Source organism: Leptospira abararensis (genome assembly GCF_016918735.1).
Lineage (GTDB): Bacteria > Spirochaetota > Leptospiria > Leptospirales > Leptospiraceae > Leptospira_A > Leptospira_A abararensis.
The window spans coordinates 1-57,671 of the sequence record NZ_JAFFPR010000047.1 but is presented as its reverse complement, the minus strand read 5'-3'; the positions used below and the strand labels follow the sequence as shown (position 1 = coordinate 57,671).

Below are 57,671 nucleotides of genomic sequence, written 5' to 3'. Positions count from 1 at the left end.
TTGGTTGGTCTCCGATCGATGCCTTATTTTCATCTCATGGACATGCGGTTGATTTACCCTACCTCACTCTCAAAGTATGGAAGGGAGGATTTGTTCCTACAAAAACCGTTACCGTCAACAAAAACAAAGTATCCATTTGGTTAGCTGAATCTCCAGGTGATCCGTTTCAACTAGAAGGAGCTTATACCATCACAAAAGACGGAACCCCCTTTATAGAGCGAAATGATTTTTTTCAAAACGTAAAAGGAAAAACCATAGACTTTGATGCGGATTACCTGATCCCTTTTATGCGAACCGTAGGCGAAACCATCCAAAACATTCGAAAGGATTGGATGGTTTTTATTGAAAGGGAAGCCTCTGATGCATTCACCCACCCTCACTTAAATGGAGAGGCGCCAAAGCTGGCAGTGAATGCTGCCCATTGGTATGATATCCTAACCCTCCTATTCAAAACCTTTCTCTATCCAATTGCTATAGACACTCTCACCAAACGGCCCGTATTTGGTAAGTCTGGAATCGAAGCCATGTATGTGCGTCAACTCACACGTATTAAAAACACTGCCGACTCCGTTCCAGGAAAAATTCCAAGCCTTATCGGTGAGTTTGGAATTCCCTTTGACCTACAAGGGGGAAAAGCATACAAAGAATGGAAAAAAGGAAACCGCTCTCCAAAAATTTGGAAACGGCATGTGATGGCCCTCGATGCGATGTACAATGCGATGGACCACTTATTCCTTTCCAACACTCTCTGGAACTACACTGCTTCGAACGAAAATGATTTAATGGTGGGAGATGGTTGGAACCAAGAAGACCTCAGCATTTTTTCCAAAGACCAAATCATTCCAGGTTCCGATCCCGATGTGTATGGAGGGGGGGGGCGTGCCATCGAAGGGTTTTGCCGGCCTTATGCTGCTTTTACCCAAGGAACTCCTATCAAAATGAAATACAACCTGGATAGCCGTGAATTCCATTTTGAATGGTTGTCCGATCTTGCCATTACAGAGCCTTGCATCATCAAAGTCCCGCGGTTTGTATATCCGAATGGCGTACAAATTGTACTCTCCAATGCAGAAAAAATTTCGGAAAAGGAAGGGGAACTTGCAGTCAAAGGGAATGGGGGGAAAGCGAGCCTCATCCTAAAACCATTATGATTGATTTAGAATCCTTACTGCAGAAATACCCCTGGGAAGATCGCTGGAAAACACTCGCAACTCCCATGGATTCTTTATGGGAGTTTGACTTACCTGTGACTCGGGAAGAAATTTGGCCCCACTTGATCGATACCTCCGCCCTCAACCATAGGATTGGTATGCCCAGATTCGACTATCAGGAACAAAACGGAAAACTGATAGGAAAAACCAGACAAGCTGGTTTTCAATTAGAATGGGAAGAAGTTCCTTGGGAGTGGGAATATCTCAAAGAAATTGGGAACGCACGCATTTACAAAAAAGGATTTGGTCACTACGTCCGCAGCAGGATCATCTTAGAAACATTAGGTGAATCAAGAAGCAAAGTATACATATATTTTGGATGGATTCCTAGAAATTTTTTTATGCGTAAACTTTTGCAGTATGCAATGCCCAAATTAGAGATTTCCTTTCGCAAAGCCCTAAATGATATAGCTGAAGAAATCAAACACAAAAAACCAAAACCAACCTTGGTTCCTGGAAAAGAATTTTCTTTTGTACCAGAAGCCCAATGGATCCATCCAGAAAAGTTAGATAAAGAAACCCAAAACTTAATAAACAAAGGTATTTCTAAAGATGCGGTTGATTCGGTTTTCCAATGGATCAAAACTGCATCCGATAATGAACTCGACAGAATCCGCATAAAAGAAGTTAGCCGAAAATTAAACCTAGATCCCGATGAAGTTTTATTTTTATTTTTGCAAGGTTGTCGTTTGGGGATCTTTACACTCAGCTGGGACATTGTTTGCCCCCATTGCCGTGGCGTTCGAACAAGTCTCACCCGCCTAAGTGATTTACCATCCAAAGACGAATGTGAGGTTTGCGAAATTGATTTTGATACCACCGGTGTGAACTCCATCGAAGTTACCTTTCACCTCCACCCAAGTATCCGAATCATAGAAAAACAATTTTATTGTGCAGCAGAACCTGCCACCAAACAGCACATCCTACTTACAAAAACCATCCCCGCTAGAAAATCCTTTTCTGCCAGCTTACTGGTTGGATCTGGAGTTTTCCGCCTACGAAAAAAAGGTGATAAAAAATACCGTCTAGTAGATATTAAACCAATTTACCCACAAACAGATATTTTGTGGCTTCCAGAAACCAAAGAAGAAGAAATCAAGGTATCCCCAAAACCAAACTTAGTTTTTGAAAACGAATCCGATACCGATGTTACCATCATCCTAGAAGAAAGAAGCGAAGACCAAACAAGCCTTAGGCCCTCTGAGATTTTTAACTACCAAGAATTTCGGGATCTTTTTTCCGAAGAAGCCATTGCCACCAATTTACAACTAGACATCGGGATCAAAACCATCCTATTCACGGACATAGTTGGTTCCACAAAATTCTATGAAACCGAAGGAGATCACGGTGCCTTTTTGCAAGTGCGAGAACACTTTATCAAAACCAACCAAATCATCCAAAACTTTCGAGGTGTCGTGGTGAAAACCATAGGTGATGCGGTGATGGCTAGTTTTTCAAGTCCCTTGCACGCATTAAAAGCTGCTAAGGAAATGCAGGAATGGTTTCACCCCGAAAACCAACATACACCTGTTAGAATTAGAATCTCCATCCATACAGGCAACTGCCTTGCCGTAAACCTGAACAGTAACATTGATTACTTTGGAAACACAGTCAACTATACCGCAAAAATTCAATCTGTAACCAACTCCGGAGAAGTTTCCTTTAGCGAAACTATCTTCCGTGACCGCGACGTCCGCGAATACCTACGCTCCGAATCCATCAAACTCCACAAAACCGAATTTCCCCTCCCTTGGGCCGACCGAACCGATTTTGTTTATGTTTGGAAGGTATGAAGTTCTCTATTTCCCACTCCTGCCAGCGGAACATCCTGTCCCGACTGGCGAGCTACGGCCATCCCTGACTTCGCAATCGAGGGAAACAGGATAAGATGTGACAAGGTTAGGGATCATTTGGTATAGCGACTTGGGCGCCTCGCAAAGGTTTGGTGGAGGGAAATCCAAAGAGGAAGCGACCGCGCTTTACGCTTCAATCTTTCCCTACGGGAAAGGATTTCCGCTCCAATCCTATATGTGAGAAGATTCTACAAAAATAAACCTGTTAAAAAACAGAACGTAGGATAGAACAATGATGGCCAGGACTCCAGGAAGAATTCTGCAGATCTGTCCCGACGAGGACTTGCTAGGGCTTTGATTCTCCTGGAGTTCTTGACCCTGCCATCACCATTCATAGTAAGTTAGTCTTATGACGAAGACTACATAATAGGGTTCATGGGATGACAGGGTTTGGCAACTTTTTTTCAGGAGAAAATTGTATGGAAACCATATACATCGGAATCGACTGGAGTAGAGATTTTGTAGATCTAGTCATCATCAACGGAGATGGAAATCTGTTACTTGGAGATAAAATTTTAATCACCAAAGATGGATTCAAAAAGTTAGATTCAATTATAGATCGGTTTCAGAATCAGTTTCGAATCGTTGCAGGTATAGAAAGCTGTGAGCATATTCTTGCTGGATATCTACGTAAAAAACAAATTCCTCTTCACGAAGTGAATCCTCGTAAGTTACATAGATTCAAAGAAATCTATTCGTTAACGGGACAAAAGGATGATCGTTATGATGCCAAAATGATTGCACTCTATGTTCTAAAAAACATCAACACCTGTCAGAATAAAAAAATTAGAAATGAAGAATCTTCCAGGTTGATGAAGCTAAACAGCAACCTAGATATTCTAAAGAAAGATCGTGCACGGTTAGTGAATCGTTTAAAAAACAATCTACAATCATATTTCCCTTATTTTTCAAGGTGTTTTAGAGATATTACAAAACCAGTATTAAGTGCACTCAAGATCATCCAATCACCTGAGAAATTAGAGACTTTAACCCTGGAGGATTTTTTAAAGGAAACTAATGACATCCAATGGAGCGATAAAAGAAAAACTTCTCTGTTTGAAAAACTATGTAAAGAATCTCCGGATTATATTTCTCCCATACAAAATGAATGCATTCAATACACTGAATCGTTGATTAACCAAATCAATTTACTCGATACCCAAATAAAAAAAACAAAAAGTACGATCGATAAAAATTTTAAGAACTATGAAGGAAGCGATATCCTGAGTTCCATTCCAGCTGTTGGGACTACAATTGGAGGGGTCTTATTATCCGAGTTATCGAATGATACATTGGAATTTACTGACTATCGGGCATTTCAATCGTATGCAGGAACATCACCTGTCACAAAACAAAGCGGAAAAACTATGAGGAAAGTCACCATGCGGTATGCATGTAATAAAAATTTACGCCATGCTTTGTATTGGTTGGCATTCAATTCAATTACCAGAGTCGATTGGGCCCGTCAATTTTATGACAAGCAGAGATCAAAAGGCAAAAAGAATTCCATAGCACTTCGCTCTCTATCTAACAAGTGGGCAAAAATAATCTATTCTATGTGGAAACACCAAACCCCTTATTCACCAGATTTTTTTGAGACCACCCAAAAGAAGAAAAATCTCTTGACTGGTTTTGCATAGTAAGCCCTGGCGCGGGGTTTATTTAGGAGGCGGAGGAACGAGATATAACTCAAATCCGTTTCGAATTTGAGGTTTTACAGTTCCATCGTATGCCAACGAGAGATGCTTTTCATTTTTATTAGTATCTAGGAAATCATAATATCTATTGCCAATCGTAAAAGTCATATGGTATTCGCTATCGCTTGGATGAAAACTTGCATCACAACTTAAATATTCGATAGGAAATGAAATATCATCACATTTACCAGGCTGACAGGATTGTTTGTAAACCCAACCACCATTCTCTTTATAGAATCTGCCGTGACCTATGATTTCAAATTGATCTTCAGTCCTAGATGGACCTCCTTCTAGGACGGTCACTATTCCTAGTTTATCGATATTATAATGGATGGATTCTTCGTGATCAGGACTCGACCATTTTGTATTTTTAAAAATTTTGTCAACATCAGAGGATTTCGCTTTTTGCATTATCTTAGAACATAGAAGATCCTCTTTTTTAGTAATACAGTTCAGATTTTCTGGTTGTATAGGTTGACAACCTTCGTCTAAATCAAAATAGAAAGGATCTTCGTTGTTTAAAATCACTTCCTGCTTTTTACATGCAGCTAAATTAAATGCAACTAGTGCTATCAGCAAATATATTTTATACTTCATTTTTTACCTCGATCCTTATCTGCGGCTTCAATTCATAAAATTCAGACCGATTCAAATAAGTCGATTCTTCTGAAGTGTTCAACATTTTCATTATCTTTTCATCTATCGCTTTCTTTGACATTGTTTTCTTTTCAAAACCCTTTTTGATCTTTTCAATCAGATCTTTATTCGTTTCGGATCTAATCCAAGGATTTGTTATCCCCTTCCCACCTCTCGATTCCGCAATCTGATACTCAAAAATCCCGAGTTCCTTATTGAACCTTTTATCAGTGATCATATATACATGATCTGATTTTACAGCAGATACGGTGCTATTCGGCAAATTTTGATCTGCCCTTGTGATTCCAATAAGCCCTACACTCAACTCTTTAGGTTTGAAATTAGCTTTGTGTTTTACTAAATCTTCACTTGTTGTGATCCGATCCGAAACTAAATTCATAAAACTTGACGATTGGCGGAAAAATTCCACCCCATTTTTATGAGCATTTCTATTGGTATATTCTAAATTCATATTTTTCATTTCTTCAGGCGACTGGAATACATCTGTGTTTAAATTTGCAAAACTTCCTGAAGTTGTGATCCCAGAAGCATTCAAAATGGCACCAAGAAACCGAATGCAGTCCAGTCCATCCACAGCTCGAAATCCATCCGCATCTACCGGATTTACTGCAGATACCACTTCTTTGCCATCGATTATTTTATTTTGCTTGTAAGAAATTTTCCCTTTCAGAGATTCCCCTAAAAGTTTGGCTACGTTTACGGCATGTTTGGTGACTAATTCCTTGGTTGAAAGGTCTACATTTTTTGAAGCTTCGCAGATTTCGTCCCCCAATCGTTTCAAATAGGCGGCATTTGATTCTTTCTTAGGGTCATGTTTTAGGTTAATACCCGCCAAAGCATTTGCGGAAGTGATGTAAACCGTTTTTTCTGGAATGAATGGATACTGCGAATTTGCTTCTCGCATACGGATGTATTCTTTTAGTTCTTTTTCGACAGCCTTGGTGATTGGAATATCTTTCCCACCATTGAGTTTTTTAATTTTTGCTTCAATATCTGTGGTATCCACACCTGCCTTTCTTAGTTCATAAAGCTTCTTTTCTGTATCAAGACGAGAATCTTTTGTAAAATCATCAATTACACTGGATTCAATTTTTTTGATCTCCTCGCTAGTCGTTTGCGGTTTGGAATCCGCTTTTGATTTTTGGTTGTGATCCGAATTTTTATCTATGGTGAATCCATCGGCAAAACTCGAAACAGATTCTCCCATACGAAATAACCCAGCTTTTAATGGATTGGTGATTGCTCCCAAGATAGTTTTCTCAGAGGACGATTGAATATCAATTTGTCCATCAGAGCCAATGGGAGGAATTCCAGTGAATCCTTCTCTCAATCGATTTCGTAGGCCAAATCCCAAACCAGCTCCGCCTAATAACAATGCTCCCATGGCTCCGGCCGCATTGGCAAAATCAGAAAAACTATCGGAATCATTTCCCGTCGCAGCTAATGATCCCCCTTCACCCACTTCACTTCCGTCCTGAGCGGCATTAATGTTTTGTTCGGCAAAATTCATTTCTTGCATTTCAAAGCCATTTTTTGAATTTGTTCCTAAAGTTATACCTTGTAACTCCGATGAGGTGGATACTCCACTTCGATCAATAGAAGTTGTTAAACCAAGCTTCGAATTTGGATCTGTATATCCAATACTTCCACTAAATCCCCCGCCGTTCAGATCATACATCATCGAATAATTCCAATCCTTTCTCGGGCCTTCTCCTGTAGGATTGTAATTGAGACCTACATTAAAAGCACCATTGGTTGTCAAATCTGTAGCTAACTGAACACCGCCACCGAGAGATTTCGAAGCTTGTATAGAGGTGTTACCTTTCTCAGAAAAACTAATACTCATATTGCTAATGGTGTTTCCAATACCAATAGAACCTCCCCAACCATTTCCATTGGAATAAGAAACACCAATGCCTGGTATCATACCCTTTAAATATCCTGATTGGATTTTTCCCATACCTTGGGTAAGTCCACCTAATACACCATTGGCGAATCCTGCCATAGCTCCATTAGGTCCTTCATGACTCCCTGCGATGGTTTGAACAAACGTGGAAGCAACAACTTGTCCTACTTGCGTTGTCGCCGGCAGTAACCCGCTAGTGAAGCTACTAACGGCTTTTCCTATTGCGGACAAAGCGGAATTCGCTCCTGTCAATAATCCACTAGCTCCCATAGTGATTGCAATGGAAACGGCATTTACAACGGTTTGTCTCACTGCATTCGACCTAGCCTTTTTATCGCTTTTTTGTTTTTTGTAAGAAGAATAAGTGGAATCTATGATTTGAGAGATTGCATTTTCATCCATTCCCATGGACTTTGCTAGCTCTTTTGCAAGTGCTTTTTTCCCAAGTTCCTCCACAACTGCTTTTGAATCCCGAAGATTGAGATAAGCACTTTGGTGTTTTGTCCAACCAGCTTGCATACCCATGGCTTGTAATGCATAGCCATAACTAGAATTAGTTGATGAGTTCTGATTTATATTTCCTGCATTAATGAGCCTATTCGTATCTTGCATGATGGATTGTATTTCGTCCTCTGGAATTCCCAAAGCAACTACAGCTGTTTTTACCATCCCGCCAAATGCACCCATAACCTGAGATCCCATATCATAAATGGGATTTTTCGCCATAGTTTTGTTTGCTTTTTTAGCCTTCAGTTGGCCATATTTGTCACCTAACATTTTAGAAATTGCATCAGCGGGTAAACCTGTACTCTGGGAAAGCGCCATAGAAATTCCATTTTGGACTAATGATTGTTCATTAGCTTGAATTTCTTCCAATCGTTTACCTGGACCAGAAATTTGATCATTCAATTGGTTATATTGCCTTTCACCCACTGCGAACTTTGTAATTGCCATAACGGGTGCTTGTATTAAATTTACAGTTACCGTTGAATTGCCCAATGTCAATACTTCAGCAACCTTCAAAGTAGCTGAAGCTGTTTTAGCTAATATTTTTTCAATAGCTTGCAAAGGGTTTTCTATAGAAATATATTGCTCACGCGATTTTATTTTCTTTGCGCTCCTCCTGCCGCGCATAAAGTCAATCATCATCGAAGCTGTTTGAATGTCTGACTCACTGCCGCCAGTCGCAGTGATCCAAGCTCTCGCTAACTCATTGTTAATAGCTGAATCAAGTTTTCCTTGCAAGGACGCTCTCATACCGGCAGCACCGCCAGTGAAATATGCGACTGCCAATTCCTGAACCAGAGAATCTGCATTCTCCTGAGATTCCTTTCTTGCAAGAAACAATTCACGATTTCGGTGATTCGCCTCTTGGATAGAATTAATATTTGAAGAGATAAATTGTTTATCCCTTTGGAGAGAATGATTAAAAAAGGTTTGTGTAACATCCGTTTTCTCTTGATGAAGAAGACCCCAATCCTCATCACTCCATTCTGTGAAAAAACTTTTCCCAATAGGACTCTGCACTTTTCCGATAGAACTTAATTGCACGTGCCGAACTTCTATACTTTTCCCGGCGTTATACTCTCCCTCTGGATTTTTTCCAGAAATTAATCCATTATGAATTTCTTTTTTTAAAGTGAGCACACCGTTTTTAGAATCAATAGTCGTTTCATATTCTTTTTTTAGTAATGATTTACAAATTTCTGCATTCGGGTCTTCATAACATGAACCGAATCGACCTCTTTCTTCTTGTGAGAGCGCGGAAGTATCATAACTTCCAAGCAATATCAATTCCTCTTTTGTTAACTCCCTTTCGCCTAACAATTCGGTATTAATCCCGTATGCCATTTGATTAATCACTTTTTTTTGTTCTAATTGTTTCAGTCCTTCTAAATCAGAATTTACTTGGATTAGAGCAGCATATTGGCCAACGCCAGTGATCGTTCTTTGGAATTCCTGAAAAAGAGTGTTCCCACCAATTTGAATACCGTCCGTTGATTCATGAAAAATTGCTTTAGATTGCAATTCCATGATTTCTGATTTTCCAAAAAAATCGGACTCTTTGTTCGGTGTCCATGCAGAAATTGAAGGTGTATTCTTATGGTTTATTTCACCTGCTTCATACAAATCCTTCCAAGATTTCCATCCATTTTGTTTTTCCTCTTCGATGCGCTGCAACCATTGTTCTTTCGAACGCTCTAATTCCTGCCGACTCGATTCTAATTTAGAAGTTGCTTTTGCCACAAGCTCCTCTCTATTCTCCTTCCAATGTTCATAGGTATCCGAATAATCTTTTACCTTAGATTCCCAATGAGAAACTGCTGGCAATAAAGTGTTTTGGAAGTGAGTATATTGGCCACTTAATTGAGAGGAATTTTCTTTCCAATACAAGGCTGTTTGAGAAGAATTTTCATCATACATTTCGTATAGGATAGAATAACCTATGGCCCCCATCTGAAAATTAACTCTGCCAGAAGAAAAAATTGAAGCATACCGATCTGCCGTCCAATAACCATATTTCGAATGACCGTCTAACAGTAAATTTCCGTTTGTATGAAATGCCTGATCAAAGGGGACATATAGATCTCCAATTTTCAAATTATTTATGAAATGGAAAGCGTCCGTATATAAATTTGCAGATACTAAAGAATGAACATGCCTACCATCACCTAACCGATTATTAATGATAGAAACTAGTCTTCCGTAATCCCCATGATGAATTGATTGGAAAATTCCTTTCATCTCCGGATCATAAATATTTGAAAAAACTCCGATTTCTCCAAAGCCACCAGCCAACCAATTTTCATATTTAAGATCTGCTGATAACTCATGGTAGGTTTGATTTCTTAGTTTCCATTCTGCATTTGACAAATCAAATGTTGCCTTCGACTGATCCAAATTGATTTGAAAACCCGTTTGGTAAGTATAAACCTGATTATTATATACTGTGTATTCCGAAAAAGCTTTGTTAGATTCATCTGACAAAAAATCTTTCATTTTAGTTGATATCATAGTCAGAATAGAATCTGGATCAATGTTTGAGTGATTTAACTGGTCGGACAGGTCAGCGATGAATTTCGAAAATAATTTACCGGCCTCATTATATGTTCCGTCAAAATTCTTATAGTGGCATCCAGAAGAAAGCGAACAGGAAGAGTCCAAACCAAATTTCAACTGTGATACAATTTCAGACAAAGCTACTTTGATGGTATCTTTATAGGAATTAATCGCATGTAAATTTCTCGAAAATTGATCCTCTGTTTCTTGCAGAGAATGAATATAAGCTTCGTAATCAGCTTGGAGTTTCGAGAAAGAATTGGCAAAGGAATCTAGCCCATCTTGTCTTGTCTGTTCCCATTGAAACTCCCATTCTCTTGCTGATTCTAAAATTTGATTTCGATTCTCTGCGAGGCTTAATTCTTCTGCCGTATACTCTTCGTATAAAGATTCCTGGCCAATCCTATGGAAATATAAGGCGTCAACTTTGCCAGTTTCTAATTTTGTTAGAAATGCACTGCGATTCTCAAAATAATCTTCTATTAAATCTCTCTCCCAAGCGGAATACAAAACAGAGACTTCAGATAAAAGTGAGCGCCTCCTTTCATCCAGATAACCTTCGTTCGAAACAAAAGCATCTTGCCCAGTTTCTTCCGATAACATTTGTTCTACTAAACGATCGGCATTTTCTATCCAATGATCGATAGAATGATACAAAACTTGTTCTACGCGCGAATCCCATTCTTCCATCGAATTTGAAAAATAAACATTCCCGTAAAACTCAGAATAGTTGGAAGATTGATAAGAAGGGACATCCCAAGTTTCAGAAAAAGACTGCCCATAAATAGCATAAGCAAACAACAGAGCAACCAAAGAAATAATGGCAAGAGGACGAACCGATGGTTTTAGAAACATAGAGAACCTCAGTTCTCTTAGGTATCAAAACCTATATTTGGTTTTAATTTTTTTCCATTGTTGAAACATTTTAGAATATATAAAAAGAAAACCAAAAATCAATAAAAATCCTGCCGTAAAAAATCGTCCCCCTTCTCCAGGAAGAAGATAAGATAGAAATAGTAGAATCATCAGTGGAATTTGGGATTTCCAATCCAAAAATTCACGAGGAATACAAAGGATTAAAAACAGCAAAAATATTGCCAAAGAGCCAAAAAGAAAAAAGTCGTTATCAAAAAAAGAAAGATGCAACTTCCAAAGAAAGAGAAAACAAACCCACTTGAGAAACCAATTCAACTTTTCTTTTTTTCTATATAAAAATAAACCAACCAATACAAACAAAGAGAAAGGCCTATACTTATTGTAAAAATCTTTGGGTGGCGAAATCTCAGAAAGTTTGACAACATCCTGATTTAAAAATTCTTGAATCTTTAATTTTAGATCATTCCATTGAATTTCCTTTCCTTTTACTAAAATTTCCAAACTTGTTTCTCCATTTTTATGAAAAATTCTGCCTGGAGTTTTGACCTGTCTATAATCCATAAAACCGTTGCTAAATATGGCGGTTCCGGAAGGCATTTTTGTTGGTTTCATTGGATACCGATCCAACTTTTTGTCTTGTTCTAATAATAATCGAACATCCGTAAGTTTATTATTTAAAAGCATTTTCCCAACGATTGCAGATTGTAATTCCAACGACCTTTCGCGAAGAGAATTCTCCCAATGGTAGCCAGCCAAGTTTCGAAATACTGTTGATGAATGGATTTCCAAGCCTTCCGTCGATGGCTGAAAACATAATACAACTTCTTCTACCCCCGCTTTCGTTCGTAACCATGGGATTAAGTTTAATATAGTTTTTTCCAAAATTTCTGGATTCGCATTAGAAAAACGAAGAATTCGATTCGAATTTATTTCCGATTCTCCCAAAATATGAAAGTATCCAGATTCTGTGGGTAGATTTTTTAATCCTGACTTTATTCCCAATTCACTCAAACGATAGTAAAAGGAAGCACTCGAAGGATTTTGTTTCACCACCAACAAATCGGTCAATTTTCGTTGTAATATTGCATCTTCCACTTGTTTAGTGATTCGAATGGATTCTTGCTCCGGAATGGATGTTGGAAATTCTAATCTTCCCATCTGGATCGTTCCGTAAGAAGGTTGCAATGAATACAATTTAAAACTAGAAACCAGAGACGAAAGAATTCCCACTATCAATAAAAGTGGAAACAAAAATCGAAGTATCGATTTTCCTGAATCTTTTTTTTCCTCTAGTGAATTTTTCAGTTTTAAGGAAAATGTTTTAAAAAATGGAAGCCGGAGATCAGGCATCAATTGAGGGAGGAAGGTTTGGAAAAGTTTTTTTAAGAAAGGAACAGAAAGTAAAAAATAGATCTGTGTTAGAAAAATGGTCCCGAAAGACCGGGGAAGCCAATTCAAAAATACAAACAACCATAGAAAGCAGAAGGAAAAGAAAATATAAACTAACCACTTCCCAAATCTTTTTGTAGGAAAAAATACCAAAAAGTATTTCCAGAGGATAAAGGAAAACAAAATTGGCCTTCCGATAGGATAGCTTAAGTTACAGCACAGACCCAAAAAAACCAAAAGAGCTGAATAAAAAGAAATAAAACCATTGAAGATATCTTTACTCTTTTTTCCAAAGAAAGTCGGAGATAAAAATAAAATTACATCTAATAAAAAGAAAAGAATTAAAAACCTAAATAAATCATCAAAAAAATCTTGGTGGCTAGCATACACTAGAATCCAATCAGTATATTCTGATAAAACTAAACTCAATTCGTTTGTTATATGATACAAAGAAGCAGCATTTTCTGCCTTGATCATCATAGTTTCGGAACTCAATCCATTAATTCTTGTACCTTGACGAAGATTTCTTTTGTTCAAAGAAACAGAACCAACGGAAGAAACCTGCAGGCTTTCACCAAACAGAGAGGGAATTCCTAGTTTTGCCCATCCACTCGGATCCATGGGAAAATCTTTCAGAAACCATATACCATTCAACCTTTCGAACCGAAATCCGAAGGTATGACTACGGATTGCCGAAAAAATTGTTGCCACCGAAGGAAACTGGTTATGCAAAATTCCCTCTGGGCGAATTTTCAGCAAAACTTCTTCTTCAGTTTGGGAATGATGTACAAAATTCGAAACTCCTGCAATGTTTCGAATTTTCTGCTCTAATGATTTCCTATTTTTCTCTGGGCCTCGTTTTATTTTTTGTAAAATGAAAATATACTGATTTTCTCCTTCGTTTGATCGGATCTGAGGGGAAAACGAATCAGAGGGAAACCTGTGCCTTTGCAGGAGATACTCATTACGAATGGATTGGATCAGTTCTCGGCTATTGATTCCTTTTTCCAATTCTAAATAGATTTGAGAACTTCCCTGTTCCGAAATAGATTCTATTTGTTTATAACCTGCGATTAGTTTTAAAATTTTTTCCCAAGGTTTTGTTATTACGTCCTCAACTTGTAAGGCTGTTTTATTTGGCCACTGGTTTGTAATTTGTACCGATTCATTTTTTTCTGATTCCAAATCTTCACCTAACAAAATATTAGTCAAAGAAAAGAGGGAAAGTAAGGCTAAGAACAATACTAAAGCTAAAATACGATAACGGAATCGCCGAACCCAACCTTGATTCATTACATTCTTTTCCAGAATCGGGAAAATAAAGTTGGATAAATATAAAATACAAAGAAAATAGAAATAAAAATTCCAACAAACATAGTCAAGGCGATTGCTTTAGGAAATTCTGAACCTAGGTTTCCCAAAACAATTACAGGAAACAGTCCCATCATTGTAGTGCCAGAATTTAATAGAATAGGCCAAACTAACCAGTGAAACACCAATTCTCTCCTTTTGGACCCAATGATTTCCTCGGGAATCTCTTTCCATCTCTCACCAAACAAAGATATACTATCGATAGATAATCCGAGTAAAACAATAAGTCCTATATAATGACCAAGATGGAATTTCTGAAACAGAACCAAAACAACGGAAGTTGTGAAAGTTAAGTACAACAAAGAAATCCCGAGATAAAGGAGTGGAATTCCAAATGACTCATAAATTCCCACAAGGGCCAAGTAGATAAAAACAAAAGCAATAAATAACAAAACAACTAGTATCAAATAGAATTTTTTAATCTGATTTTGGGCCGATACTCTGAGAATAGACAAATTACCATTCAGTTCCATCAATCGAGGATCTGACTCCGTAAACTCCCCAATCCATTCCGTATAAAAGAGTCCAGAATCTCTACGATACTGATGATAACTTTCTCTTTTTCTGGATGTGAAAAGTGAACCTATGTATGTGGATTCATTTGTTTTTGTTTTAAAAGTTAACATAGGAAGATCTTTCCAACTCCAAAAATTGGAACTAAATGAATCCAACCCTAGATACAAATTATGTTTGGTGGTTTCTCCAACTGAACCTAGGTATTTCGGAATTTGGTGATATAAAAACTTAAGTTTTAAATCTTCTTCATCAGGCATGAGTTCAGGAACGGGGATTTGGTTTCGATCCCACTCTTCCAAGACGATCTGTTTTGGCAAAAAATCAAACTTACCAACGAACCCAAATCTCTTAGATTTGTTTTCAAATTCATAAGAAATACTCTTTAATTCTTCCCAATTATCGTGAAAAAAGAGAAGGGAATCCGCTGGAATCAGAGGTAGAGTTGTAGAAACTTGAGATTCTATCACCTCTATTTTCCATTCCCAATTTGTTTTGGAAAGGATCGCGGAAAGAAAAGTTTCTAATTTTATTTGATCTCTTACTCCTAACAGTTTACATTGAATGGGTATCGCTTTTTGGGGATGTTGGCCTAGTGTATTTTTCACATCTATAGGGACTATTAAAGTAGAGAGTTTAGAATCAAATGTTTTGATCTGCTTTTCCATTTCCATAACAAATATTAGTTCGTCTTCTAAACTCATGTGATACAAAGGAATCATTTCTAAACGAAACCCAATTGGCTCTTGTTTGGGGAAAATCTCAAATTTTGGTCCAAAATGAATGATAGAAAAACTCAAAACAAAAATCACAAAAATCGCTACTGCTTTATAGTTCCAAATTTTATAGAATCCGTAAGTTCTTTCGTAAAATCGTGTCAGAGTATTTTCTACTTCTGCATTTTGATTTTTTGGTTTTAAGAAATCAGCGAAAGAAATAGAAACTAAAGGGACAATAAAAATAGAAGAAACCAAAGAACAGAAAACTAAAAGAGCGATACAGACTCCTGAATCAAAAAAGAAATCTTTCCATTCCATCGGGAACATCAATAAAGGAACAAAAACAACAATCGTAGTTAAGGAAGAGGAAAAAAGTGACACAAGAATTGAACGTATCCCTTCTGTAACAGCCCCGACAACTGAACTATCATTAGCCAGCTGTTTTCGAATGGAAAAAACGGTGAGGTTACTTGCATCAAATAACATACCAATTCCAACAGAAATTCCACCTAAACTAAGTAAGTTGACAGAAATAGAAAAAAATAAAAGAAGATGAAAAAAAAGGACAAGAGAAAATAAAACAGATAGAAGTAAGATAAGGGCCGGTGTCCAATTCCTATAGAGAAGATAAGAAAACAAAAAGGCAAATACCAAACCCCATATACCATTGATTCCAAATTGACCTAATTGTTTCTCTAATTCATCGGATCCATCATAAAAGATAACGGAAGATAAATCTGGCTCTAATTGTTTTAGTTTTGATTTGATTTCGGATGATAATTTCAACGGGTTTGAGGAAGGATCAGAAAAGACTGCAATATAGATTTTGGCCTTTCCGTTGTTACGCGTTAATTTTTCACTTGGTAATTGGTCCTCGTAGATTTTTGCCAATCTTCCAAGTCCAACAGAGTTTCCATTTCCTAAATGGACGGGAAATAGTGAAAGGTCTTCTTGGGAATGGATTTCTGGTGCAAACTTTAATTCCGTATCTTTTGTGTAACCTTCAACGGATCCAAGGGAACCTCCCCGCATGCCTGATTGAAGTTGCTGTTCTACCTCTCGAATGTCGATGGGAAACAAATCCAAAACTTTTGAGTCGAGAGAAATAAAAGATGATTTTTTTGATTCCCCCACTGTCCGAACTTCTGAAACTCCAGAAATACGTTCCAACTGGAACACCAATTGTTGTAGATGAAAATCAAAACTTACAATTTCCTTCTTATTCTTTTTCCGAATGAGGATCTCCATAAAAGGTCTTTCACTGATCTCTCCCTGCAACAACCGAGAGTTACCGGCGCCTAACGGTAGTTTATCTTTCATTTCCAAAATGGTTTGATACAATTGATCTTTAAATTCGGAAAGAGATGCACCAAATTGCAAATTGATCTGCACAATCGACTTCCCATGTTCCGAAATTGTGCGAATACGTTCTACGGATTTTACCGACGACACCATTTCTGAAATCGGTAAACTCACGAGTAAATCTGTATCCTCCGCAGAATGATTGGGAAATTCAGTGAGAATAAAATATCGCGAGGGAGCTAATTTAGGTAATAACCAAATCTCTAACTCTGGAATTCGAAAGAGTAATGCGATAAAAAACAAAATACAGATCACCCAATACAATCGTTTGTGTTGGAATAACGAGAGAATATAACGATCAATACTCATAAAGACAAACTAGATTCTACTTCGTCTTGCGCTGATAGCCCGGACAATATTTCTAATTCATTTAACAAATAAGGTTTGAATTGAATGAATCTTTTTTCAATACCACCACCACCTTTCACATTTACAAAAAAACCATTAGTCTCATCTCCATGAAGAGAAGAAGATGAAATAAGTATCTTCTCTGTTTTCTCAGGAAGTTTCACTTGGACAAGCCCAAACATACCTGGCAAAACTGTAATTTGGTTCGATTCTAATCGGACTTTTATTCCAATACTATGAGACCTTGGGTCTAAAAATCCACTGACACGATCCACCTTACCTTTGATAGCTGGTACATTTCCTTGGGAGGGGATAAAAAATACGGATTTACCTTGTGAAAAATGAATAAGATCAGATTCAGAAATTTGAAATCCGGCAGAAAGTTCACCCTTTTCCATCAAAACCATCACCGGCGTTTGGTTCGTTAGTTCCCCTTCCTTGGTATGGATTTTTAATATTTTCCCTGATTTTGGAGCACGCAGACGAGTATCAGTTAACAACTGCTCATTTGATCTCATTTGACTTTTTATAATTTTGAGATGGGACTGGCTTAATTCATATTCAGATCTCTCCAAAGATGTATTTTTTTTTCTCCAAACTTTTAGCTTTTCTTCGAAATTAATATTCTCTGAACCTAATTCCAAATTGATTCCCGATAATAGGTTTTCTCTGTCTCGGATTAAATTCTTAAATTGAGTTTGTTTGGATTCCTCATCTTGTTTTAATTTTTCTATTTCGGATAAAGAAACAAAACCTTGTTTCCAAAGCAGAATCTTCTTCTCCTTCAAGTCCTGACTTAGATGCCAATCTTTTTCAGCTAATTCAATCCATTCCGTTTTTTTATCAATTTCTCTCAGTTTGACATCGAATTGTTTCTCAGCAGCTTTCCATTTTTCAGAAGCAATCGATACTTGGGATTCGGCTATTTCGGCTGATAGACGTAATCTTTCTCCTTCTAATCGGATCAGCTCATCCTCAATTTCCAAAAGAATTTGCCCTTCCTTTACAAAACTGCCCTCTTCTACATAAATCTTTCTGATTCTTCCATTTTGTTTGCTATGCAGTTGAATTTCTTTTGTTGGTTCTACAACGGATGGAAATTCTAAAATCTTATTTTCCTCCAATACTCGAGGTCTCTTATATACTAAATTTTGTTTTGGTGCCGCCATTGCAGAAACTTCATTCATATTTCCCCATGGTTCAGGGAAATAAAGAACTGTAGCTAATAGAGGAAATCTGTTTCGTATCCCTACCGTTGAAAAGTAAGTATAAAGTATCGAGGAAGTTATGTATAAAATTACTGTAAGTAAAATCTTACGAATCCAAATTTTCAGAATAGGAAAAGCATTAGAACTCATACATTTGCCAATGCTAATACAAAAAAGACAAATAAAATTGGATTCACATAACCTAAACTATGTGAAATAAACAAAACATAGCGATCATTTGAAACAAAGAACCTTTTGTAGAACTCTCCATTTTTTAAAATAAAAAATAAAAACAAACCGGCCCAAAAAATTACAACTAAAGTAGAATATAATTTTGAATCCAAAAAAAGTCCCAAAAACTGGTTCCCTAAAAACAAAACACAAATAAAGAAAAAGAATTGTTGAGTGAGACTTTTCAGAAAACTTCCGAGATTCGTACGGAATGTAACCTTGGTTCTTTTGCCCAAGGAAAATAATAAATTGATACTCAAGGAAACGCTAAAATACAAAACTGCAACCAAAAAAACACTTACGATCTGAAACGGATACAGGCTCCAAATAGAAACCTCTTGCCCTGCATTCATTGCGTTCATCTTCAAATTTTGATTGAACCTCATAAATTCTTCCCAATTCCAAAAACAGTGAAAGCCATAGAGCAAAAGATAGAGTAATAGAAAGAAAAACGAAGAGTGATAAAGATTTAAAAACTTACCGCTCACTATTTGTATTAAATTTTTAATCATTTCTTGGATTATACTTGGACAGATGAAACATTTCATTTGATTCCTCCCAATTCTTTTTGAAGTCTATCCACTTGGGTTTGGAATTGTTTCCATTGGGCCAAAAAAAGTTTTCTTTGTTTTTCTTTAGTTTTAATCTTATTAAATTTTAAATATAACAAACAAGCTTCTGGTGAAACTGCCAAAAGTTCGATTAGTTTTGATTCATCTTCAGGTGATACAGTAACAGGCAATTGTGATACCAACACAGCCTTAAAATACAGTAAAATCAATTCTGGCGTTTTATCGGGAACTCCAGTCCAATGAAAAAAGAACTCCTTCCATTCTCCTAAATAAAACAAGGATTTTGAATAGAGAATCTCTTCTTCCTTACTTAATTCTCTTTCTTTTTTGATATCTTCCAAACTAGACCTAACTACCGTCAAATGGCCTGCAAAAAAAGCCTCTGACAGAATTTTTAAATCATTTTTTTCGGGACTGGAAGATGGAGAACATTGCAAAAGTAATAAAAATAACAAATAAAAAATGAGAATTCTTTGATTCAAAATTTCTCTCCACTTGTTTGTTGAAAAAAATCACGAAACGGAAATGGTGTCTTTGCATTCCAAATCCAATCAAAACGTTTTATAGTATTGTTTGATAAATTAATCCATAACATTCGAATGGGAATAGTATTTGGTTCGGAAGAAAAACAATAGCGCAAAAGGAATACTTGAGTGGCTCCAATAGCTTCTGCGCGTTCTTTCCAAATTTGAATCCTGGGTCGGTTTTCAATGGATTTTCCTTTCAGGGTATTTTGAAAACTTTCTAGATGATCATTGAAAATACGAGAGTTACTTTCTTCCCAAATTCCTTCACTCCAAACAACAGAATAACCAACCTCTTCTAATTCTTCTAGTATACTTAAACTAATCTCCTTCTCTTGCGAATAACTTTCGGTAAACAAACGTGAGGTTGTATTCACGAAAATTATCTTAGTTCCTTTCTGAGTGGAATAGGTTGTGGTTTTCAAACTTCTAGAATTACCAATACAAGATAGAAAAAAGACTGAGACTAAGACAAAACTAGACTTCATTTTGCTTCTACCTGAATGACAAAAGCTGATTTCATTCTTTTCCCTAAAATGGATTTGGCTTCGGATTCCAATCGAAATTCATAATATGGATAGAAATTAGGAGCTAAGGCGGATGCAGAAAGATTAAAGTCGCCTCCCGTAGTTATATTCCCAAACAAACTGCCGTTACAGCTCGCCTCACTCTCCGCATAAGAATAAGTGAGTTCCCTACATCCAAAAGGTGAGTCCGTTTGGCAATGGGACCAAACCCATGTTGATAAACGAATGTTTGTTGATGGAGGGGAAATTTTCGAAAACCTTGTAGCCCCAATGACAGAGGTTGTATCCATGTATTGGTTAAACAGAATCCGGAAATTATCTGTATTCACATCGGCACAACCTTGTGGACTTCCCGGCAAACCAGTTTCATCATCTCCACCACGAAATTGATATAAATGCGGACTTAAAATAGGCAAACCCCGACTCCAAAAACAAGTAAGAGAATCCCACCGAGCACCCGTAATAGATCCTAGTTCTTGAATTCCTAATTCGCAATTTTGCGATTCTAAACCAAATCCAATGACCTCAGGATCATTTCCGTCCGACCCCACAAAAAAATCAAAACTTACGGCCTCGGATAATTCCCCGCCATCTAAAGCATTGATTCCAGATGGGAAGAGAATATGGTAACGAGTCTCCGGCAAAAAAACAGAATCAGGTAAAATTCTGAATTGAGTTGGGTCATCCCATTCTAAGCGGTAAGAAATATTGGGTTCGATTCGTAATCCAAGTCCAACTTCTCTTTGGTTCATTGGTTTTGTAAATCGGACTTGGATAGGAGGGGGACCTGGGATACCAGAACAAACAGAAGAAACAGATCCCAAGTGAATGTTGGTAGGAATTCCGCCGACTAAACATTCTTCTTCTGTGCCAGCCAAAACAAAAATGGAGGCAACCTCTGGAGGATATGGATTTTCCTTATCCCCTACACGAAAGGAAATGGTATAAACTCGATCTAAATCCTTTCCATTTTTATCTTCGCATTGTTTTGTTAGTCGCACGATATAACCACCTGATGGTAGTTCATCCTTTGGCGAAAATTTTAAAGTCATCTCCGAAGTTTCAAAACTTCCTCTGGCTGGTGGATCCAAAGAAAAGGCGGAAACACAAGACTGAATGGACATAGGATGGCTAAATGCAAAAGAAATATCCGTTTTTGAATCTACATTAGTAGCATCCGAAGTGGGACTATACACAAGGACCCTGGGCGAATCTTCTACGCCCAAAACCCCCATCCAATCTTCCAAGGATCCTAGTTTTGAATTACATTGAAAAAATAGAAACATAAGAGAATATAAACAAATCCACCTAACGAACTTCATATGAATCCTCCATAAAGAATGGGTATTGTTTTCTTTGTTTTGGTTCGTTTATTTTCTTAATTTCAAAGGAACTGTCCTTTTTCCAATCTTCCAAAATATTGGTTAACTCGTTCAGACTACTTTTGGATTCCAACCGGTAATAACGGTTATCGAATGGATTTTCACCGAGTAACAAAACAAGTTCCAAGGCGGTTGAGATATACTGGAAATAATGGTCTAATAGAATTTCTAAACCAAGAAACACTTCTTCTTCGGACTTTAAATAATCAATTTCGGAGATCAGCTCTTGTTTTTTTTCTTCTCTTTTGAATCTATGTTGGTAAAAGTTAGACTTTGTATTCTCAATGTACAAATTGTATTTACTATACAATTCAACTAACTTAATTTCTAATGATTGGACTTGGTTTGAGAGGGTAATCTCGGTTTGTTTCCATTCCGTTTTGGCTTGCAACAAACTCATTTGCGAATCGAATATTTTTTTGTTTCGTCCAATATCATCGAAAAGTCCAATAGATCCACTTTGAAAAGAATTTTCTCCGGGTCCTACAGGCTGCGGGCCATAACCAGGGATTCTTTGGATTCCATTCCCCTCAGATTGAATTCCATTTTGTGTGTTCGATTGAAAACTGGTTCCACCCAAATTCGCTTGAACCCCAAAACTTAGTCCGTAAATTTCATTCTGTAAAGGGAATCCAGCATTCCCATTTTTACCGACATAACCACCTAACACTAACTTTGGTTTCCAATCATTATCCAAACTCTCTTCGTCAAGTTCAGCCAATTCTATCTGCAACCTTGATTTTTTCCGTAAAGGATGATTCGCATCGGGAGTGGATGAAAGTTTTTTGGGATCAAATAAACGGATACGTCCAGTAAGGCCGCCTTCCACCGAAAGCTTCATATCAGGATCCAAAGACATTGATTGTTGTAATTCTAATAGAGCGATTTTTTTTGCTGAATCAGAATGGATCGATTTGGATTGGAATTCCACCTCCCATACCTTTCGTTTATCCCAATCTCCCTTGGGATAAAGTCCAAGGTCTGACTCTTTTTCGCGTTTCCTTTGCTCTAATGTATAACGCTCCGATCGTAATTGATAAATAGAATCAACTAATATGCGTTTATGGAAAATAAGATATGCTAAAGAAATGGATTTGAATACTTTCTCCCTAAGAAGTTTTTTCTCTTCTGAATGAATAAGACGCCTCACTTCTAGTTTCTGTTTTTCCCTCTCTGTTTCACCTCCGTCATAAAGGAGTTGTTGGATTTGCAACCGAACATCGCGATATTCCTGATCAATCTGTTCTTGATTTTTCGAAAAAATCCCGAAGTAATGGACTCCTAATTTCGGAAGGTATTGTTTCCATTTGTCCCTAGTGAGGATAGGATAGATCTCAGAACGAGCCTGTTCCAAACCCAAACTTCCATTCCGTTCCATTCCAATCCAAACGCAATCTTCCCATAATAATTTCCCCTCTGCTTGTAATGGAAGAGAAAGATAGTTCATACAAAAACAGATAATCCCAATCCGATACCACATATCAGTAGATAGGTGGTAAACCTTCAAACTGGTTCTCGATTCCCCTATTTGTAGGGGTTTTTTTGATTTTTTTTTTAGTTTTTTTTACTTGTAAGAGGAGAAAGTTCCAATATAAAAGTGGCATGATTCGATCCCTCGTCCCCATATTACTTCTTCTTGTAACCACTGCCCTAGCTGCTGATGAAGTTGGGATTGTTAGTTTCGTCCAGGGAACAAACTACCTATCGGGCCCACGTTTTAAAAAGGCGAAGGAACCTATAAAGTTAGGAAGTATCCTAAAAAAGGGAGATACCATCACTACAGAAGATGGAACTTGCGAAATCCAATTAGCCACCCAAGCAACAGTTCGTTTAGCAAAGTATTCCTCGATTCAAATCGAGGACCTTCTCAACCCAAAATCAAAATCCACCACTTTGAAACTGGTGGGTGGAAAGTTATTTGTAAAAGCACATAAGCCAGGGCCAGGAATTCCTAGCCAAACCCAACTCAGTGTAGTCAATCCTAGTTTTGTTGCCGGTGTTCGAGGCACTGAATTTTTAGCGGCCACACCTGATCAAGGTGGGGTTGATGAAGAACTAAGCGAAGTAGAAACTGGTGTTTATGTAAACGAAGGAACCGTTGCCGTTAGTCCAAATAAAAAAGGAAAACAAACCCTTGTCGCAGAAAACGAAGAAGTGGTTCTTTCGGGAAAAGAACTAAAGAAACAAATTTTAGATGAGTTCGTAAAAGAGAAAATGCGCATTTTCGAAGAGTTCAAAGCCATCAAGGAAGAAAACTACCAACGAATCAAAGAACAATATGAAAAGAACGACCAACTTATGAATGAATACAAAGGCCAAGGAAGGGTAGACGAATGATGAAACATTTTCTAATTCTATCAGCGGTCATATCCCTTTCGATTTTTTCTTCGGACAAACTCACTAGACTTCCCGTATATAAAATTGCCGTAGAAGCAGCTTCCGCTACTGAAGAAGGGATTGCTCTAAGAGATTTCATCAAGGAACAAATCCAATCCACCTCAAGGGGAATGATCACTCTTCCTTTGAAGGAATCAGATTCCGGAACTTGGGAATTTGACAAAGAAGGAAATGCAACACAAGAAACTCTCGCAAAATTGCAAAAACTTTCGAACACCGATAAACTTGTACTTGTATCTACGGAAGATGGACAAGTTGTCATTTCTTTTGTAGATGTCTTACACCAAAAATTAGAATACCGAAACTCTTTACCCGACAGCCTTTCCAAAACATTGGTTTCGGATTTCCTCGGATTTTTGGATAAAAAGAATATCTACCTAGCACTTTCGGAAACTGGATCTGGATCGAATGCCCAACTCAAAATCAATTCCTTAAAACCAACGTATGTGGCAGGGGAATCCATTCGGTTCGAAATTGAATCAGCAGAAGACAATTATGTTTATGTAGTACTTGTACCAGAAAATCAAAAAGGGGAACCAGTCCTTCTTTTCCCAAACCAAATACAAAATGACAACTTTGTACGCAAAGGGGACCGAGTGACCATTCCTGATAAACGAATTTCTTTCAAGGCCTCCCTGACTTCTTCAAAAGACCGGATTCGTGCCTTTGTTTCCAGGGAGGAATGGAAAGAATTCCAACTCCGAGGTAAGAAGGAGGATTCTTTTTATAGACTTCTTCCTCCTGCTGTCACGGGAACCAAAACAGCCGCTAGACTTAAGTACCCAACTACCCTCACGGCATCCATCGAACAAAGTCCAGTCATGGAGTGGGAATACCAAATCCTTTCTCGATAAATTCTTGCAAAATCATCTCATATCTTTTGTTATAAAAGGTATGAGAACTTTTATTCTTAAATCCATCGCAGTCCTAGGAATCGGTCTCCTCACCGCTTGTTCGATGTTTCAAAAAGAAGACAAAAAAGATGAGGATATACTAGGTCTTTTGCTTCTTTCCGCTTGGTCTTACAATCAAGCCGCTGGTTGCTCTGGTCCAAAGTCCGGTTTCACCATTTGTATTCCCAAAGGAATTGCGGAGTAGGCCATGAAAAAGATTCTCTATACATTCATTTTTTTGGGAATGAGCTTTCACATTTCAGATTTTAACCAACAAAAAGGTTTGGCTCAAGAGATCCAACTATCCAAACTCTTTAGTAATGCCTTGCAGCTAGGGATCGGTTCGGAAAAACTCTGGTCTGCCACGAGTGCGGACAACTGGGGATTTGTACGCCAGTCTGCCACTTGGGCGAGGGGAAATTCAGGGATTATCGATTCTCTTATCCTTGCTTTAAAGAACGCGGGATACTTCAATAACTCTGCACCGAGAAATGATGTACTAAACAACATCAATTTGAGTGGATTTGGGTCCGCTACTCTTACCATCAAAATTAGCCAAACCATTTCAGGGATTGCATCCACCGCGTATGCAGGAACCAAAACATTTAACCATTTTTTTGAAATCAAAAAAACAGGAGCGTCTGCCCCCTCCTTACAGTTGTTCTTCGATGATCCGGACACTACCCTAGGAAATGATGGAGCTTTAATTTATTATCGTTTGGTCGATTTTGGAAACCCTCAATTTGCTACGGTTGGTGATGTCATTACAGAAAGTTATACGGGGAATGAATCTATCTACGGGACCAAACTACAAACTTATACTTGGAGAAACGGTCCAGAAAATGCAGCTTGGATCAGTAAAGTGGGAAGAGTCATTCTAACAGAAGTCGATTCGGGAAGGCAACTTTGTTTCCGCTCTACGGTGAAATTAAACTTTTCCAAATTAGAAGCACTTAACCCTTCAGTGGTGACTTTAAAAAATGCATGTACGACAACCCAAGGTGCGGGAGATAGCGTTTATTATGTGCTCGCTTATATGCAAAAGTTCGATTCTCCTTTTTTGACTACCGCCAAAGCGACTATCACGAAAACTGCAGCAAAACCAGAAACTATTTGTGCCATTCCAGAAACACCGTCGACACCGGGAGTTCGATTGTCTTATGGAATTTTCGATATTAACGGTTACGTGACAGACCAACTATTAGCGGCTCAAGTTCCCATAGGATACCCAAGCCCAACTCAAGGTGGTGCTGATTTTATGTCTGTGGATGATGCCTTTGCGAGAACTTACGTTCCCGCGGGAGCTTTGAGTGGCCAAGTCAATGTGCAAACCTATGAAGCTTCTGATAAAACCTTTTTAGATTCTATCGATTCTGCTGCTGGTAACTTAGTATTTAAAACTGTTCCTTAGACGGCTGTCTATAAATTGCGTTGGAGAGAATGGAACCCGTAAGGGCAATCATCTCCAACCGCACATAGGAATCTTTTTCCTTAAAAACATACTCTGCGTGGTTTGTATCTGGACTTACTTGTAAGACTTCACCAGTTTGCCCGATAAAACGAATCTCTAAGTACCTTTCTTTCGAATTCAACTGGATGGTACCCTTGTTTGTGATTTGAATCAGTGGAACCTTAGGATCCTCTGCCCCAGAAAAGAATTTTTTCACACAATAAAACGATCCTGATGTAAGTGAAGATAAAACAGAATTCTGATCCTTTACACCTTCGGCAGTCACAATGTAACGAAGAAAACTTTCCCCCTTGCGCCCTCTTTGGTTTCCTAAAGTTTGAACGAGATCTTTCCATAAAGGTTGGTCAAAAGTTTTGATCGAACTTTCCGGAAAATAATGTAGGTCATCACTTGCCATACAATGGACATTCCGTCCTTGGCTAAGTAAGATATCTAAAATTTTTGGATCATCACCAAATGGAGAATAAACTTCTACTGCTTGAAACCCACCTAAAGAAGACATCTCTTCTCTAGAAAATGAATCAAAGAGTTTTGGATGGGGAACGATTACATACCCACCTAACTTCTTCATACGATCGATCACCCAGTTTAAGTTTTCTCGGGTAGCATAAACAGGGAAATAATCATAAAAAGACTTTTTAATTCCGATCGCAAGTAGGTGACGTTTTTTTAAATTTTGTCCCCATTCCGAACCACGAATGTAATTTGGATCTTCTGTTTCTGAAATTTGTCCATAATCGGTAATGGCTACATTAGAAAAACCTTCTCGTTTGTATTCCGATTGGATTTCAGCTACTGTATGTCGTTCTGGTGTAAACCAAACTTCATTGGAATGGGCATGTAAGGATATCTTCTCCCCACCATCGCCATTCCAACTTTGGTATGGATTCACAAGTGTTGGCCCTTGGAAAGGAGATGTTGGTAAATCGATAGACTTCCGCAATAAGACAACAACTGCTAGTTGGTAAAAAGCCAAAATTCCGAGTAAAGAGAGGAGAACGAGCACATACCTATACCTCCATAAGGAGGGGCGCAAAGTAGTTTGTCTATCTGTGTCGACAATGGGCCCGGAAACATTGAAAAGCATAAGAAGACTCTATAGATCTTTCTTTCCAATTTGATTCCAGTTTTGTTACAAAACGGATACAAAACCTAGAATTCATTTCTGCTTTGACAAAGTAGCCAGGGTTTTCCTTCGTTGAGACTGTGAAATTCTTATCTGTCCACCGCACCTTCCTCATCCTACTTTGTATCCTAGTCCTATTTTTATTCTATGGAAATTCTTCACCCCTTGTGGATCAAGACGAGGCCGCCTATGCCGGATTTTCCCGGTCCATGGCGGAAACAAAGGACTTTCTCAGTTTGGACTTTTCCTACTCCACTCCCCACAGAAAACCTCCCCTCCATTTTTGGATTACCTCTTCTTTTTTCCAAATCTTTGGACCTTCCGAATGGGTATTACGTCTTTTCCCTGCCCTTTGTATCCTAGGAACTAGTTTGTTAACATACCATCTGACGAACGTTATGTTTGGATCAAGGACCGCACTCTATGCCTTTAGCATTCTTAGTTTTTCTTTGTATTTCCCACTCAATGGAAAGATTGCTTTAGTGGATTCTCTTTTAGTTTTTTTTGGAATGTGTGGGTTTGTTTCTCTCTATCACTGGATCCAATCTAAGAAAAAGAGATTTGTTTTTTTCTTTTGGCTATCTGTGAGCCTCGGGCTTCTCGTAAAAGGGCCACCAATTCTAATTTTTCTTGGAGGGACTTGTGTTTTACTTTTAAGTATCAATCAAATTCGTTCGCAAGTGTGGAAATTAAATCCCTTTTTATGGCTCCCGATAGCACTCCTCCCAATTCTCGTTTGGGGTTATCTATCTTGGCAAAAAGATGACGGAAAACTAATTCGATGGATGTTGGATTGGTATATTCTCCGCAGAGCAACTGATCCAGTATTTGGCCAATCAGGACCACCTGGCACCTATCTTATGTTATTTGTAGTGACTCTTTTTCCCTGGAGTCGACTGTATCTTTCTTTCTTAAATGAAAACGGATGGAAACTCATTGCCTATTTAAAAACAGAAGGTTTTGGAGTGATCAGAAATCTTCTTCCTTGGCATTGGGAAAAAAGTAATTTTATTTTTACATCCAAACGATTTCTTCTTTTAGGGCTTAGTTTTTCTTGGCTCTTTTATGAATTTTTGGCAAGCAAACTTCCTTCCTATCCTTTATCTGCTTATCCTATTCTTTCCATTCTTTTGGCAGACCAACTCGCAAGAAAACACAATCAAATTTATATGTATCGACTTTATCTCACAGTTTCACTTGTGATGATGGTTACCATTTCTTTGATTGTACTTCCTCAGTTTTCTGAAATGAGAACTGACACCCAAAAAGCAGCAACTATCGTACAAAGTTTGGTTCCCGAAAATGAAACCTTATACTCCTTTGGTGCTCATGGAATTCCAAGTTTCGCTTATTATTACCACAGACCCATCCATGAAATTACTTGGGAAGATCTCAAAACAACGAAAGGATATTTTCTTGTCGCTGAATCCGATTACCAAATTTGGAAAGGACTTGGACTCAATTGGGAGGGAATAGGGAAACCACTATTCATTTATGCTTATGACAGAAACAAAAAGTTAAGTTTAAGACTCGTAAAAACAAGAGATCTTTAGTTTAAAAATCGTTTTTTAATATCTGCTGAAGGAACCATACAGGACTCTGCTTTGCCAAACCACTGGTAACGGTGTTTGGCGATGAATCTGTAAATGGGATTACGAAGGAAACGAGGCAAAATCCAAAATCCATAAAACCATGGCCAAGGGAATTTGAGTTCTCTTGTAAGCTGCAAAATGGCGTCGGATTCTAAATACAATTTCCCTTCCTTCCAATACAGAATGCTGTCGGGAAGGTTAGGATAGGAATCTTTAGGTAGAAGTAAAAAAAAAGTCTCAGATCCAATTGTGGAAAAGTATAAATTTCCTTTTTGATTCTGTTTCAAAAGAAACTGAACCGAACCCATACACAAATGACAAACCCCATCAAAGAAAACAATTTTACTTTTTTCCGGTGGCATCCTTTCCCTCTACTCCCAAACTGGCGGAGAACCATTTGAAATCGAGTCTAAATCTATAGAGGCCTTTATGTTTCCTGAATTTCATTCTGATAATCTTCCTAAAAAAGAATCTGCCATTTTAGAAAAAATGGAGTCCAACAAAAGTTTCATTCAAACCCTATTAAAAATTGACAAACCCACATTTCAAAATTTTGCAAAACCCTACCAACGAATCCAAACAGAACTCGGTGATCTTGTTACTGAAATTTCGCATCTCAATTCTGTAAAAAATAATGAAGAGAGCCAAACTATCTATAGTCGGCTTTTACCAAAACTTAGCGAATACTATACAGATCTGGGCCAAAACGAAGAAATCTTTTCCACTCTATTAAAAATCCAATCTTCAGAAACAAATCTAAACCATGAGGCAACCAAGGTTTTAGAAAATGAAATCAGAGACTTTCGTTTGTCCGGAGTGGGCCTAAGTCCGGAAACAAAAAATGCACTAAAAGAAATTCGGATTCGCCAATCGGATCTTTCTAATCAATTTTCCCAGAATGTCTTAGATGCAACCAATGCTTTCGCGCTTTACCTTTCGGAAGCCGATGTTGTTGGCCTTCCCGAAAGCGAAAAAATCACAGCCAAACAAGAAGATGGAACTTATAAATTCACACTCCACTTCCCCTCTTACATTGCTTATATGACTTATGGTGAAAACAGAGAAATCCGAAAAAAACTCTATGATGGTTACTGCACAAGAGCTCCAGAGAATGGAAAACTAATGGAAGAAATTTTGGAACTTCGCGAAAAGGAGGCAAAACTTCTGGGATTTTCGACCTTCTCTCATTTAAGTTTGGCCACTAAGGTTGCGGACACTCCAGAACAAGTCATCGAATTTTTAGACCATTTAGCACAAAAAGCCAAACCGATCGCCTTACGAGAGCTAAACGAGATAAAAATTTTTGCGAAAACATTAGGACATGAAAATCTCGAACCATGGGACCTTACTTACTATTCTGAGAAACTAAAAAAGGAATCTTTTTCCTATGATGAGGAAATCTACCGCCCATATTTAGAAAAAGAAACCGTCATTTCTGGAACCTTTCAATTCTTAGAAAAACTTTTAGGAATCAAGTTCCAACAAGTGGATACTCCCGTTTGGGAACCGTCTGTTCTTTGTTATAATCTCGTCGTGGATGGAGAAATCAGATCTCGATTGTATTTAGATTTAGAAGTCCGTGCGGAAAAAAAAGGGGGGGCTTGGATGCATAATTGGAAACCCCACTTCCAAGACGAAACAGGAAAAACAGAACTTCCAGTGGCCTTTGTGGTTGCTAGTTTTCCCAAGGCCACAAGTTCACAACCTTCACTACTTCGACCAAGTGATGTTGTAACTCTTTTCCATGAATTGGGACACGCTCTCCACCACTTGCTCTCGCGTGTTAAGGAGGCCTTTGTGAGTGGTGTCAATGGTGTGGAATGGGACGCAGTCGAGTTTCCATCACAATTTTTAGAAAACTTTGCCTACGAACCCAAAGTCTTAGAACTTTTTGCGAAACACTACCAAACAAAAGAACCAATTCCAAATTCCTATATAGAAACAATGGTAAAAGCAAAAAACTTTATGTCAGCGATGGGTGTGGTAAGACAGTTAGAATTTGCAAAGTTCGATATGTTAATCCATATGGAAAAACCAAGTGAATCTAGAGTTCAGGAAATTTTGGATCAAGTGAGAAAAGAGGTCTGTGTTGTATTTCCACCTGCATACAATAAATTCCAAAACTCATTCACTCATATCTTTGCTGGTGGGTATGCAGCCGGATACTATTCTTACAAATGGGCCGAGTTACTTTCAGCTAACGCCTACTATTCGTTTGTCGATCGGGGTGTTTTTGACTTAGAACATGCTGCTCATTTTAGAAAAACAGTTCTAGAAAAAGGTGGGTCGGCAAGTGCCATGGACCTATTCCGCGATTTTTACGGAAAAGATCCTGAGATCGATGCATTACTTCGACTCAACGGAATTGCCGCTTAGAGCCTGTATAGATTTGGTAATCACTTCTTTGGAATCGGTGGACTTGATAAGCTTTCGGGTCTTCCGATTTTTATCTAAAACATAAATGTAGGTTGAGTGGTCAAAACTTAGGCCATCTTCTGTTTTTTCCACATAAGCTGCATATTGTTTTAGAATTTTGTTTGTTGTGTCTGCAGAAAAAGAAAGTCCTACCGATTGCGGCAAATAAAACTGCACATACTTTGTGCTTGTCTCAGAGGAATCACGTACTGGATCAATAGAAATAAAAACCACTTTGAATTTTGATTTCTCCACTTCGCTTAAGGGTTCGACTGCTGATTTAATTTTTGCTAGTGTGTTTGGGCAAAAGTCAGGGCAATAAGTATATCCAAAAAACACTAAAAGAACTGGTTCTTCAAAGGCTTTTAAGGATACAGAATTTCCAGATTTATCTAAGGCCTCAATATTTCCACCGATTGGTAATTCAGTGAATTCTAAAGAAGAGCCACAACTTACTAAAACTCCAACTAACAAGATGAAGACAAATTTTTTTTTCATAATTTTCTCTCTTCCAGAATCACAACCTTACTTTCTCCATTTGAAAATTGTATTTTTAATTCCAACTTTCCTGAATGATCCAACTTATCATATAACATCAAATGTTTTCCTGATCGAACAAGTTCTATGGTTTGATTTGCTTTCAGTAAAATTGGATAATCCAATTTCCGCATCCTGGCGACACCCGACTGATTGTCTATACTTGTTTCATGGAAATCGACTGTCTTGTATCCATTGCTAACAATGGTTCGAATCTCCACATCGGCAGTGTAGGGATTCTTAATTTCCCCATAAACGGCAGCTGTTTTTGCTACTTCTGGAGGAGGTGTCATCCAGAGCCGGATGGGTTCTGTCGGTTTGTGACAGAAAACTAACAAATTGACTTGAATTAGTAACAGAATTCCTGCATTTGTTATATTTATCTTTCGTAACAAGAGAACCTCGATGAGAATAATAATCAAATGGGTGATTGCGGTCACTCTCATTCTTTCTTCATTTCTAGTATCCACTTACAACTGGTCTACCGGTGAATACAATTATGATTCCTCTCGTAAATTCGAAAATTTTGATGCCTTTTACCAGAACGAACTCGAACTAAGTGCGAAAGAAAACACAAGACCTAATAACGAAGAACTACTCGTTCGAGTTTCAGAAGAAAAAACTCCCATAGTCATTGTCTACATCCATGGATTTGGAGCAAGCCGTGGAGAGGGAGAAGAAGTCACAAACAGACTCACTGATTACTTCGGCGCCAATACTTATTATTTAAGATTACCTGGGCATGGAACGAATGCTGAGGACCATTTACAAACTAATTTTCAAAAATACCTACAAGATGCAGAAGATAGTTTAATTTATGCAAGAGAGCTTGGCAACAAAACGGTGTTAGTCGGGACGAGCATGGGAGGAAACATTGCCTCTTATCTAGCAGCGAAACATCCTGATTTAGTAGACTCACTTGTGCTTGCTTCTCCCTTCTACGATTTTGATGACCCAAGTGCCAATATCTTTCGCTTTCATTGGGGCAAATCTTTTATCAATGCCATCAAAGGAGAAATGCGTATTTCAAAAACAGATCCCAAAGATGAATCAGCAAAGTATTGGTATTTAGATCAGTATTATGCAGCCATTCAGAATATTTTGGATCTGAAGCGGTTTGTGGACAATAACAATCCTTACCCAAGGATCACGGCCCCCACCTTACTTATGTACTACTACAAATCCGAAAGAGAACATGACTTTGTGGCTTCTGTGCCTGCGATGTTAAAGGCTTATGATGCAATCCAAACAGGACCAAATCCCAATCCAAAAAACAAACTCCTAAAAATTGAGAATGGGTCCCATGTTTTACTCTCGAAATATGTAAAAACCGATAAAGAACTGATCGAAAAAGAACTCATTCAGTTCATCAAGGAAACCACGGGAGCCGAAGAAGTTAAAAAATCAAAGAAATCCAAACGATAACAAAATTGTTTCGTAAAGTTCATCAACGGATATTGGTTTAGAACGAACCAGTATCCGTTCGGAATCTAACTCTTCCGAATCCAGTCCATCCATATTTCCGGTGTAAAGAACCGCGGAAAGATCAGGGTTTACTTTTTTAATTTTCCGGATAAGGCTCAGTCCATTCATTTCTCGCATCCTATAATCCGATAAAATAAAATCAGGAATTTTGCTTTTTAAGTTTTCCAAGGCCAAAGTGGAACTTCGAAAAACTGTAGGGTTCACTTGTTTTTGCGAAAGAACAAAACAAATCGCTTCACTAGCGGCTTCGTCATCCTCCACGATCCAAATTTCTTTTTTGGAAATCTCAGACCATACATCCTTAGGGTTATTTTCCTGAACTTGTCTCGGAGATCCGAGTGAAATTTGTCCTTCTTCTAAGGGAAGAAAGATGTGAATGAGAACCGTCATTGGCTCCGGTTTTTCTATATAAAACTCACCCCCCCAATTTTTCACATAACGATTGATTAGGTGCATCCCAGTCCATTGGAATTCTTCGTCACCAAAATTAACAAAGTCGAGTGTATTTAGTCCCGAAAGGCTAGGCAAAGAAAGCCCAGTAAACTCCATAGAAACCAAAAGTTTAAATTCGTCTGCAGGTGAAGTTTGAATTCGGACAAGACCCCTTTTTCTGTCATCCCAAACAAGTAAACCTCCCGAAGTAAGTTCACAGAGAATTTTAGAAAATCGAACAGCATCTAGTTTCGTATAAAGAGGAGATTTATGGAAATCGAATTGAGCTTCCACATTTTTCGGTAAACCTGCATTCACAAGTGGGATAGATGATTCAACCACTGAAGAAATTTCAATCTTAGTAGCCGAGTCTTCATCTTTCACCTTAGAATATTTAATGATTCTATGGATCATAGAACGGGCATTATCTGCGCCCATTCTAATTTTTTCCAAATATTCTAAAATTTTGTTTTGATCATATTTTCCCGCTTTGATCTGCTCTTCGCCTAACTGAGAAAATACATGAATGGGTTGGAGGTAGTTGTTTAAATCGTGCGCAATATTTGTCGCCAAACTACCAATTGTTTCCATTTTTTGAGAATGTAATTGGTAAGACTCAAGTTGTTTTTTTTCTGTAACATCGTCCAAAAAAACATAATAGAAATCAGGTTTTCCTTGTGAGTTACGAAACGCACTAATTCGTCGGTAGACATTGATTCGGCGGCCATCTTTCCTCGTTAACCTCGACTCCTCTGCCCCTTCTTTAAAGAATCCAAAGTATTCCATTTCCTCTTCGGAGATGGGTTCTCCCTTAATTCGTTTGATATTCAAATCGGTTAAGTTCTGGAAACTATATCCAGTGATTTCCGTAAACCTGGGATTAATTCGGAAGTATCCACCTTCCCAGTCTTGTAAGGCCATACCTACTGAAGCATTCTCAAACAGTCCAAGAAAGAATTGGATTTGTTCAACAATATTGATTTCGTTTGTTTTTTCATTGGTCACATCACGAACAAAAACAATCTGCATCAAAGAATCTATATTTGGAATTCGTACTTTTCTTTTTTCAAATTGAAACCACCGAACGAGTACTTCATTCGGCATTAAAAATCGATAATCTCCCTGAATGACATCTCGATCAAAATGCCTGCTTGGAAAAAGAAAATGATCTCGAAAGTTTGTTTTGTCTTCTTCTGCAACCCATAACAAAAGGTCGGACTCCAAACACTCTGCATTGGTTTTGTGACAACCTAAATTGTTTTTAAAAAAATCGTTGGAAAATAAAATCTGACCGGTTTTAGGATCTGTTAAATAGACACCACCGGAAAATAGATTGGGCAAGACCTTAAAGAATTCTATCATTCCGCTTGCTTCTAGATTCGTTTGCATAACTCTTGCCCTAAGAGGGAAATATGCCATCCAATCCGTTTTCTTTTCAAGCACCTATTGCTTTTTTTAATTTGGGACCATGGGAGATTGCACTCATCGTCTTCTTAGCGTTACTTTTTTTTGGTGGGAAACGCCTTCCAAGCCTTGCCAAAGATTTGGGTTCAGGAATCAAAGAATTCCGCAAATCCCTAACAGGCCAGGAAGACGAACCGACCCAACCCACTTTCCCACAGGAAGAGCCTAAGTCGTCATCGGCTGCTTCTAAATCTGGTAAAAAGAAAAAAGCTTAAAAGATCCAAACCTTGGCTGGGAAAAAGAGAACCGCAATTCCACTTCCGTTGCCGGAGGATTCTGAAACCAGGGAAAAGTATATGTCCCTGGGTGACCATTTAGAGGAACTCCGCCAAAGGCTGATTTATTCCATCTTGGTGGTGTCTGTCTTTATGGTAGGCACTCTCTATTTCGGTAGCGAAATCCACAGTTTTCTCATCCAACCTTACAAATCAGTTCTTGGCCCGGATGCTCATTTCTTCCAGATCCAACTGATGGCTCCGTTTCTAATCTATCTCAAAACATCGTTTATTTTATCCGTCCTTGTTTCTTTGCCCTTTTTGTTGTACATCCTTTGGGGTTTCATCGCCCCCGCTGTAGACACTCGGACAGAAAAATGGGGAAAGTTCATCATCCTGTTTTCTACCTTACTTTTTTGGTCTGGGCTTGCCCTCTGTTGGTTTACAGTCTTTGAAAATTTTCTTAGAGTTTTCCTTGTGGTTCTAAGACCCGATGGAGTAGATCCTTATTTACCGATTGACGAATACTATGATTTATTCTTTAATTTGCACTTAGTGTTTGGTGCCTCCTTTCAGTTACCAATTGTCCTCATCCTACTCGGTAGGATCGGAATCCTTTCTTCTCGTTTTCTGATTTCTAGATGGAGAGAGGCTGTTCTTATCATAGCCGTAGTTTCTGCGGTTCTCTCTCCTGGCCCCGATGTATTTTCTATGTTGATGTTACTGGTTCCCCTTAGCTTTCTATTTTTTCTTTCCGCAATAGTTATGAAAGTTTTGGAAACAACAGACCGCAAATGAGTTTTCGTGTCAAACTTCCCGTCCTACTTGGAATCATAAGTTTCCTTTTTTTCTTTATCCATTTTTTATTAGCAGAATTTACTTTTACCCATTGGCAAAACCCCAAAGGAGAAAATACACTTAACTTTAATTTGGTAGGAATCTACTCTTCCTTCATATTCTCTTTGTTAATTGGATTTCTAACGTATTATTTCCTTGGATTTTTATACCAGTACATTCTACATTTAATTGCACACATCCAGGACAATGAACTTCCCAAAGACATTCGTAATCTAAATCCTGAATCGGAAGAATATAAAATTTATAAATCGGTCAGGTTTACTCTTTTGCAAGGAGATGAAGGTTTAGGGGAAGAACAATTCGAAAATAAATTCGATTGGAAAACTAACCAAGCAGCATCTGTAAATAAACAAATCCCCGACATCCACATCCCCAAAACACTCGGATTCGAAGTTTCCGTATTCCCATCAGTCATGCGTTATGCGGGAGCTGATTACATTCGGATCGTAAGGGCCAAGGATGGAATTTTCGGAATCCTTGCAGGGCATATGGAACCAGGGATTCTAGAGTCTTCCGAAAAAGTTTTTATCCATGGAATTGTTTCTTCATTTGGTGATGGTCTTTTTTCCACCGAAGAAATTTTAGAAAAATTAAAAACAGCTCTCCACCAATTTACTTTTTTGAAATTAAAAATCTCTGCCTTCGTGATCCAAAACAAAGAAGATAAGATGTCGTTTCTTCACTATATGGACATGCCCATTTTCCAATTTTCGGATCACGGAATCCAAGTGATTGAAGGGAGCGGAGACGACCACTGGTATCCCAACCACAAACACCCACTCTCCATTGCAGATGGGATTGAGATTGGAGACTATCTGGTTTGGGCTAGTGACAGAACTCTCACTCAGTTTGGACTGACTTCTTTTGAAATTATGGAAGAGTTTGTAGATTACCTTTTGGATTTAAAACCAAGCTCTTCTAGACAAATGTTACTTGCCATTGCCAAAAAAATGAGTGCACTCGGGGCAGAACGAAATCTCACAAACCCTATGGAAAAACTTTCCATCTTAGTGGTTCGCCGCAACAAGTAACCGAATTGTATGACGGAGTAAATCTAGTTTCCCCCAGTCACCATGACCAGGAACCACCACTTCCGCATCAGGGTAACGCGTAAGAACCCTCTTCAATGAATTTTCCCACTCCGCTAGGTTGGCTTCTTTTGTGTTACCAAGGTCTTTGGCATCGAATGACTTCACAAGACAACCTCCAAAGAGGATGCCTGTGTCCGGTAACCAAACAACGATATTGTCGATAGAATGACCGTGGCCGGGATAAAATACTTCGATCCATTGGTTTCCTGCAGCAAGTCTTGTTTGGATATCGAGGATGGGATTTGTTTTCCCAAACCCTTTTTCCTTTGCCAGTTTTGCCGTAAGACTAGTGCTATAAATAGGGATGTTTCGCTTTTGGAAGAGAGAAACTCCCGCCATACGGTCGTCATGTGCATGAGTTACGATTCCATAAAGAACTTCCTTCTGGAATTTAGATTGAATATCAGTAAACAATTCTTCGGTTTGTGATTCCGTCCATGGCGTATCGATAACGACAACACCTTTATTTGTTAACACCACAAGTCCGTTAGCCGAATAGATTTGTCCTCCAAACTCGCCAAAACTTCGATGAATCCAGACAGATTCTTTGATTTTGATCCATTCCAGATGGTTTGTTTTTTGCGAATCCATCTCGTTGGAAACGGGAGCAGGTAGGTGATTAGAATCTTTTTGCAAATGGCAATGGAGGATAGAAACTCCAATGAATATTAATAAAACCAAACTCGAAGGTTTGAAGACTATCTTCGATAATAATGGTAACCGAGGAAAGATTGAATTTATTACTCTATCTGAACTCATCATTCACTACCCCACAAAAAACAAAACCTATCACTACGATAGGTTCTTAAAAGTTACTCTAGATCCAAAATGAGAATCTAAGAAATCAAATCTTGACGTTAGGCGATTTTTTCGATATCGCCTTTTAAGATGGTGATGGGAGCTTCTTTTTTCAGGACAGTTTCATCTGTTACAACTACTTCCAATACATCCTTACGAGAAGGAATTTGAAACATAAGCTCCATCATAATCTCTTCTACAATCGCACGCAGTCCCCGAGCTCCACTTTCACGTTTGATCGCAGTTTGGGCAATGGCTTCAATGGCAGCTTCCGTGAACTTGAGTTTTACATTTTCAATATCAAACATCTTTTGGTATTGTTTGAGAAGGGAATTTTTAGGTTCTGTAAAAATGGATTTCAAACTTTCAATCGTGAGTTCATCCAGAGTGGCAATGATCGGAAGTCGTCCTATGAATTCTGGGATAAGGCCAAACTTCATCAGGTCATCAGGAATCACATGGTGGACCATAGATTCCCCTTCTTCAATCTTTCTTCCCTTATCGTTTACAATTTCATTGGAGTGGAATCCGATCGACTTCACACCAACTCGTTGTTTGATGATATCACTTAGACCCACAAACGCTCCCCCGCAAATGAAGAGGATGTTTTTTGTTTCCACAGGAATGTACTCCTGGTGGGGATGTTTCCGTCCACCTTGTGGCGGAACATTGGCAACAGTCCCCTCAATGATTTTAAGAAGTGCTTGTTGCACACCTTCCCCACTTACGTCACGTGTGATAGAGGCGGAATCAGACTTACGTGAAATTTTATCAATTTCGTCGATGTAGATGATTCCCATCTCCGCACGTTTCACATCGTTGTCAGCGTTTTGGATGAGTTTGAGAATGATGTTTTCCACATCTTCCCCCACATATCCTGCCTCAGTTAAAGCCGTTGCATCTACGATGGCAAAAGGAACTTTTAGGATTCGAGCGAGAGTTTGAGCAAGGAGGGTTTTTCCAGAACCAGTAGGACCAATGAGCATGATATTGGATTTCTCCAATTCCACATCTCCCGCCTTACGTTCGTTATGAAAAATTCTTTTGTAATGATTATAAACAGCAACAGCCAAAGCTTTTTTGGCTTGTTCTTGACCGATCACATACTGGTCTAAGATTTTTTTGATTTCGGTTGGTTTGGGTATGTCACCGACAATGGCGGTTTTTTCGCCACCTTGCGGCTCTTCTGCGATGATTTCGTTGCATAAAGAAATACATTCATCACAGATATAAACACCAGGACCTGCGACAAGCCTTCTTACTTCGTCTTGGGCCTTTCCGCAGAAAGAACAATGTAATTTTTCTCTGGGATTACCCGATTGGCTTGCACGTTTGGTCATGGAGTAAAGCCCCCCTTTAGGCTTGTGGCATCTGTTTGCGTTCTTGAATGACGTTGTCTATGACACCGTATTCTTTTGCTTCTTCTGCACTCATAAAGAAATTTCTTTCTGTATCCTTACGGATTTGGTCGGAGGTTTTTCCTGTATGTTTACCATAAAGATCGATGAGTTTGTCTTTGATCTTTATGATTTCTTTGGCAGAGATTTCGATATCGGAGGCTTGTCCACCCGCGCCACCGTAAGGTTGGTGTAACATAATTCGAGAGTTAGGAAGTGCCGAACGTTTTCCTTTGGCTCCACCTGCAAGTAAGAGGGCCGCCATAGAAGACGCTTGTCCAATACAAAGGGTTCTCACCTCAGGTTTGATGAGTTGCATGGTATCGTAAATGGCAAGGCCAGAACTCACATACCCACCAGGGCTATTGATGTAGAGATAGATATCACGATCCGGATTTTCTGCTTCTAAAAACAAAAGCTGTGCCGAAATGACATTGGCATAAGTTTCGTCGATGGCAGATCCAAGGAAAATGATCCGATCTTTCAAAAGCCGTGAAAAAATGTCATATTGGCGTTCGCCACGGCTTGTTTGTTCAATTACATAAGGCATGAGTGTAGACATAGTTTACTCTTCTTTCCCGCTGAGAATTTTCTCTGCTTCTTCCGTTGAAATTGTCTTAGGCGACTTCTTTTCTACCTCAGCGTATACAAACTCGTCGATTTTATCAAACAGGAATTTGTCACGGTAGAAGGTTTCCGCCCTTTGCTTTTGGACTTCTTTTTTCAGAGTTTCGGCAGGAATTCCTTGCTGTGTGGCCTCTTTTTCGTATCCGGCCTCCACTTCTTCGTCAGAAATCTGGATTTTGTGGTCTTCTGCGATTTTCTGCTTCAAAATGTAGGTCTGGATACGTTTTTCCGCCGCTTTGGAAAAGGATTCTCGGACTTCTTTTTCTTCCTTGTTCAAACGTTTTGCGTAGTCTGCCAGAGAAGTGACCGGAAGGCCAAATTCACGCATAAAGTTTTGAAAAACGGTTTCTGTTTCTTCGTAAATCAAAGATTCAGGGATGATGAACTTGGATTCTTTGATGATTTCGTTATACGCATCATCTGTGGCCCGTTTGGTGAGTGCGTTTGCAAAAATTTCAGAAAGTTGTTTTTTGGTTTTGTCCTTTAACTCTTGCAAGTTGGCAGAACCATCCACTTCGGAGGCAAACTCATCATTGATCTCAGGATAAGTGACTTTATAAATCGCTGAAACTGTTACCGTATAGGTAATTGATTTACCAGCAGATTCTGGCGACTGTGGGTAAGAATCAGGGTAAGTAAACGTAAACTCTTTTGTTTCGTTTAGTTTCATACCAAGAAGGTTGGTTTCAAAACCTGGTGGGTTTTGGGGTGCTCCCATTTGGAATTTTCCCACTTGCCCTTGTTCCGGATATTCTTTTCCGGCTTCTTTAAACTTATAATTGATTTCGAGTAAATCTGCAGATTCCACAGGTTCTCCCTCTTCTTTCAAAGAGTTACGAGCCATGTTTTTTTGGATGTCTGCATCAGAGATTTTGATTTCTTTTGGTTGGATTTTAATCTTCTTTAACTTCGGTAAGGTGACTTCTGGTTTGGTGTCATAAGTTGCTTTGGCTTTGGCACCTGTATTTTTATCAAAAGTTTCCATTTGGAACTGCGGCAAACGAATGGGTTTGTGTTCCAATTTATCAAAAAGATCTGCCATGGCTTGGTTTAGCATAATGTTGGCAGCATCGTCCATAACGGAATCACCCAAAACTTTTTCAACCATGTTAAGGGGGGCTTTTCCGGGGCGAAAGCCGGGTATTTTTACTTTTTCGGATGCATTTTTGTAAGCCTTAGAGTAGGCAGTGCGGACTTCGTCAGCGCTAAATTGAATGCTGAGGTCACAAGTTGCGTTGTTATTTTTTTTAGCCGTAAATTCCATCGTGTTATATCCAGTGTAAAAAAAGAGAGTGTAGTGGAAAGAAAAAGAAGCGTACCTTCATTAGCGGGAAACGGGACTTGAACCCGCGACCCTCTCCTTGGCAAGGAGATGCTCTACCGCTGAGCTATTCCCGCAGAAGGTTTGTGAAACCATCATTTGGAATCAGGACAAATCGGCAAGGAAAAAAGTCGGGAATAAAGAAGGAAAATAGGAGACCAAAGGCAAAACCTCCGACCTCCCAAGTGATCTGACTGCGAAGGTTCACAGTCCAACTAATTCTCGTTTAACGAGATGGCCAATTCTGTTCTGTCCAAGCCTGTTCCCAAAACATCCATTCATAATTACAACTTTGTTGGAAGGCGACTACTGCTCTTTTTTTAGAATCCTCACTAGAAAGATCTGCATACTTTTGTAATCGTCCGAGGAGGTTTGTCATGTATTCGTTAAATCCAGGATCGGAATACATACGAAGCCAAGAAGCATAGGGATGTTCGTCTGGGATCGAACCTTTTTCTTTCAGAAGGTGCTGGCCTAGGTCAATATAAAGCCAAGGACAAGGAGCAATGGCAGCAAATCCCTCTACCACAGATCCTTTGAGGACAGATGCGATCATATGGTTTTGGTAGGCTAAATTATTGGGAGTGGGTTCTGTTTCGGCAATGGTCTTTGCATCATAACCGAGTGTCTTTCCATACCCCATATGAAGTTGGCTTTCCACCACTAGTGCCATTCTTGCAGCATCGATCAGCCAAAGTTTGTCCTCTGGGTCTGTTACCTTGGTGGAAAGAATGGCGCAGGCATCTGAAAAGGATTCCAAATACTTGGCATCTTGGATTTGATAAAAACGAAAGATTTTTGGGTCAAGAGATCCATCCGCCAGAGCACGAACAAACGGATGAGAAAAAGATGCACCAAATGATTGTTTGGCGGACAATTTACAACGCTCCGCAAAACTAGGAATGGGGAAGGGACTAGTCATATTGACTCCAAAGATATTATTTTACAAGTAGAGGTTTAAGGTAAGGGTACACAGTGTCCGCCACTAATTTATGTCCCGCTTCCGTGGGATGGATTCCATCCTTTTGATTTAGTTTACGAATGGAAGCTACTTTTTCCAAAATAAAAGGGACAAGGGCTATGTTTTCTTCTTTGGCTAGCTCGGGATATAAAGAGTTAAATGCGGTCGCATATTTTTTCCCCATATTGGGTGTGGCATACATTCCCACTAACAATATTTTGGTGTTTGGGTATTGAGATTTGATTTGGCGAATTATGGATCGAAGGTTTTCTTTGGTAACGGTAGGAATAATTCCTCGTAACATATCATTCGCACCTAACTCCAAAACAAAGATAGACGGTTTTTCCGCCAATACCCATTCTAACCTACCAAGGCCGCCGCTACTTGTATCTCCAGAGACTCCAGCATTTGTCATTTGATAGGAATAACCTTCGGCTTGGATGCGTTTGGTTAGAACATGGGGCCAACCATCTTCAAAGTCTTGAAGTCCATACCCTGCGGTAAGTGAATCTCCAAAATAGATGATCCGTTTTGTGTCGCTCAATTCCTGGGTAACATTTGAGTTTGTGCTCGTTTGGTCAGAAGAATTTCCACAAGCAAGAAGAAGAAAAAAACTGATAAAAACAAAATACGGCATCAGTCATTAGATTGTTTGGAAATGATTAAAAATCAAACATTTTTAAATTCAGAGTTGGATATAACTTTTCGGCCCATTGACCATGGGCACTTTGCGAGGCCTGTTCGGCAGAATGTAAACTCTCAGTATATTCTATCTGCGTCGTAGAAAAAAGAAACCCCCGGCATGATATAAAACTCCGTAACCGTATGTTTGATGGAAGCTGACATTTCCGAAAATCCAATATAAACACTACGCGCCGAATAGTCACTTCTTGGAACATTTCCCACCGTATCACCTAAGTAGGTATCATAAGTTCTTTTTACGTCTTGGCGAATCATACCAATGTCCAAAGTAAATCGGCAGTATTGGAAAGAGGATTCAAGATTCAAAATAGTTCCTTTGTCTCTTACCTTTCCCCCATAAGCCGGAACAGCGGCATTCAGTTGGGAACTCCCATCAGTAAAAACTTCCTGGATGATTTGAGAACCTAATACAGAAAAGTTTCCCTTTCGATCTAACAATTCCACTCGGGCACGTAGTTCCCACCAATCACGAAGTTTGAATTTGGCAAAAATACCTGGCAAAATTCCTTTCATAGAATATTCAGCGTTGGCATCTCCTCCAATCGACCAAGTGACTTTATTGGGAACCGAAGCTTCGGGCCGACTAGTAGAATAAGATCCATAAGATATATTATTTCGTTCCGTATAACGGTGAAAGTTGACGGAAGGTCCAATCATAAAAATTTTGGAAAATGGATGTGTATAAGAAAATCGTAAGTGTTGGCTCACCCCTTCAAATCGGAGTAACCTATTTCCTTCAAAGGTGCTGGCCCAATAGGTATCTGTTCTTGGGGAAAAAAAGTTATTGGATGCAGGAAGATTTCGGCTATACACACCAAGGGAGGTATCTTCAGCGAACTGAACTTCAAATTTATTTTTATAACCGTACCGAATGTCCCAAAATTGAGAATTGACTCCCAATTCTTTGGCAGGTTTATAAGGAATGGAAAGAGGAGCACCTGGTTCTGAGATTTGACGAAAGAGTGAATTTTGAAACCAAGCAGGACCTGTTTCATTCAAAATCGCAGGAGATAGTTTTCCAATCCCCCAACCACCGCGAAACATCAGACGATGTTCATAGACTTGATTGAAGATATCCATTTTAGTTTTATTATCTTCTCTGTCTTCTAATGGAACGGAGGTTTGGTTTTCCGCCGCAGTTCCTTCTTGTTTTGAATCAGGACTTGCGACTTCTTTAGGAATTTCTTGTGCATTCAAAGAAAACAAAGAAACAAAAAGAATCATAAAAAGTAAAACAGTACGAATGGATTTTGGTAGCCGAAGATTTTTCATATTAATAAACAATGCGAACCGTTCCCACATAAATTTCTGTTCTACGGTTTTTCTTCTCTGCAAGCATTGTATCTATAATTTTTTGTAAATCAGCGAAACCATCCACTTCCTTAAAACGTGCTTCAACAATTCTGTGAATCAGCTTTAATTCAAGTTTTACGGATTGAGAACGTTCCTTACTAAGTTTGAGGTTCATTGCAAATGCACCTACACTATCCGTGTGTCCACCAATACGACAATTGGTTTCAGGATATGCTTCCATAGCGTCCCCAACTTTGGCGATGAGTTCTTTTGCTTTTGGAGTGAGAGTTGATTTTCCAGATGGGAAAGCTACGTCCCCATCGATCACAATTAAAAGTTCTCGTAACCTTTTTTCATCATCTTCAATACGTTTGAGTTCGACCCCTTTTCCAACAAGACTTCCTCCCACTTCTTCAAATGGAGTTCCAGAGTGTTCGAAATCATTGCGAAGGCCTTTATATAATTTCTCCAAATATTCGGAAGTTCCCATTTTATCCAAAGAACCTTCGGGTAAACTCCCCAAATAGTCACCGGCTTTCTCCTCTTTAGGAGTGACACATCCGCAAAATTTTTGAAAGGCTGCCGTTTCTGTCCATTCTGGTTTCCCCGTTGTGTTACAATTAACAATGATTAACAGAAGAAATGTGAAAGTGAATAAAGTGTAAGGAGGTAAATTGATACGCATATAAAGCCAACAATCCTTATATTTGGAAGTGACCACTGAAATCAATTGATAAATTCAATAATCTAAATTTAACGCCATTTAGGATGTGTTGCCGATTTGATAACATACACTTGACATACAGATTAGGAGAACCCACTAAAACATCTCCTAAGAATTCGCTACAAACTGCTTAGTTTTTCATCACCAACTAACTTCTGTCTGGAGGATGGATTCAAAATTCTATACAGAAAGGAATTTCGTTGCTACCAAGAGATAAAAACGGAGAATTGGACTAGCTATAAGATTGGTGGCTTGAAATTATTTATGAACTATCCGCAACAGATTCGATCCTCTTTTTTCATCCTAATTCTTTCTTTCTTTCTGTTTCAAAATTGTAGCGGACAAGTCACGGCGGGAGACACATTCCTTTTTGGCCTCAGCGAACGATTCGACAGACTGTTTGGAAACGAGGCAACGGTAGCCTGTTCTTCCGATGTGACGGTGACGACAAAGGCCGTGTATTTGGTAGAAGATGGAGATGTGACGGCTACATTCAACGCCGCAAGTGATAGTGGTTTGACAGAGGTTGATGACGTTGCCGATGGAGCTGCTTGGGGTTACAAATCATTTGAAACTTGTATCTATCCCAATACTCCATTTAGCGGATCTCTAGAAATTCCCGTTTCTGTATCATCTAACTATGGTTCTCGGGTAGCTTCCACTCAATCAGTTCCTGGACCTGCGGTGATGCCATCAAAACTGACCTTCACAGGAAACGGGGTTGCAGAAAGGCAATGTTTTAAATTTACGCGAGTTGATGATGCCTTACGTAGCCCAGTCGTCGATCCCATGACGATAGCGTTAGGGACAATGGTTCAAAAGAACGGGTCAGGTGAAGAAACTTCCGGCACTTATTCTGGTAAAGATGCCTGTGATATCTCTGTATCTATAGATGATGACGAAGCACCAGGAGTTCGCGTGTCTAATATTTCTGGAGTTATGGAAGAACCAAGTCCTTCTGCTTCAACTACGAGTGGGAATTTCCAAATCAAATTGCGAACAGAACCCACTGCGAATGTAACCATGTCGATCAATGATACTTATGATTCAGTGAATGCTAATAACAGAGAAGGAATTGCCAATCCAAAGACATTAACATTCACGACAGCAAACTTTGCCACACCACAATTGGTCACTGTGACTTCCGTCGATGACTTGGAAATTGATGGGGTAAAAGTTTACACTGTGGAAGTGGGAAAAACATCTAGTTCTGACTCCGAATACAATGGAATCAAACCAAGAAACGTAGTGGTTTATAACCGCGACCAGAGTGTTCCCGGATATGCTTATATACGATTTGATTCCACTACGGGAAGTACTGGAACTGCCGGGGGAGATGTGACTCGTTTTGCCACCGATGAGAGCAATCAATTGGGAACCAAATATTCCAATTTCCAATTGAAGTTACGAACCAAACCCACAAACAATGTGACACTCACTTTCGCTTCCAATTGCGGAAACAAATGTACAATCCTTACACCCACCCTAACCTTCACGACGACCACCTGGAATGATTACCAAACCTTCCAGGTAGAAGGAAAGACAGATTCAGCAAACTCTGGTAATGCGGACTATACTGTTTCCTTTGTGGCATCCTCTGCTGATGCAACGTATAATACAACTGTTATAGAGCCGACCTTTACAATTCGCTCTTGTGATAATGATGGAACCCACCTGCTCCAACCATGTAATTTTTCTGGTTCTCCATTAGGAACTTCCGGAGGTCGACTATCGGCAACGGAAGGTGCCACAACTCATATTTGGATGATCGCACAGTCAAACCCTGGCTCCGACGTGACAGTAGGCTTAACTAGCACAGACACAACCGAAGGAGCGGTTCCCGCAAATGTTACTGTCAGTAGTGCGAACTATAACTTTATGGAATCAGGTGGGACAAACCGAGTGCTTCTAACCCATGTCGACGACAATGAAGTCGATAATAACATTAACTGGGAAGTGACCACAGCACTATCCACTGGACCGGTTTCCTACAATCCTATTGAAATTTATGCCACTACCACAGACAACGAAGCTTATTTCTATGTAAGTAAACTTGGGTCTACAAAAGAAGGTTCTTCTATTCCTGCCGATACTGCGACCATCCATGTTTGTTTGGGAGCTCAAAATACGGAAACCATCACAGTGAGTATAGCCTGTGCTACTTATGCAGCTGGAACAGCAGCTTTTGGAGAATGTGGTAATCTTTCCACTGCAACTCTTACTTTTCCTGCGGGAAGTCGAGTGCATGATGACCATGCGAGTAATTCCAATTGCGCTAATTCTCCATTGAAACAAACAGTTACCATCCATGGGGATGAAGATACATATGCGGATGGTTCCCAAGACTACACAGTGAACCTTACTAAAAATGCAAATACGGATGCGGTTTATTCGAGTGGATCTGCTACCCTATCCAACCAAACCATCACCAATAGGGACAATGAACCCGCAGGAAAACGAATATTCGCAAGTGTAGTAAATACTCCTGGTGAAATGACCGCACAAGGTGTGTTCGGTGCCGACCAAACATGTAATAATAATAGACCTACTGGAGTAACTGGTGGGACCTTCAAAGCATTGATTGTTAGTAATAGTGCTGGTTCCCCTTCAGAGGTAAATAATCGTATAGCCAACGGTATAAATTGGGTTTTAACTGCAGGATACCATTATTACCGTTGTAATACTTCTGGTTATGCGAACTGCAGTGACGAACATTCTTCATTATTTGTAGCTGACGGATCGGCCGGATTTGATCCAACGAATCTTCCAAGAGAAATCTCTAATATTGGAGACCAGTATTGGACAGGAATGACTAATACTCTTGCACCTGCCACGCAAGTTAGCACTCCTGCCTGTGCAGGAGATGGGCTGATTTACCTACACAACTGCCACGGGTTTACCTACCAAAATTGCCCTTCTAACGCGACGAGTTTTCTCTATGGGCAATCCTGGACTATGGCATCAGCAAATAGTATTACAAGCCAAGAATCTGTATGCACTGGACAGAAAAAACTAATCTGTGTTGAACAATAAAAGAATCCACTTTCCCAACGCCTTGTGCTAAGCATAGTGGGAAGGTGGTAATGAATGTATGAGGTCTAATTCATTCTTTTATTTGTAAGACGAATGGTAATATAATACGCAACCGAATTGAGTTTTAAGATGATATGCACATTCATCCTTACACATACCTTTCCTAAAAGCTGATCTGCCTTCTTCAGTATCAGTAATACATTTTTTGAAGCAAATTTGCAGTTTTTGGTCGCATGTTTTATTGTCCAAAACTTCTTTTTTTGACTTGGACGGATCAATAGGGACTAAGGCAAATACGAAAAACAAAAAACTATGTATAATTATTTTATTAGGCATAGTTTCTGCTTTTCCCACCTAACAAAATATCACTGCAATACCTTTAATTTTTCTTTCAAAGACTTGGCGGCCATCGCAAAACCGCCGTCAGCCCCATCCACAAAGTGAACTTCCTCAGACGAAGCGACTTTTAACACACAGGTCATAAGTGATCTGTTGGATACATAAATCCCGTAACAAAGAAGGCCTTCTTTTTCTAGTTGGTCTAAAAATGAAACAAGAGCCTCCCTATGTTGTTTGGATCCATCTATCACCATCTTTAAGGTTCCATCATATTTGCGAAAGTCTGCAGAAAGAACCTGATAGTCTTTTAATTTGTTTAGGGAATAATGTCCCGATCGGAGAGGAATTCCAAACCGCATAGCAATTGCCATCACCGACCTTTCGATCCAAATTTTTATAAGTGTTAGGTAAAATTTAAGTCCGCTGGCCCGACCAACCCGTGCTTTGGCTTCGTTTCGTAAATAAGGACCCGAATCCAATTCAATCTGATTCACTCGTAAGGGATGGTAGTCCCCTTCTTCCCCATATTCGGAGCGAATGAAATTAAGAACACGCGTGACTATTTTTTTACAAACTTCAAAATCTTTGTGGATGGGTTTGACAATCAGAGAAACAATTTCTCCTCGTTCGCTCGGAACATCTTTCCAACGGCAAGTAAATCCAGTAAAGTCAGCAGGCAGTATCTTTTCATTTTCGCGAACTAGATAAGACTCATCTTTTCCTTCTTTGATCCAGGTTTCTGCGAGCGGCAAAGCATCACCAAACAAAGAACATTGGACATAGTGTTCAGATGCTCGAAACTTACTTAAGAATAACTCTGCACCTGCACGATACAATTCTTGCACAGGTACGATCCCGGCTCTCATCTCCAAACTAAAGGCAGACCTTACCTGAGCGATAGTATCAGCAATAGCAGAACGAATGGGGAATAATAAATTGATGGGAAGTAAAAACGTAACCCCGTCCCCACCAAACACAAAAGGAAAGTCCATATGCCCATAAACATTGGCTACAGCAATGGCGGTGAGTCCCCCTGCTGTATTCACATCTTTATAACGACCTTCTTCGATGGCCTTTGTGGATCCCACAATGTCAGTAATCAGAATGAACCAATCATCTGGAACCTTTGTGGGCATATTGCCATCGAAAAGATTTTTGAAATCGGCACTTGGTTTTAAGTTTTTATAAAAATCATCCACAGAAAGTCAGACGATGGATTTCAGATACAAAGTAGATATTTTTCTTGGTTGTCTCGGAAAAGCCGTCTGTAAATCGTACTATCAACCCTTATGAACCAAGTTCTTCTCCGCACATCCTTTTCCCTTTTCCTCCTTTTCGGATTTTTTGGCTCTTCTTATTGTTTTGGGTTTTACTTAACCGAACTTGCCGCCAACGAAAGAAAGATTTGGTTAGAAGAAAAAGCATGGACCATCACAAACTCCATGACAGAGGCAGAACTCGTCGGTCAAACCATTCACATTGCCATTCCCCAAAAAACAGTGGATACAATTGCTTTGGAAGAAATTGCAGCAACGAAACCAGGAGGAATCATTCTCTTCGGAAAGAACTTAGGAAAAAAAGAAGAAATCCTTTCACTCACAAACAGATTACAATCCGCTGCAAAAGATTCTAATCTCCAACCCTTTCTCATTTCTACAGACCAAGAAGGCGGTCGAGTGTTCCGAGTCCAAGATGGAATCACCCACTACCCTGGTGCCATGGCAGTGGGCCAAACAGGAAATACCGAGTGGGGAGAGACCGTTGGATTTGTTACTTCCTATGAACTTCGTGGCCTCGGACTCAATTTTCTTTTTGCACCAGTTCTTGATATCAACAACAATCCTTTAAACCCAGTCATCAACACACGTTCCTTTGGTTCTGATTCCAAACGAGTCTCAGAAGTCGCTGTGGCATATGAACGAGGCGCTCGTGCTGGCGGATGTTTACCTGTGATCAAACACTTTCCTGGACATGGGGATACCACAGTAGATAGCCATTTAGGCCTACCCATTATCAATAAAAGTTTGGAAGAGTTAGAACAATTGGAACTGGTTCCCTTCAAAAGATCCATTGCTGGTGGGGCGGAGGCCGTGATGTCGGCTCACATCGTGTATCCAAAAATTGATCCCCAGTTCCCGGCCACTCTTTCCAAAACCATTCTAACAGACGTTCTACGAAAAAACTTAAACTTTGATGGCATCATCATTACCGATGCGATGGAGATGCACGCCATCTCCAAAAATTATGAAAAGGACAGACCCGGAGTTTTGACAATCCTAGCTGGTGCCAATATTGTACTACTGACTAGTTGGGGAGACACAGCCCGTAAGTTCAAAGCCCAACTGAGTGATGCTTACAAAAATGGTGAGTTTCGTTATGTAGACAAAGAAGGAAAGGAACATGACAAACTAAAAGAAGCGGTCCAAAAACAAATCCGCAAAAAACTAGAGTTGGGACTCTATGATGAAAACTCCATCCTTCCCAAAGTGTATGAAGAAAACCAAAAACAAAAAGAATTCTTAACCAATTGGAATCTGGAAAGAAACCAAAGATACGATAAACTAAGCCAGTCCAAAAACTTCGTAAAAGAAATCAACGAAGACTCTATTCGTGCTTACCCAAAATCGCTCATAACTTCTGGGATTCTTCCCGAAGAAACTTTATCCTTCGTGAAAAACAACCGCCTAAAGGAAACTCTCAAAACAAAAAAGATAGCCACTCTCCCTTTCAAATCCTTCCAGGCCCAAACAAAAAACAAAACCCTAACTACTTATCTTTTTGATTCCACTTCCGAATCAGAAGTTCTATCCATTGCGACCTTAGCAAAAAAACATCCCACAAAACGATTTATCATTTTGCATGGAGGAACTCCGTTTATTAAACTCCCCGAACTTCCGAATTTGCAGTATTTGTTATCTTTTTCTTTGACCCAAGGATCCTGGGAAGCGTTAGGTGAGAAACTAAGTTCAGGAAAAGAAATCCCTAAAGTGGATTTGATTTTACTCCTCAAGGGATCGAAGACACCTTCTAAAGGTGCCTTCCCAGAAAGATTGTAGTGATTTAAACCAGTGCTTCTCTGACCCCACCACGTTTGCGGATCTCTTCATACAAAGTTTTCCGCACGGTTTCATCTGCATCCACATAACGCAGTAAATACAAATCTGATTTTTGTTTGGTGGGCATCATTTTAGCACGAATTTGAAACATAGGCCCACTATCGAAACTAAAGTTTACTTCCCACAAGTCTTGTTGTTTCCAAATTTCCTGCGATATTCCCGCAGGGAAGGTAAACACAATGCCACGATCTGACAACCTTTCCGAAAGTGTAATGAAAGCAGTTGGTGTATCTTTCATCTCGAATCGTTTTTCGTTATTTTCTTTTTGGTCCTTTGCAATTCGTTTTAAAACTTCTAATTGTTTATCAATATTTTCTTCTGTAAGTAAAAGTTTGTTTTTATCTAATTCCAAAACTTGTTTTTTTTCATCTGGTGGGGGCCAAGGAGAAACCGTAATGGATATTTTTTCCGTTAACATCAAATGGGATTCCCCTTTTCTCTCGATCTTACCATTAAAATGAAAAATCGCTCCGCTCTCGTTAGTTCGAACCACCTTCCCTTCCAAAAGATAACCACCGCTACTTGGTCGAAATACATATAATTTTGCTTCCTTACCTGGAACGAGCAAATCCTTAGAAAGGCCTTTGATGGAAAGAAGAAGTTCATCCGCTGTTTTTTGCATCACATAGGTAAGTTCTTCCCTTCCATCCGCTTCCAAAGCAGCGACTTCCCCTACTGTCAGATCGTTTAAGGAAAGTATTTCTTTTTTGAATTCCACTCCCGAGCGGAAGAGTTTATCAAAAAGATCCACCTCCCTTTCTGTTGTGTTGGTGTTGGATTTTAGAAAGTATCGATATAGTGCGTTCTTTAGTTTGTTTCGATTTTCGGGCAAAAGATAAATTTCGCGTTCCTCTTCATTGAGGTGGTCATAAAAAGCATGGAGGATATTTAGCTCCACCTGATTGCATTTCCTTGCCATCGCATATCTTTGGAATTCAACCCAGTGATTTATGACACTGGCTTGTTTGTGTTGCAAATAATTCATCACCCTCACGTAAATAAAGGCGGCAACTCCCATAAGAAAGATGTAAAACAGGTAGATAATATCAAATTTGGGAAAAATCCAAACGACTTGTGCTATAAAATTCATAATTTACTTTTCCTCATATCCGTATTGTGTCGAATGGAAGCAAGGTGAGTTCTTCCTACTTCAAAATTATCGGCAAAAATCCTCTCCACGGGACAGTAGTTCCCCAAGGAAATAAAAATGAAGCGCTCCCGCTTCTCGGCGCCCTCCTCCTTTGGGAAGGAGACGTCATTTTGGAGAACCTTCCTGAAATCGCTGACGTTCTCAAACTTATGGAAGTCCTGCGCCAAATTGGAGTGGAAATCACTGCCCTCGATACCAAAGGATCATACCTCTTTCAGAAAAAAAATCCAGTGAAATCGGATCTTCCTTACGAACTTTGTTCTCAACTCCGAGGAGCTGTGACACTGGCCGGCCCCATACTGGCTCGTACGGGAAGAGTATTCCTACCGAAACCCGGTGGGGACAAAATTGGTCGCCGTCGTATGGACACCCACTTACTTGCCCTAGAAGCACTCGGTGCCAAGATAGAAGTTTTCCCTGACGGGTATATGATCACTACAGACCGTTTGGTGGGAAAAGACATCCTTCTGGATGAAGCTTCTGTCACTGCTACAGAAAATGCCGTTATGGCCGCTGTGTATGCCGAAGGTGTAACCACCATTCGCAATGCGGCCTCTGAACCCCATGTCCAAGGACTTTGCCGTTTTTTAATCGCCGCTGGTGCCAAAATTGATGGAGTGGGAACAAACCACCTAACAATTACAGGTGTGAGTAAACTTTCCTCACCCATAGGTGGACTCAAACATAGAATTGGATCCGACTATTTGGAAATTGGATCTTTTATCAGTCTTGCTGCCGTCACGGGTGGAGAAATCCACATTACGGATGTTAATCCAGAAGACATCCGTATGATTCGTATGGTATATTCGCGCCTAGGTATTGAAGTGCGACCTACAGAAAATGGTATTCTTGTTCCTTCCGATCAAAAAATGGAAATCATCCCCGACTACCATGGAGCCACTCCGAAAATTGATGATGCTCCTTGGCCAGGATTTCCCGCAGACATGACTTCTGTAGCTCTTGTCACAGCCACCCAGTGCAAAGGAACAGTTCTTATCCACGAAAAACTTTTCGAATCCAGGCTCTTCTTTGTGGACAATATCATTGCGATGGGAGCTCAAATCATCCTCTGTGACCCACATAGAGCCATTGTGATTGGTGCCAATCGTCTGTATGGACAAAGGGTGGCAAGTCCCGATATCCGTGCCGGGATGGCTATGATCATTGCTGCTCTTTGTGCCGAAGGCCAAAGTGAAATCCATAACATTGTTCAGATTGATAGAGGTTTTGAATCGATTGATACCCGACTGCGTTCTTTGGGTGCTCAGATCGAAAGAGTCTCCGATTAGATGAAACGGAAGGATCTTTTCCGAGAGGGTTTTAAATCCGTCTTTCAATTTACCTTTACAAAAGCGGATGAACTTACAGAAGCCATAAAAGAAGTTTGGGAAGACGAAAAAGCTCCCAAACCTAAGTCCTCTCGTAAAAAAAAACCACCATCTGACAAAGAAAAGTCGATTTCAAAGCCAACAACCGTCCGGAAATCAAAAACAAAAATGTTCCAGACCCTTTCTCTTCCCCCCGGAGCTTCCCCTGATTTCTTTTCTCTTTGTACTGGATGCAACGAATGTATTTTTGCTTGTCCTTATGCCGTCTTATTCCCTGTAACCCTGCCAGAATCAGGAAAAACGTTTCCCCATTTTGATCCGAATGCAAAGGCATGTCATCTTTGTACCGACTGGCCTTGTATTAGTGTTTGTCCTGAAGAGGCTCTTTTACCGTACGAACTGTCCGGTGGAAAACCAAATTTTGGTAAGGCGAAAGCCATCACAGAACATTGTATCAACGAAAAAACTGGTGAATCTACTTGTAATGTTTGTTTTGTTACCTGTCCTATCGAAAAAACAGTAAAATTTAAAGGGAATTTGCCTACTTTTGCATCATCATCGTGTACAGGATGTGGACTTTGTGTTGAATCATGTCCTAGTTTTCCCAAAGCAATTCAGATCAAATTTAAAAAACAATAACGATCGCCTATCAATCGTTTTAGAAAACAAAATCATCGCAAAACATCAAAAAATTGTTATTCGGTGAAAAAAATATCTTGAATTTTTAAGACTGGAGAGAGATACCTTTGTTAGGGCAAGGGAATTTCCCTCGTCAAAAAAAAGATAAATTCTAGATTTAAAGGAAAAAGAAAGCTATGGAACCACAAAAAGTAGGCCCAGGACAAATCGACAAAATTGCAGAGGATTTGAAAAAAGATCCTGAAAAATCCATTGGAAATTACCTTTTCAAAGGTTTCAGAATTCAAATTTCTAAATACAAAGCTTCTGGAGCAGAGAGAGTTCAACAACTTTATAAAAGAAGAAGAGCTCAAGGTCTTTGTATCGTTTGTGGAACTAAAGTCACTCGTAAAAACCCGGTAACAGGAATCCTTTACAGACTTTGTGACACACACAGAGCAGAGATTGACCAAAAAAACAAAGAAAAAGCTAAAGCTAAAAAAGGTAAATAAAAACCTTTTACTGCATTTTTCTAACTAAGAGGGGACTTTGGTCCCCTTTTTTGTTTACAGACCACTCCTACCGCTTATCTTTTTTCTCATGAAATCACTCCTTTCCATTTTAGCCTTAACCCTAATCGGATGTTCTCAAATGATCTGGCGCCAAGCACAATTAGCAGAAGAAGTGTCACCAACTAACGATCCTAATGTCAATTTAGTCCTTACCGTTGGATATGAAGAAAAAGATTCTTGGAATCCGATGAACGGAACTACCGACAAACGAAATTATAAAAGTAAAATTAAATTAGTAAAAAATGGGGTCACTGGTGGAAAGTCCTTAAAAGAATGGGATCTGCCTTCTTGGTCACTCGGCGATGGAATTTTTTACCATACCGGATCCTCCACTTTATTTGTGTTATATGGAAAGGATGACGAGTATGGAACCTTAAACCAAACTCTCTCTTTGTATCCCGAGACAGGTGGAGCTTTTTCTTATCCTGCCACACCCGAAAAACGTATCATCTTCCAAATGGCACCTTCCCCTAACGGTAACTTGGTGGCTCTTGTCACAGCAAGTCCCACAGCCGAAGGTGAATTTTCTGAATTTGAATTGAATGTCATCCAACTCACCGACAAAAAAATCCAAAGTTATCCCATCAACTTTTGGACGGCCCTTCCCCTTTACGGAATTCGTTGGGCAGAAGAGGGAACAAAACTCTATCTTCGAACTCCCGATCGCATTTTGGTTTGGACTGGATCAGAGATTAAAGAAGCCAAATCCTTTCCCGATTGTTTTACCGTTTCCACAAACTTTGGGAAATGGGCTTACGAATCGGCAAGCATCGGTGAAGGTGGAAATGTAAAACTTGGGAAAAAACTGCCCGCACCCCGACAAATCTCCAATATCGACCAAATCAAACTCTGTCGTTGAGGGGCCAACCCCTCATCCCGCCCTCAATTCGCTTGATTTAATTATGTCACATGATTGGATGAGTGAAAAGCCCCCATGATAGAAAAGAAATTTACGGAACATATCGATGCCATTTCCAAATACCTGAATGTCGTCGAAAAAATTGAACCCATTCGCAAAAGTGGGGTCGTTGTATCCGTGGTGGGCAATGTCATCTACTCTCAAGGACCTCCCGATTCGAAAGTGGGAGAAATTTTGGAAGTGGAACGAGGATCAGACAAAGGATACCTCGCTTGTGTTCTTGTGGGTTTTAAAGACCATCTCTACACCTTAATGCCATTAGGTGACACCCAACAAATATTTCCTCATGCCTTTGTATTTTCTTCTGGTAGACAAATCACTTTAAATGCAGGACCTGAACTTTTAGGACGTGTGTTAAACGGTCTTGGTAAACCCATCGATAGCAAAGGGATACTCATCACTAAAGAAGAAAGACCTTCCGAACCTAGGTTTTTAAACCCACTCGATCGCCCTCCGATTACTGACATTTTAGAAACCGGAGTCCGTGCCATTGATGGGATGCTTACTGTTGGTCGTGGACAGAGGATTGGAATTTTTTCTGGATCAGGTGTGGGTAAATCCAGCTTACTTGGAATGATTGCTCGTTATACGAACGCTGATGTAAACGTTGTCGCTCTTATTGGAGAGAGGGGCCGCGAGGTGAATGAATTTTTACATGTGGAACTTGGGAAAGAGGCACTTGCCAAGTCTGTAGTTTTCGTAGCAACCTCCGACTCATCCAAAATGGAACAAGTGAGTTGTGCCAATTTAGCTTGTTCTGCTGCCGAATACTTTCGGGAAAAAGGGATGTCCGTCAATTTGTATATGGACTCACTCACTCGTTATGCGGAAGCACTACGGGAGCTTTCTATTGGGGAACCAGTCGTGACAAAGGGATATGCGTCCAGTGTATTTACCAAAATGGCAAAACTTGTAGAGAGAGCAGGAACTTCACATAATGGTGGTTCAATTACAGGTTTTTACACAGTATTAACCGATGCAGAAGATGATATGGATGATATTGTAGCTGACAAGGTGCGAGGATTTATTGACGGCCATATTGTTCTGACAAGAAAACTTGCCGAACAGAGCCACTATCCAGCGATTGATGTACCCGCTTCTCTTTCTAGGCTTATGCAAAAGATAGTAAACGAGGACCATTATATGCGAGCCTCTATTGTTCGGGAGTTGATTTCGAAATATAAAAACTCAGAAGATATCATCTTACTCAATGCCTATGTCCGTGGTGCCGATGAAAAGGTAGATATGGCCATTGATAAAAAATCTCAGATTGATGATTATCTCAGACAAAGAATTGAAGAAAAATCCAGTTATAGTGATGCAATGAAACGATTAGAAAAAATTCTACAATCTTCCACTCGCAATGATGATGATTTTTAGGCTATTGGTAA

General features: G+C 39.3%; 46 protein-coding genes and 1 tRNA gene (1 of these 47 running past the window's edge). 21 read left to right on the top strand and 26 right to left on the bottom strand.

All coding sequences use genetic code 11. The annotated features are described in order from the left end of the window. The 3 genes from JWG40_RS12840 to JWG40_RS12830 all read left to right on the top strand — a co-directional run. Positions 1 to 1,151: the 3' portion of a glycoside hydrolase family 5 protein gene (locus tag JWG40_RS12840; RefSeq protein WP_205286193.1), read on the top strand. 826 nt of this gene lie to the left of the window's left edge; 1,151 of the gene's 1,977 nt are visible here — the last part of the coding sequence; its start codon lies off the left edge, out of view; it ends in the stop codon at positions 1,149 to 1,151. Next, positions 1,148 to 3,004 carry an adenylate/guanylate cyclase domain-containing protein gene (locus tag JWG40_RS12835; protein WP_205286192.1) on the top strand — a complete coding sequence of 619 codons (1,857 nt, stop codon included), beginning with the start codon at positions 1,148 to 1,150 and terminating at the stop codon, positions 3,002 to 3,004. The genes JWG40_RS12840 and JWG40_RS12835 overlap by 4 nt, the downstream gene beginning before the upstream one ends. Positions 3,005 to 3,483: 479 nt before the next feature. Continuing rightward, the gene (locus JWG40_RS12830) at positions 3,484 to 4,704 is read left to right on the top strand and encodes an IS110 family RNA-guided transposase (RefSeq protein WP_205286191.1); all 1,221 of its coding nucleotides are present in this window, start codon (positions 3,484 to 3,486) and stop codon (positions 4,702 to 4,704) included. Positions 4,705 to 4,722: 18 nt separating this feature from the next. Here JWG40_RS12830 and JWG40_RS12825 read toward each other — a convergent pair whose 3' ends face one another. From JWG40_RS12825 to JWG40_RS12780, 10 genes are all read right to left on the bottom strand, one after another. Beyond that, entirely contained in the window at positions 4,723 to 5,358 is a 636-nt protein-coding gene (locus tag JWG40_RS12825) for a hypothetical protein (RefSeq protein ID WP_205286190.1), read from the bottom strand. Beyond that, on the bottom strand, positions 5,348 to 11,239 hold the full coding sequence (locus tag JWG40_RS12820) for a TIGR04388 family protein (protein ID WP_205286189.1): 5,892 nt from the start codon (positions 11,237 to 11,239) through the stop codon (positions 5,348 to 5,350). The genes JWG40_RS12825 and JWG40_RS12820 overlap by 11 nt, the downstream gene beginning before the upstream one ends. 24 nt (positions 11,240 to 11,263) lie before the next feature. After that, positions 11,264 to 13,942, bottom strand: coding sequence for an efflux RND transporter permease subunit (locus JWG40_RS12815; protein WP_205286188.1), 2,679 nt, complete (start codon positions 13,940 to 13,942; stop codon positions 11,264 to 11,266). Beyond that, a complete protein-coding gene (locus JWG40_RS12810) occupies positions 13,942 to 16,923 on the bottom strand; it encodes an efflux RND transporter permease subunit (protein WP_205286187.1) in 2,982 nt (993 codons plus the stop codon). Before JWG40_RS12810 ends, JWG40_RS12815 begins: the two co-directional genes overlap by 1 nt. Further along, on the bottom strand, positions 16,920 to 18,320 hold the full coding sequence (locus JWG40_RS12805; protein WP_205286186.1) for an efflux RND transporter periplasmic adaptor subunit: 1,401 nt from the start codon (positions 18,318 to 18,320) through the stop codon (positions 16,920 to 16,922). Before JWG40_RS12805 ends, JWG40_RS12810 begins: the two co-directional genes overlap by 4 nt. Further along, complete coding sequence (locus tag JWG40_RS12800) at positions 18,317 to 18,787, bottom strand: hypothetical protein (protein ID WP_232369357.1); 471 nt, start codon at positions 18,785 to 18,787, stop codon at positions 18,317 to 18,319. Before JWG40_RS12800 ends, JWG40_RS12805 begins: the two co-directional genes overlap by 4 nt. 158 nt (positions 18,788 to 18,945) lie before the next feature. Next, positions 18,946 to 19,455, bottom strand: a complete 510-nt coding sequence (locus JWG40_RS12795; RefSeq protein WP_205286184.1) for a hypothetical protein — start codon at positions 19,453 to 19,455, stop codon at positions 18,946 to 18,948. After that, entirely contained in the window at positions 19,452 to 19,874 is a 423-nt protein-coding gene (locus tag JWG40_RS12790; RefSeq protein ID WP_332470717.1) for a hypothetical protein, read from the bottom strand. The genes JWG40_RS12795 and JWG40_RS12790 overlap by 4 nt, the downstream gene beginning before the upstream one ends. A 107-nt stretch (positions 19,875 to 19,981) precedes the next feature. Next, positions 19,982 to 21,310, bottom strand: coding sequence for an Ig-like domain-containing domain (locus JWG40_RS12785; RefSeq protein ID WP_205286259.1), 1,329 nt, complete (start codon positions 21,308 to 21,310; stop codon positions 19,982 to 19,984). A gap of 22 nt (positions 21,311 to 21,332) precedes the next feature. Continuing rightward, on the bottom strand, positions 21,333 to 22,853 hold the full coding sequence (locus tag JWG40_RS12780; RefSeq protein ID WP_205286183.1) for a TolC family protein: 1,521 nt from the start codon (positions 22,851 to 22,853) through the stop codon (positions 21,333 to 21,335). A gap of 155 nt (positions 22,854 to 23,008) precedes the next feature. Here JWG40_RS12780 and JWG40_RS12775 point away from each other — a divergent pair, with 155 nt between their 5' ends. From JWG40_RS12775 to JWG40_RS12760, 4 genes are read left to right on the top strand one after another with little or no spacing between them, the layout of a single operon-like run. Then, the gene (locus JWG40_RS12775; RefSeq protein ID WP_205286182.1) at positions 23,009 to 23,743 is read left to right on the top strand and encodes a FecR domain-containing protein; all 735 of its coding nucleotides are present in this window, start codon (positions 23,009 to 23,011) and stop codon (positions 23,741 to 23,743) included. Then, on the top strand, positions 23,743 to 24,657 hold the full coding sequence (locus tag JWG40_RS12770; protein WP_232369355.1) for a DUF4384 domain-containing protein: 915 nt from the start codon (positions 23,743 to 23,745) through the stop codon (positions 24,655 to 24,657). Before JWG40_RS12775 ends, JWG40_RS12770 begins: the two co-directional genes overlap by 1 nt. 40 nt (positions 24,658 to 24,697) lie before the next feature. Beyond that, a complete protein-coding gene (locus tag JWG40_RS12765; protein WP_205286180.1) occupies positions 24,698 to 24,901 on the top strand; it encodes a hypothetical protein in 204 nt (67 codons plus the stop codon). 3 nt (positions 24,902 to 24,904) lie between these two features. Further along, entirely contained in the window at positions 24,905 to 26,107 is a 1,203-nt protein-coding gene (locus tag JWG40_RS12760) for an LIC_12337 family protein (protein ID WP_205286179.1), read from the top strand. Here JWG40_RS12760 and JWG40_RS12755 read toward each other — a convergent pair. Beyond that, a complete protein-coding gene (locus JWG40_RS12755) occupies positions 26,091 to 27,254 on the bottom strand; it encodes a phosphoesterase (RefSeq protein WP_205286178.1) in 1,164 nt (387 codons plus the stop codon). The genes JWG40_RS12760 and JWG40_RS12755 overlap by 17 nt on opposite strands. A gap of 119 nt (positions 27,255 to 27,373) precedes the next feature. Here JWG40_RS12755 and JWG40_RS12750 point away from each other — a divergent pair, with 119 nt between their 5' ends. Further along, positions 27,374 to 28,846, top strand: a complete 1,473-nt coding sequence (locus tag JWG40_RS12750; RefSeq protein ID WP_205286177.1) for an ArnT family glycosyltransferase — start codon at positions 27,374 to 27,376, stop codon at positions 28,844 to 28,846. Here the strand turns inward: JWG40_RS12750 and JWG40_RS12745 are convergent. After that, positions 28,843 to 29,247, bottom strand: a complete 405-nt coding sequence (locus tag JWG40_RS12745) for a thiol-disulfide oxidoreductase DCC family protein (protein WP_205286176.1) — start codon at positions 29,245 to 29,247, stop codon at positions 28,843 to 28,845. The genes JWG40_RS12750 and JWG40_RS12745 overlap by 4 nt on opposite strands. Before the next feature lie 67 nt (positions 29,248 to 29,314). Between JWG40_RS12745 and JWG40_RS12740 the strand changes: the two genes are divergently transcribed. Beyond that, on the top strand, positions 29,315 to 31,261 hold the full coding sequence (locus JWG40_RS12740; RefSeq protein ID WP_205286175.1) for a M3 family metallopeptidase: 1,947 nt from the start codon (positions 29,315 to 29,317) through the stop codon (positions 31,259 to 31,261). Here the strand turns inward: JWG40_RS12740 and JWG40_RS12735 are convergent. Together JWG40_RS12735 and JWG40_RS12730 are read right to left on the bottom strand one after the other, a co-directional pair. Then, positions 31,232 to 31,798: an SCO family protein gene (locus tag JWG40_RS12735; protein ID WP_205286174.1), complete on the bottom strand. Its 567-nt coding sequence runs from the start codon at positions 31,796 to 31,798 to the stop codon at positions 31,232 to 31,234. The genes JWG40_RS12740 and JWG40_RS12735 overlap by 30 nt on opposite strands. Continuing rightward, positions 31,795 to 32,232, bottom strand: a complete 438-nt coding sequence (locus JWG40_RS12730) for a copper chaperone PCu(A)C (protein WP_232369354.1) — start codon at positions 32,230 to 32,232, stop codon at positions 31,795 to 31,797. Before JWG40_RS12730 ends, JWG40_RS12735 begins: the two co-directional genes overlap by 4 nt. A gap of 10 nt (positions 32,233 to 32,242) precedes the next feature. On the opposite strand from JWG40_RS12730, the gene JWG40_RS12725 reads away from it, so the two are divergent. Continuing rightward, positions 32,243 to 33,262 carry an alpha/beta hydrolase gene (locus JWG40_RS12725; RefSeq protein WP_205286172.1) on the top strand — a complete coding sequence of 340 codons (1,020 nt, stop codon included), beginning with the start codon at positions 32,243 to 32,245 and terminating at the stop codon, positions 33,260 to 33,262. On the opposite strand, the gene JWG40_RS12720 is transcribed toward JWG40_RS12725, so the two are convergent. Further along, a complete protein-coding gene (locus tag JWG40_RS12720) occupies positions 33,242 to 35,143 on the bottom strand; it encodes a hybrid sensor histidine kinase/response regulator (RefSeq protein ID WP_205286171.1) in 1,902 nt (633 codons plus the stop codon). The two genes, JWG40_RS12725 and JWG40_RS12720, sit on opposite strands and share 21 nt — an antisense overlap. Positions 35,144 to 35,166: 23 nt before the next feature. Between JWG40_RS12720 and JWG40_RS12715 the strand changes: the two genes are divergently transcribed. From JWG40_RS12715 to rktP, 3 genes are all read left to right on the top strand, one after another. After that, positions 35,167 to 35,433, top strand: coding sequence for a Sec-independent protein translocase subunit TatA/TatB (locus JWG40_RS12715; RefSeq protein ID WP_205286170.1), 267 nt, complete (start codon positions 35,167 to 35,169; stop codon positions 35,431 to 35,433). An 81-nt stretch (positions 35,434 to 35,514) separates the two neighbouring features. Beyond that, positions 35,515 to 36,231, top strand: coding sequence for a twin-arginine translocase subunit TatC (gene tatC, locus JWG40_RS12710; RefSeq protein WP_232369353.1), 717 nt, complete (start codon positions 35,515 to 35,517; stop codon positions 36,229 to 36,231). After that, positions 36,228 to 37,322 carry an Arg-Lys translocation region protein phosphatase RktP gene (gene rktP, locus JWG40_RS12705; protein ID WP_205286168.1) on the top strand — a complete coding sequence of 365 codons (1,095 nt, stop codon included), beginning with the start codon at positions 36,228 to 36,230 and terminating at the stop codon, positions 37,320 to 37,322. The genes tatC and rktP overlap by 4 nt, the downstream gene beginning before the upstream one ends. Here rktP and bla read toward each other — a convergent pair. Continuing rightward, positions 37,299 to 38,063: a subclass B1 metallo-beta-lactamase gene (bla, locus tag JWG40_RS12700; protein ID WP_232369352.1), complete on the bottom strand. Its 765-nt coding sequence runs from the start codon at positions 38,061 to 38,063 to the stop codon at positions 37,299 to 37,301. The genes rktP and bla overlap by 24 nt on opposite strands. On the opposite strand from bla, the gene JWG40_RS19935 reads away from it, so the two are divergent. Then, positions 38,044 to 38,214 (top strand): hypothetical protein, encoded by a 171-nt coding sequence (locus JWG40_RS19935; protein WP_232369351.1) that lies wholly within the window; start codon positions 38,044 to 38,046, stop codon positions 38,212 to 38,214. The genes bla and JWG40_RS19935 overlap by 20 nt on opposite strands. Before the next feature lie 25 nt (positions 38,215 to 38,239). Here the strand turns inward: JWG40_RS19935 and clpX are convergent, their stop codons facing one another. The 8 genes from clpX to JWG40_RS12660 all read right to left on the bottom strand — a co-directional run bounded on the left by clpX (position 38,240) and on the right by JWG40_RS12660 (position 45,166). Further along, positions 38,240 to 39,520, bottom strand: coding sequence for an ATP-dependent Clp protease ATP-binding subunit ClpX (gene clpX, locus JWG40_RS12695; protein ID WP_205286166.1), 1,281 nt, complete (start codon positions 39,518 to 39,520; stop codon positions 38,240 to 38,242). A 16-nt stretch (positions 39,521 to 39,536) separates the two neighbouring features. Further along, positions 39,537 to 40,139, bottom strand: a complete 603-nt coding sequence (gene clpP, locus JWG40_RS12690; protein ID WP_002972986.1) for an ATP-dependent Clp endopeptidase proteolytic subunit ClpP — start codon at positions 40,137 to 40,139, stop codon at positions 39,537 to 39,539. A 3-nt stretch (positions 40,140 to 40,142) separates the two neighbouring features. Continuing rightward, positions 40,143 to 41,468: a trigger factor gene (gene tig, locus JWG40_RS12685; RefSeq protein ID WP_205286165.1), complete on the bottom strand. Its 1,326-nt coding sequence runs from the start codon at positions 41,466 to 41,468 to the stop codon at positions 40,143 to 40,145. 62 nt (positions 41,469 to 41,530) lie between these two features. Next, positions 41,531 to 41,602, bottom strand: a tRNA-Gly gene (locus JWG40_RS12680). A gap of 149 nt (positions 41,603 to 41,751) precedes the next feature. Continuing rightward, complete coding sequence (gene tenA, locus JWG40_RS12675) at positions 41,752 to 42,447, bottom strand: thiaminase II (protein WP_205286164.1); 696 nt, start codon at positions 42,445 to 42,447, stop codon at positions 41,752 to 41,754. A gap of 16 nt (positions 42,448 to 42,463) precedes the next feature. Continuing rightward, positions 42,464 to 43,123 carry an arylesterase gene (locus JWG40_RS12670; RefSeq protein ID WP_205286163.1) on the bottom strand — a complete coding sequence of 220 codons (660 nt, stop codon included), beginning with the start codon at positions 43,121 to 43,123 and terminating at the stop codon, positions 42,464 to 42,466. Between the two features lie 122 nt (positions 43,124 to 43,245). Next, entirely contained in the window at positions 43,246 to 44,460 is a 1,215-nt protein-coding gene (locus tag JWG40_RS12665; protein ID WP_408611520.1) for a hypothetical protein, read from the bottom strand. A 1-nt stretch (position 44,461) separates the two neighbouring features. Continuing rightward, positions 44,462 to 45,166, bottom strand: a complete 705-nt coding sequence (locus JWG40_RS12660; RefSeq protein ID WP_205286162.1) for an OmpA family protein — start codon at positions 45,164 to 45,166, stop codon at positions 44,462 to 44,464. A 303-nt stretch (positions 45,167 to 45,469) separates the two neighbouring features. On the opposite strand from JWG40_RS12660, the gene JWG40_RS12655 reads away from it, so the two are divergent. Further along, positions 45,470 to 48,238, top strand: a complete 2,769-nt coding sequence (locus JWG40_RS12655; RefSeq protein WP_205286161.1) for a hypothetical protein — start codon at positions 45,470 to 45,472, stop codon at positions 48,236 to 48,238. Positions 48,239 to 48,603: 365 nt separating this feature from the next. Here JWG40_RS12655 and JWG40_RS12650 read toward each other — a convergent pair whose 3' ends face one another. Further along, positions 48,604 to 49,776 (bottom strand): DUF3095 domain-containing protein, encoded by a 1,173-nt coding sequence (locus JWG40_RS12650; RefSeq protein ID WP_205286160.1) that lies wholly within the window; start codon positions 49,774 to 49,776, stop codon positions 48,604 to 48,606. Positions 49,777 to 49,866: 90 nt separating this feature from the next. Between JWG40_RS12650 and JWG40_RS12645 the strand changes: the two genes are divergently transcribed. Continuing rightward, positions 49,867 to 51,633: a glycoside hydrolase family 3 protein gene (locus JWG40_RS12645; protein WP_205286159.1), complete on the top strand. Its 1,767-nt coding sequence runs from the start codon at positions 49,867 to 49,869 to the stop codon at positions 51,631 to 51,633. Between the two features lie 4 nt (positions 51,634 to 51,637). Here JWG40_RS12645 and JWG40_RS12640 read toward each other — a convergent pair whose 3' ends face one another. Continuing rightward, positions 51,638 to 52,783 carry a hypothetical protein gene (locus JWG40_RS12640; RefSeq protein WP_205286158.1) on the bottom strand — a complete coding sequence of 382 codons (1,146 nt, stop codon included), beginning with the start codon at positions 52,781 to 52,783 and terminating at the stop codon, positions 51,638 to 51,640. Positions 52,784 to 52,827: 44 nt separating this feature from the next. Here JWG40_RS12640 and murA point away from each other — a divergent pair, with 44 nt between their 5' ends. The 5 genes from murA to JWG40_RS12615 all read left to right on the top strand — a co-directional run bounded on the left by murA (position 52,828) and on the right by JWG40_RS12615 (position 57,660). Then, complete coding sequence (murA, locus tag JWG40_RS12635; protein ID WP_205286157.1) at positions 52,828 to 54,132, top strand: UDP-N-acetylglucosamine 1-carboxyvinyltransferase; 1,305 nt, start codon at positions 52,828 to 52,830, stop codon at positions 54,130 to 54,132. Beyond that, positions 54,133 to 54,810: a 4Fe-4S dicluster domain-containing protein gene (locus tag JWG40_RS12630; protein ID WP_205286156.1), complete on the top strand. Its 678-nt coding sequence runs from the start codon at positions 54,133 to 54,135 to the stop codon at positions 54,808 to 54,810. 176 nt (positions 54,811 to 54,986) lie between these two features. Then, positions 54,987 to 55,301 carry an LIC10235 family protein gene (locus JWG40_RS12625; protein WP_002973161.1) on the top strand — a complete coding sequence of 105 codons (315 nt, stop codon included), beginning with the start codon at positions 54,987 to 54,989 and terminating at the stop codon, positions 55,299 to 55,301. A gap of 139 nt (positions 55,302 to 55,440) precedes the next feature. After that, positions 55,441 to 56,220 (top strand): hypothetical protein, encoded by a 780-nt coding sequence (locus tag JWG40_RS12620; RefSeq protein WP_205286155.1) that lies wholly within the window; start codon positions 55,441 to 55,443, stop codon positions 56,218 to 56,220. Between the two features lie 75 nt (positions 56,221 to 56,295). Further along, positions 56,296 to 57,660: a FliI/YscN family ATPase gene (locus tag JWG40_RS12615; RefSeq protein ID WP_205286154.1), complete on the top strand. Its 1,365-nt coding sequence runs from the start codon at positions 56,296 to 56,298 to the stop codon at positions 57,658 to 57,660. The last annotated feature ends 11 nt before the right edge of the window (positions 57,661 to 57,671 follow it).

Bases quoted from the DNA above. Each gene is read 5' to 3' on its own strand.
- JWG40_RS12715 (WP_205286170.1), top strand. From the start codon at position 35,167: ATGCCATCCAATCCGTTTTCTTTTCAAGCACCTATTGCTTTTTTTAAT.
- JWG40_RS12670 (WP_205286163.1), bottom strand. From the start codon at position 43,123: ATGCCGTATTTTGTTTTTATCAGTTTTTTTCTTCTTCTTGCTTGTGGA.
- JWG40_RS12745 (WP_205286176.1), bottom strand. From the start codon at position 29,247: ATGCCACCGGAAAAAAGTAAAATTGTTTTCTTTGATGGGGTTTGTCAT.
- JWG40_RS12775 (WP_205286182.1), top strand. From the start codon at position 23,009: ATGATTCGATCCCTCGTCCCCATATTACTTCTTCTTGTAACCACTGCC.
- tenA (WP_205286164.1), bottom strand. From the start codon at position 42,447: ATGACTAGTCCCTTCCCCATTCCTAGTTTTGCGGAGCGTTGTAAATTG.
- JWG40_RS12830 (WP_205286191.1), top strand. From the start codon at position 3,484: ATGGAAACCATATACATCGGAATCGACTGGAGTAGAGATTTTGTAGAT.
- JWG40_RS12810 (WP_205286187.1), bottom strand. From the start codon at position 16,923: ATGAGTATTGATCGTTATATTCTCTCGTTATTCCAACACAAACGATTG.
- JWG40_RS19935 (WP_232369351.1), top strand. From the start codon at position 38,044: ATGAATATTAATAAAACCAAACTCGAAGGTTTGAAGACTATCTTCGAT.
- JWG40_RS12665 (WP_408611520.1), bottom strand. From the start codon at position 44,460: ATGAAAAATCTTCGGCTACCAAAATCCATTCGTACTGTTTTACTTTTT.
- JWG40_RS12740 (WP_205286175.1), top strand. From the start codon at position 29,315: ATGTTTCCTGAATTTCATTCTGATAATCTTCCTAAAAAAGAATCTGCC.
- JWG40_RS12735 (WP_205286174.1), bottom strand. From the start codon at position 31,798: ATGAAAAAAAAATTTGTCTTCATCTTGTTAGTTGGAGTTTTAGTAAGT.
- rktP (WP_205286168.1), top strand. From the start codon at position 36,228: ATGAGTTTTCGTGTCAAACTTCCCGTCCTACTTGGAATCATAAGTTTC.
- tig (WP_205286165.1), bottom strand. From the start codon at position 41,468: ATGGAATTTACGGCTAAAAAAAATAACAACGCAACTTGTGACCTCAGC.
- JWG40_RS12760 (WP_205286179.1), top strand. From the start codon at position 24,905: ATGAAAAAGATTCTCTATACATTCATTTTTTTGGGAATGAGCTTTCAC.
- tatC (WP_232369353.1), top strand. From the start codon at position 35,515: ATGTCCCTGGGTGACCATTTAGAGGAACTCCGCCAAAGGCTGATTTAT.
- JWG40_RS12825 (WP_205286190.1), bottom strand. From the start codon at position 5,358: ATGAAGTATAAAATATATTTGCTGATAGCACTAGTTGCATTTAATTTA.
- JWG40_RS12725 (WP_205286172.1), top strand. From the start codon at position 32,243: ATGAGAATAATAATCAAATGGGTGATTGCGGTCACTCTCATTCTTTCT.
- JWG40_RS12780 (WP_205286183.1), bottom strand. From the start codon at position 22,853: ATGAACTATCTTTCTCTTCCATTACAAGCAGAGGGGAAATTATTATGG.
- JWG40_RS12615 (WP_205286154.1), top strand. From the start codon at position 56,296: ATGATAGAAAAGAAATTTACGGAACATATCGATGCCATTTCCAAATAC.
- JWG40_RS12625 (WP_002973161.1), top strand. From the start codon at position 54,987: ATGGAACCACAAAAAGTAGGCCCAGGACAAATCGACAAAATTGCAGAG.
- JWG40_RS12800 (WP_232369357.1), bottom strand. From the start codon at position 18,787: ATGAGGTTCAATCAAAATTTGAAGATGAACGCAATGAATGCAGGGCAA.
- JWG40_RS12720 (WP_205286171.1), bottom strand. From the start codon at position 35,143: ATGCAAACGAATCTAGAAGCAAGCGGAATGATAGAATTCTTTAAGGTC.
- JWG40_RS12630 (WP_205286156.1), top strand. From the start codon at position 54,133: ATGAAACGGAAGGATCTTTTCCGAGAGGGTTTTAAATCCGTCTTTCAA.
- clpX (WP_205286166.1), bottom strand. From the start codon at position 39,520: ATGACCAAACGTGCAAGCCAATCGGGTAATCCCAGAGAAAAATTACAT.
- JWG40_RS12815 (WP_205286188.1), bottom strand. From the start codon at position 13,942: ATGAATCAAGGTTGGGTTCGGCGATTCCGTTATCGTATTTTAGCTTTA.
- clpP (WP_002972986.1), bottom strand. From the start codon at position 40,139: ATGTCTACACTCATGCCTTATGTAATTGAACAAACAAGCCGTGGCGAA.
- JWG40_RS12645 (WP_205286159.1), top strand. From the start codon at position 49,867: ATGAACCAAGTTCTTCTCCGCACATCCTTTTCCCTTTTCCTCCTTTTC.
- JWG40_RS12640 (WP_205286158.1), bottom strand. From the start codon at position 52,783: ATGAATTTTATAGCACAAGTCGTTTGGATTTTTCCCAAATTTGATATT.
- JWG40_RS12770 (WP_232369355.1), top strand. From the start codon at position 23,743: ATGAAACATTTTCTAATTCTATCAGCGGTCATATCCCTTTCGATTTTT.
- JWG40_RS12820 (WP_205286189.1), bottom strand. From the start codon at position 11,239: ATGTTTCTAAAACCATCGGTTCGTCCTCTTGCCATTATTTCTTTGGTT.
- JWG40_RS12660 (WP_205286162.1), bottom strand. From the start codon at position 45,166: ATGCGTATCAATTTACCTCCTTACACTTTATTCACTTTCACATTTCTT.
- JWG40_RS12755 (WP_205286178.1), bottom strand. From the start codon at position 27,254: ATGCTTTTCAATGTTTCCGGGCCCATTGTCGACACAGATAGACAAACT.
- JWG40_RS12655 (WP_205286161.1), top strand. From the start codon at position 45,470: ATGAACTATCCGCAACAGATTCGATCCTCTTTTTTCATCCTAATTCTT.
- JWG40_RS12765 (WP_205286180.1), top strand. From the start codon at position 24,698: ATGAGAACTTTTATTCTTAAATCCATCGCAGTCCTAGGAATCGGTCTC.
- JWG40_RS12620 (WP_205286155.1), top strand. From the start codon at position 55,441: ATGATCTGGCGCCAAGCACAATTAGCAGAAGAAGTGTCACCAACTAAC.
- JWG40_RS12835 (WP_205286192.1), top strand. From the start codon at position 1,148: ATGATTGATTTAGAATCCTTACTGCAGAAATACCCCTGGGAAGATCGC.
- JWG40_RS12785 (WP_205286259.1), bottom strand. From the start codon at position 21,310: ATGTTTCTATTTTTTCAATGTAATTCAAAACTAGGATCCTTGGAAGAT.
- JWG40_RS12805 (WP_205286186.1), bottom strand. From the start codon at position 18,320: ATGAGTTCTAATGCTTTTCCTATTCTGAAAATTTGGATTCGTAAGATT.